Genomic DNA, 57,671 nt, shown 5'->3' with positions numbered 1-57,671 from the left:
ATGGCCGGTGTCGGCCACGAAGGTATAGGCCTCGACCACGCGACCATCGTCACAGAGAACCGGCAGATAGCGTGCCACATAGGCATATCCGACCAGTTCGCGCTCGTTGAGGTAGTCGATCACGTCCGCCGCCCGCGCCCGCCCCACCCGGAAGGCCAGCCCCCGGCACGAGCCGCCCTCGTCCAGGCCCAGCACCAGACCGGGCCGTTCGGGCGTGCCGCGCCAGTGGCGGGAATAGACGCAGAAATCCCGGTGCCAGCCGTCGAGGCGGGCCCGGCAGGTTTCATCGGCATCGAAGCCCGGCCGCCACATCAGCGAGCCGTAGCCGAATACCCAGAGATCGCAATTCTTGGTCATGGAAGAACAGTAACGCTACAGTGACCCCGACGGGGGCGAGAAAGGGAGCGAAGAATGACAGATCGGGCCGCCGCCATCCAGGGCGACGACACTTTGAGCGAGGCCGACCGGCAGGGACTCTACCGGGTCCTGCTGTCCCGGCGCGACGTGCGCGGCCAGTTCCTGCCCGATCCCATCCCCGACGAGGTGCTGGCCCGGGTGCTGACCGCCGCCCATTACGCCCCGTCCGTGGGCTTCATGCAGCCATGGAGCTTCATCCTGGTGCGCTCGCCCGAAATCCGGGGCCGCATCAGGCAAGCTTTCACCAAGGCCAACGACGAAGCGGCCGGCATGTTCGAAGGCGAGGCGCGGGCCACCTACCGCTCGCTCAAGCTGGAAGGCATCCTGGAATCGCCGGTCAACATCTGCGTCACCTGCGACCGCGACCGGGTGGGCCCCGTGGTACTGGGCCGCACCCACATTCCCACCATGGACCTCTATTCCACCGTCTGCGCCGTGGAGAATCTCTGGCTGGCAGCCCGCGCCGAGGGCCTGGGCCTGGGCTGGGTCTCCATCATCTCGGAACCGGCGCTGAAGGAGATTCTCGGCCTCCCCGAGCGCGTGGTGCCGGTGGCCTATCTCTGCCTGGGCAAAGTCAGCCATTTCTTCGCCCAGCCGGAACTGGCCACGGCCGGCTGGCGCAAGCGGCTTGCCCTGGCCGATCTGGTCACCCTGGACCGCTGGGAAGGGCCCAGGGACGAGACGCTGGCGGATGCGCTGGCCAAGGCGCAGGCCCGCGCCGAGAACGGCGAGCCGATGTAGTCACGCGCCCCGCAGGGTGAAATGGACGGTGGCGCCGCGTCCCGGCTCTGATTCCAGCCAGATCTTGCCGCCGGAACGCTCGACGATGCGCCGGCACAGCGTCAGCCCGATCCCGGTTCCCTCGGCCTGGGCCGTGGGGCTGAGCCGCTGGAACAGCTCGAACACCTTGTCGTGGTACTGGGGATCGATGCCGATGCCGTTGTCGGCGACGGCAAAGTGCCAGAAGCCGTCGGCCGCCGGTTCGGCCGTGACCGAAATCAGCGCGGGACGGTCGGCGGAACGGTATTTGATGCTGTTGCCCAACAGGTTCTGGAACAGGCTGACGAGGTGGGATTGCAGCGTGATCACCTCGGGCAGAGGGCCGACGCGAACCTCGACATCGGCCATGTCCATGTCCTGACGCAGGTTGTCCCGCGCCTGGACCATGGCCTCGCCCGCCGAACAGGCTTCCAGGACAACGGTCTGGCGCGACGCCCGCGAGTATTCCAGCAGATCGAGAATCAGCTGGTTCATCTGCTTGGTGTTGGCGACGATGAAGGCGATGAACTCGTCGGCATCGGCATCCAGCCGGCCCTTGTAGCGGCGCTCCATCAGCTGGGTATAGCTGACGATGTTGCGCAAAGGCGTCTGCAGGTCGTGGGACGCCACATAGGCGAACTGCTCCAGATCGGCGTTCGACCGCTCCAGCGCCTTGTTCTTGTCCTCCAGTTCCGCCGTGGTCCGGGCGCGCTCGGCCTCCATGGCGCCAAGCTTCTCGGCCATGCGGTCCAGCCCGGCCAGCACGCTGCCGCCGTCCCTGGGCCTGCGGTTCTCGGGCATCGTGAAGTCGCCCTGGCCGATGCGGGTGATCCGCTCGTGGACCTCGGGCACCGAACCGCCCAGGATGGCGCGGGCCTCGGCGTAGGTGAGCCAAAGCAGGGTGCCCACCGCGATGGCGAAGGCCATGAACACCAGACGCAGGGCGAAGGCGACGGTCTCGGCGCGGCGGACGGCGGCCAGAGTCCGCTGTTCGACCAGATCATTGAATTCCCGGATGGGAGTCATGATCGCCGCCTTACCCCGGTGGTATTCCTCGTCGTGGACCATGCGGACCGCCCGCAGCCGGGCGTCCGGATCGGCCGGGCCGGCGACTTCGGCCAGCCGCATGGCCTCCAATTCCCGGAGGGTCAGTTCGTCGGAGCGGGCCTTGGCCTCGGACAGCCGCTGGAACTCCTCGTTGGAGAATCCGGCCTGGCGCATCATTTCCATCAGGGAAAGGCCGGGCCCCGCCTCGGGGCGGGCAAAGCCGGGCGAGGCCGGCGTCAGGTACCAGTAGAAATTGTCGAAATTGTCCGGCCGCGGCTTCGCTCCTTCGCGGATGTCCAGGATATCGTGGTAGGAGCGTTTGAATTCGGCGTCGCCGGTGGCGACGTAGGACCGCACCATGCGGGTGAGATCGTCCGAGGACTGACGCAACTGGTCGGCAAGATGGAACGACAGTTGCCGCCGCTCGTTGGCGCGGTCGATCTGCTTTTCACCGTAGACGTAAAGGGCGAAGGACAGCACGAAGGCGACGAACAGCAGACCGGTCTGCCAGACCCGCCGGGAAAGCCCCTGCCCGCCATCCATCCCTCGCATCGCCCTGCCCCCGAAACACCCGCCACCATGGATACCATAGGGGATATCACTCAGGACGAGAAGGCTGACGACCTTACGAAACCCTGACGAACCGGCACCACTGGAACTTCTGCGACGCGCCGCCCGGCGTCACGTGCTCGGCCCGCGCCTCCTCCACCAGCCGGAAGTCCGCCCCCAGCAAGGCGGACAGGCTGGCGGAATCGTGGCGGCGCACGGGCAGGCCCGAGCATTTCTCCGGCCCGTCGGGGGCGAAAGCGGCGATGATCACCGTGGCCTCGGGACCCAGCGCCCTCTTCATCACCTCCACATAGCGGGCCTGGTCCGCCGGATCGGTCAGGAAGTGCAGCACGGCGCGGTCATGCCACAGGTCGAACAGGCCGGGCACCGGCCGCCAGTCCAGCACGCTGGTTTCGATCCAGGTGACGTCGTCGCCCAGGGGCCCGAGGCGCTCGGCGGCGGTCTGCAAGGCCGCCCCGGCGATGTCGAGCACCGCCACATGGACGAATCCCTGCTCCAGCAGGCGGTCGACCAGAACCGAGGCGCCGCCTCCCACGTCGACGATGGCGGCGTCCCGGCGCAGGGATGCGGCCCGGATCATGGCCAGGGACAAAGCGGGATCGTCCTGATGCCAGGAGACCTCTTCCGGCTGCTTGGTCGTCCAGACATTCTGCCAGTGGGTGGCGGCGTCGCTCATTTCGATCCTCGGAATTTTCATGGCCGTATCCCGTCGTCCGGGCTGGAAATATAGCCTGGGCCGTCGTATAGAGAACGGCTTTCCGTTTCGCCATGGCGAAACGTCAGGTAGAGAACGACTTTTTCCGTTTCGCAAGGCGCGGAACGCCAGGAGATTGAAGTCCCATGTCCGAGAATTGGTCGCCGGAAAGCTGGCGCGCGAAGCCGATCCATCAGGTCCCCACCTATCCCGACGCCGACAAGCTGGCCGAGGTCGAGGAGAGCTTGCGCAACTTTCCGCCGCTGGTCTTCGCGGGCGAGGCCCGTCGCCTGAAGGCGTCGCTGGCCGACGTGGCCGACGGCAAGGCCTTCCTGCTCCAGGGCGGCGATTGCGCCGAAAGCTTCGCCGAGTTCCACGCCAACAACATCCGCGACACCTTCCGGGTGCTGCTGCAGATGGCGGTGGTGCTGACCTACGGCGCCGCCATGCCGGTGGTCAAGGTGGGCCGCATGGCCGGGCAGTTCGCCAAGCCGCGCTCGGCCGACACCGAGACCATCGACGGCGTGACCCTGCCCAGCTACCGCGGCGACAACGTCAACGGCAGCGAGTTCACCGCCGAAGCCCGCATCCCCGACCCCGAGCGCATGATCCGCGCCTACAACCAGTCGGCCGCCACGCTGAACCTGCTGCGCGCCTTCGCCCAGGGCGGCTACGCCGACCTGCACAAGGTGCACCAGTGGACGCTGGGCTGCGTCGCCGGCACGCTCCAGGCCGCCCGCTATCAGGACCTGTGCGACCGCCTGGACGAGACCCTGGCCTTCATGGAGGCCTGCGGCATGACCAGCGACACCACGCCCCAGCTGCGCGAGACCGATTTCTTCACCTCGCACGAAGCGCTGCTGATGCCCTACGAGCAGGCGCTGACCCGCATCGATTCCACCACCGGCGACTGGTACGACTGTTCGGCCCACATGCTGTGGATCGGCGAGCGCACCCGCCAGCTGGACGCCGGCCACGTGGAGTTCCTGCGCGGCGTCGGCAACCCGCTGGGCTTCAAGGCCGGCCCCGGCATGAGCGCCGACGACCTGCTGCGCCTGATCGACCGCCTCAACCCCGAGAACGAGGCGGGCCGCATCACCGTCATCACCCGCATGGGCGCCGAGAAGGTCGAGCAGGTGCTGCCCGGCCTGATCCGCGCCGTGGCGCGCGAGGGCCGCAAGGTGGTGTGGTCGTGCGATCCCATGCACGCCAACACCATCAAGGCGGCGGGCGGCTACAAGACCCGTCCGTTCGACGCCATCCTGGCCGAGGTGCGCGCCTTCTTCGCCGTCCACAAGGCCGAGGGCAGCCATGCCGGCGGCGTGCATTTCGAGATGACCGGCCAGGACGTCACCGAGTGCCTGGGCGGCATGACCGGCGTCGCCGAGGAGGATCTGGGCGACCGCTACCAGACCGCCTGCGACCCGCGCCTCAACGCCACCCAGTCGCTGGAGCTGGCCTTCCTGATCGCCGAGCAGCTGAAGGACGAGCGCGCCCTGCTGCGCGCCAAGGCCCAGGGCAAGCACAAGAGCTGAGACCGTCCTCCTTCTCTTTCGTCATGGCCGGGCTTGTCCCGGCCATCCACGCGGCCCCGCCGGAACGGCGCATGAAACAGCGCAACCGGCGGACAGGCGTGGATACCCGGCACAAGGCCGGGTATGACGGAGAAGGGTAATCGCTGCGCACCTTTTGGCCAACTCAGCGTACAAGGGAGATCCCATGACCTTCGCCTCCCCCATCACCGACCGCTGGTTCGAGGATTATCTGCCCGGCGCCGTGCATGAATTCGGCTCCATCACGGTGGAGGAGGACGAGGTCATCGCGTTCGCCAGGCGCTACGACCCCCAGGACTTCCACACCGACCCGGCGGCGGCCAAAGACACCGTCTTCGGCGGGCTGATCGCCAGCGGCTGGCAGACCTGCGGCCTGATGATGCGGCTGTACGCCGAGCATTACCTGACCAAATGCGCCAGCCTGGCCTCGCCCGGCGTGGACGAGCTGCGCTGGGTGCGCCCGGTGCGGCCCGGCGACATCCTCTCGGTGCGGGTCACCATCCAGGACGCCGTCGCCTCGCGGTCCAAACCCGACCGGGGCGTGGTGACCTCGTTCATCGAGGTCCTGAACCAGAGGAACGAAATCGTGCTCAGCATGCGGGCGGTCAACATGATCGCCCGGCGCAATCCCGGCTAAACGACGTAACGGTTCATTACTGGAAGTAACGCCCCGAGAGGAATACTCTCTCCTAAACGGCAGACATAAGCCGATTGGGGAGAGGAGATGGCCATGTCCAAGGGCTCGGGGATTCTACTAAAACTGATGTCCACCGCCGTCCTGGCGCTGGTGGGATTCGTGATCTTGTCGGCGGTGGCGCTCAGCCAGTTGCGGCAATCCATGCTCGACGACCGCATCGGCAAGGTGACGGCCCTGGCCGAAGTGGCGCGGGGCACCCTCAAATCCTTCCACGACCGCGCCAAGGCGGGCGAATTCGACGAGGCGACGGCCAAGGCCCAGGCGCTCGAGACACTCCGCCCGCTCCGCTATCAGGGCGACGAATACTTCTTCATCTACGATTACGACGGCATCAACGTGCTGCACCCCACCCGCCCGGAGCGGGAAGGCAAGAACTTCATCGACAGCAAGGATTCCGACGGCAAAAACTACATCCGCGGCCTGATCTCCGGGGCCAAGTCGGGCAAGGGAGTGGAATTCTACAAGTTCCCCCGCCCCGGATCGGACACTCCGGTTCCCAAGGTGTCGGTGACCATGGCCCACGCCCCCTGGAACTGGGTGGTGGGCACCGGCGTCTATATCGACGACATCGACGCCGAGTTCCGCACCGCCGCCATCGAGTTCTCGGCCATCGCATTGAGCGTGGTGGTGGTCGCCCTCGGACTGGTCGGGCTGCTGGCCCGCAACATCGCCACCCCGATCCGGCATCTGGCCGACGTGGCCCAGCGCCTGGCCCGCCAGGACTATTCCGCCCAGGTGGAAAAGACCAGCCGCACCGACGAGATCGGCACCCTGCTGGCCGCCGTGGCCGTGCTCAGGGACGAGGCGGCCAGCGCGGCCGAGGCCCGCGCCGCCCAGCAGGAGAGCTACAAGGCCGCCAGCGCCCAGCGCAGGCAGGCCCGGCTGCAACTGGCCGACGACATCGAAACCTCCATCAAGCGGGTCACCGACGTGGTGGTCCAGGCGGTGGGCGAGATGGAAAGCGCCGCCAACATCGTCTCGGGTGCGGTGAACGAGGCCGGCGACAGGGCCAACACGGCGGCCGCCACCGCCGAGCAGGCCTCGGGCAACGTCGCCACCGTGGCGGCGGCGGCCGAGCAATTGTCCGCCTCCATCCACGAGATCTCGCGCCAGGTCCACGAATCCTCGGACACCTCGGGCAAGGCGGTGGCCGAGGCCGAGCGCACCAACGCCCTGGTCATGGGCCTGGCCGAGGCCGCCGGCCATATCGGCGAGGTGGTGACCCTGATCAACGACATCGCCGCCCAGACTAACCTGCTGGCCTTGAACGCCACCATCGAGGCGGCCAGGGCGGGCGAGGCGGGCAAGGGCTTCGCCGTGGTCGCCAACGAGGTCAAGCATCTGGCCACCCAGACCGCCAGGGCCACCGAGGAAATCTCCAATCAGGTGGGGACGGTCCAGACCCGCACGAGGGAAGCGGTCGACGCCATCGCCTCCATCGCCGCCACCATCGGCCGCATCAACGAGATCGCCGGCGCCATCGCGGCGGCCGTCGAGGAACAGGGCGCCGCCACCGCCGAGATCGCCCGCAACGTGCAGGAAGCCTCGGCCGGCACCCAGGAGGTCTCCTCCGTGCTGGGACAACTGGCCTCGGCCACCGCCTCGGCGGGCACCAGCGCCGATTCCGTCCAGGGCATCGCCCGGCGCCTGACCACCGAGGCGCAATCCCTGGACCGCGAGGTGCACCAGTTCATGGCCTCCATGCGCAAGGACAACGGGGCCGAAGGGTAAGCGATGATCAGAAGCATCCTCGTCGGCGCCCTTCTCGCCATGGGCGGCGGCGCCTGGGCGGCGGAAATCCCAGCGCCGGGCGAGTTGCGGGGGGCCGCCGCCCAGGCCCCCGACCTGACCTTTCCCGCCGAGGCCTCGGCGCTCGAGGCCAACGCGACGCCGCGCATGGCGGTGTTCAAGCCCGAAGGCCCCGGCCCCTTCCCCGCTTTGGTGCTGTTCCACCAGTGCGGCGGCCTGGGCCAGCAGAGCAAGCGCCCCAACGCCTCCATGCAGGACTGGGCGCGGCGCGGGGTCGAGAAGGGCTACGTGGTGCTGCTGATCGACGCCCTGGGGCCGCGCAACGTCGACACGGTCTGCATGGGCCCCAAGAACGGCGTGGTCTTCGCCCGCGGCGTGCGCGACGCCTTCCAGGCCGCCCACCACCTGCGGAGCTTGCCCTATGTGGATTCCAAGCGGGTCGGCCTGGCCGGCTGGTCGTGGGGGGCCATGGTCGGGCTGATGGCGTCCAGGACCTCGTGGGCCGGGGTGCTGGGCGACGGCGAGAGCTTCCGGGCGGTGGTCTCCATGTATCCCGGCTGCTTCACCATCCGGCCGCGCAACGGTTCGGCCTTCGACATCGCCGGACCGGACGTGGCCACGCCCCTTCTGGTGCTGATGGGCGGCGACGACACCGAGACCCCGGCCAAGGACTGCCAGCCGCCGCTCGACGCCGCCAGGGCCGCCGGCGCGCCGGTGGAATGGCACCTCTACCCCGACGCCACCCATTGCTGGGACTGCCGCCAGTTGAACGGGTTTTCAAAAACGGATGTCCGGGGCAATCAGGTCATGTACCGCTACGACCACGGCACCACCGAGGATTCGGCGGCCCGCATGTTCGGCTTTCTCGACGCGGCGATGCGCTAGGCGGGCTTAACCCGCGTCCCGGTGCAGGGCCAGCCACACGGTGGGCTGGTCCGGGTCGGTCCAGTCCACCCGGTGGCGGCAATGGGCGGGAAGCAGCAGCCAGTCGCCGGGAACCATGCCCCGCCCCGTCTCCTCGCCTTCGATGAGGAGCATGGCGGCGCCGGCCACCAGCAGAACCCATTCGTCGTCGTCCTGGTCCAGCCACTGGCCCTCGGGCGTAGCCTGACCATTTGAAACGATGCGCAGCAGACGGAATTTGCCGCCGTCCAGCAGGGCGTCGAACACCTCGGCGTCGAAAGCATCCGGCAAAGGCTGGATCAGGCTTCCGGCGGCGGGCGGCGGGCTCATCCTTCGCCCGCGTCCTTCTTCTTGCCCCCGATTCGGGGCTCCTCGCCCCGGATCAGGCGGATGATGTTGGCCTTGTGGCGGTAAAAGCCCATCACCGCCAGACCGGCGGCCATCAGGGCATATTCGGGACCGGCCAGATAGAGGGCGAAGCCGGGCGAGGCCGCCAGGGCGATCAGCGCCGACAGGGACGAGATGCGAAACAGCGCCGCGCTCACCAGCCAGGTGGCGATGCAGGCCAGCCCCACCGGCCAGGCGGCGGCCAGCATGGTGCCGATGGTGGTGGCGACGCCCTTGCCGCCCTTGAAGCCCAGCCAGACGGGAAAATTGTGGCCCAGCACGGCGGCGAAGCCCGCCACCGGCACCAGATCCCGGCCCAGCAGGACCCAGACCAGCCCGACGGCGATGGCCCCCTTGCCGCCGTCCAGCAGAAGAGTGGCGAGCGCCAGGCCCTTGCGGCCGGTGCGCAGCACGTTGGTGGCGCCGATATTGCCCGAGCCGATCTGTCGGATGTCGCCCAAGCCCGCCAGACGGGTCAGGACTAGACCGAAGGGAACGGAGCCCAGCAGATAGCCGCCCAGGGCGGCGAGGATGAGGGGGATCATGTGCGGGGCCCCTCGGCTCGGAAATGCGGGCGGGACGCCCGCGCTCCCATGGAACGGTACCCCACCGTAGGAGCGCGGGCGTCCCGCCCGCCTGTCCCGAGATCAAGCATCGTGCTTGAACACCGTGCGGCCGTCGACGATGGTGCGCATCACCATGCCCTGTACCGGGCGGTCGTCGAAGGGGGAGTTCTTGGATTTGGAGTGGAAGGTCTTGGCGTTGACCTTCCAGCCGCGGTCGGGATCGAACAGCACCAGATCGGCCGCCGCCCCCACCTTGAGGCGGCCGGCGGCCAGCCCCAGGATGGCGGACGGCGCGCAGGTCACCAGCTTCAGGGCCTGGATCAGGCTCATATGGCCGTTATGGACGAGGTCCAGCGTCACCGGCAGCAGGGTTTCCAGGCCCACGCCGCCGAATTCGGCCACGGCGAAGGGCACCCGCTTGGAATCCTGGTCCTGGGGCGAATGGTCGGACGCCACCGCGTCGATGGTGCCGTCCTGCAGCCCGGCGACGATGGCCAGACGGTCGGCCTCCGAACGCAGCGGCGGCGACAGCTTGGCGAAGGTGCGGTAATCCTTCACCGCCAGTTCGTTCAGGGCGAAATAGGGCGGCGCGGTGTCGCAGGTGACGGCCAATCCCTTGGCCTTGGCCTTGCGGATGATCTCGACGCCCTCGCCGGTGCTGACATGGGCGGCGTGGTAGCGGCCGCCGGTGATTTCCACCAGACGCATGTCGCGTTCCAGCATGATGATCTCGGCCGCCGGCGAGATGCCGGCCAGGCCCATGCGGGTGGCCAGTTCGCCGTCGTTCATCATGCCGCCCTTGGCCAGGGACGGCTCCTCGGGGTGCTGGACGATCATCAGGCCGAAGGTGGCGGCATAGGACAGCGCCCGGCGCATCACCTGGGCGTCGCGCACGGCCAGGACGCCATCGGTGAAGGCCAGGGCGCCGGCCTCGGCCAGCATGCCCATCTCGGCCAGTTCCTTGCCTTCCAGGTTCTTGGTGGCGGCGGCATAGGGATAGACCTTGGCCAGCCCGATCTTGCGGGCGCGGCGCGCCACGAACTCCACCGAGGCCACGTCGTCGATCACCGGATCGGTGTTGGGCAGGCAGACCATGGAGGTGACGCCGCCGGCCACCGCCGCCTCGCCCGCCGATTTGAGGCTCTCCTTGTGCTCCTCGCCCGGCTCGCGCAGCTGGACGCGCATGTCCACCAGGCCGGGGGCCAGACACTGGCCCCGGCAATCCACCACTTCCATTCCCGACGGCACGCCGCCCTGGAACAGGCCGGGCCCCACGTCGGCGATGGTCTCGCCGTTGGTCAGCAGGGCGCCCCTGGTGTCCAGGCCGGAGGCGGGATCGAGCAGGCGGGCGTTGACATAGGCCACCAGGCCCGAGGAATTGCGGGCGGCCATCAGACGGCTCCTCCAGAGCGGGGCAGGTCGCGGGTCAGCATGTCGAGGCAGGCCATGCGCACCGCCACGCCCATCTCCACCTGGGCACGGATCAGCGAACGCTCCACGTCGTCGGCCACGTCGGAATCGATCTCGACGCCGCGGTTCATGGGGCCGGGATGCATGATCACCGCGTCGGGCTTGGCCAGGCCCAGCTTTTCGCGGTCCAGGCCGAAGAAGTGGAAGTACTCGCGGATGGAGGGGATGAAATTGCCGCTCATGCGCTCGTTCTGGATGCGCAGCATCATGATGACGTCCACGTCGGCCAGGCCCTTGCGCATGTCGTGGAACACCTCCACCCCCATGCGGTCGGCCGCCGTCGGCATCAGGGTGCGCGGGCCGATCAGCCGCACATTGGCGCCCATGGCGTTGAGCAGGTAGATGTTGGAGCGCGCCACGCGCGAATGGCGCACGTCGCCGCAGATGGCGACGGTCAGCCCCGACAGCTTGCCCTTCCTGCGCCGGATGGCCAGGGCGTCGAGCAGGGCCTGGGTGGGGTGCTCGTGGCTGCCGTCGCCGCCGTTGATCACCGCGCAGTTGACCTTCTCCGACAACAGCTTGACCGCGCCCGAATCCGGATGGCGCACCACCAACACGTCCAGGTGCATGGCGTTGAGCGTCATGGCGGTGTCGATCAGGGTCTCGCCCTTCTGCACCGAGGAGCCCGCCGACTGCATGTTGATGACGTCGGCGCCCAGGCGCTTGCCGGCCAGCTCGAAGCTGGTGCGCGTGCGGGTCGAGTTCTCGTAGAACAGGTTGATGACGGTGCGGCCGCGCAGCAGGTTCTTGCGCTTGTCGGCCGAGCGGTTCTGTTCGACATAGCCCTCGGCCAGGTCGAGCAGGCTGGTGATCTCGCTCGGGGCCAGGCCCTGGATGCCGAGGAGATGGCGGTGCGGAAAGGCGGCATTTGTCATGGTCCGCGAACTATAGAACCGCCCGCGATGGCGGGCAAGTCGCCACGCCCCCGGCAGGGCGCGGAGCGGGCAATATTCTTCGCGCCGCTTGGCGACGCCTCTTCCAATTCCCATAATGATCAGAACATGGCTGAAGGATATGGACGGGTGAGTTTGGATATCGGCACGCTGTTCCTCGTCCTCGTCCTGATCTCGGCCATGGCGGGCGCCTTCGCCTGGTTCCTGTGCTGCGGCCACCGCCCGGTGGCCGGCCTCAAATCCATCGCCTGGGCCAATTCCCTGCTGGGTCTGGGCTATCTGGGCATCTGGGCCCGCCCCCTCCTGCCGCCGCTCATTTCGCTCCCGCTGGCCAACGCCCTGATCTGCGCCGGCTATCTGCTGACCCTGCACGGCATCATGCAGTTTTTCGGCAAGCGCCTGCACCCCTGGCTGCTGGCCGCTCTGGGCGCGGCCTATTGCGCCGAGTTCGCCTATTTCTTCTACGTCGCCCCCTCCTATCAGATCCGGCTGTTCTGCTATCTGGTGTTCTACGCCCTGGTGACCATGGTCATCGTGTTCATGGTTTTCGGCGAATTCCGCCGCACCGGGTTCCGTTCCCATCTGGTGGCCGCTTTCGTGGCCGGCATGCTGTCCGTCTCGTTCCTGATCTGCGCGCTGCTGTCCCTGTCCCAGGGCCCCACCCGCGACATCCTGTCGCCCACCGCCATCAACGCCCTGGTGGTGATGGAGCAGATCTTCTTCGTGGTGGGCTGGACCATGGCCTTCACCCTGATGATCAGCGAACGCCTCGGCCACGAGAAAGCCGAGGCGGAAAGCCGGAACCAGATGAAGTCGGAAACCCTGGCCAACATGAGCCACGAGCTCAGGACGCCGCTCAACGCCATCATCGGCTTCGCCGACGCCATCGACAGCCGGGCCATGGGCGACGCGCCGGACAAGTACGCCTCCTACGTCAAGGACATCCTGTCCTCGGGCCGGCATCTGCTGGCCCTGATCAACGACATCTTGGACATTTCCAAGATCGAGGCCGGCAAGATGGAGCTTCGCGACGAGCATGTGGCCATCCGGCCGCTGGTGAGCGCGGTCCTACGCATGGCGCAGGCACGGGCCGACGCCACCGGGGTGACCGTGACGGTATCCCTGGACCCGGCCTTTGCCGTGGTCGTCGGCGACGAATTGCGGCTGCACCAGATTCTGGCCAACCTGCTGGTCAACGCCATCAAGTTCACCCCACGGGGCGGACAGGTGGAGCTGAGAACCCGCCGGGATTCGGCCGGCGGGCACTTCATCGTCGCCGACAGCGGCGTCGGCATGGACGCCCAGGGAATCGAGAGGGCCCTGACCAAGTATTGCCGGGTGGAAACCGCCTTCACCCGGGGAACCGAGGGCATCGGCCTGGGCCTGCCCCTGGCCGTCGCCCTGGCCGAGGCCCATGGCGGCGCGTTGACCATCGCCAGCACCCCGGGCAAGGGAACCACCGTGACGGTGACCCTGCCGCCCGACCGCTGTCCCGAAGCCTGGACCGACCGACCCGCGTTACGTGTCTTGCACCAGACCTGAAAGTGCATCCACAATACATCAACAAAATCGGATGAAACCGGGGCGATGAGCGCAGGAGAGGGACGTCTGGGACTGCGGGTCCGTATCGCGGTGGCGATCGCGGCGACCTGTCTCGTCTCGATCATCGTGGTGGTGGGCTACCTCCGCCATGCCCTGGAGCGCCAGGCGGTGGCCCAGTGGGGCCGCGAGCGGGGTCAGGTGGCGGCGGCCCTGGCCGCCGGCTTCGACCGCTCCATCGAGGAGATGACCGGCGACCTGCGCTTCGTCGCCAGCATGCCCGCCATGGCGGAACTGCCCGACCTGGGACGGGTGGAGCGCGGCCTCAACGGCATTCCCGCCGACGCGGACGCCGCCAAGCGCCGCATTCTGGACGGCCTGCTGGAGGACCAGCGCTTTTCCGTGCTGTTCGTGCTGCAACCCAGCGGCGACCATTACCTCAGCCACCCCTTCGCCGTGCAGCGGCTGCTCAAGCGCTTCAACCTCGCCGACCGCAGCTACTTCCAGGACGCGGCCCGCACGGGCCAGCCGGCGATTTCAGACGCCTTCATCGGAGCCGACGGCGTTCCGGCGGTGGCCATCGACGTGCCCCGCCTGGACGAGCAGGGCAACCTGATCCTGCACCTGGGGGGCGTCATCCACCTGCCCAAGCTGACCGAGATCTTCGCGTCCACCATCCTGCCGCCCTTCGACATGGGCATTCTGGTGGACCGCCAGGGCGCGGTGATCGCGGCGGCCGGGCACGGCCAGACGGCTGACGCCCCCGACACCGCCCTGGCCGCCGCCGCCAAGGCCTTCCAGGACAGCGCCGCCGCTCCGGGCCGGGCGGTGGTGCGCAACTATTTCGCCCAGGCCGGCAACGAGGAAGTGGTCGCCTCCTTCGTCCGGCTGCACGCCGGCTGGACGGTGGCGCTGGCGCGGCCCCGCTCCAGCTTCGTCGACGAGATCACGCCCGAGGTGACGCGCATCTCGACCATGGTCGGCGCCCTGCTGCTTGTCGTGTCGTCCATCGGCTTCGCCATCGCCCACCACATCGCCGGGCGCTGGGAGGGGGCGCGGCGCGCCCTGGCCGCCGCCCACGGCGAGTTGGAAGCCCGGGTCAAGGAACGCACCGCCGACCTGAATGCCAGCCGCCGCGAGCTTTCCGCCAAGTCGCGCACCCTGGAAACCATCCTGGACAACATCAGCCAGGGCGTCAGCGTCTATGACGACGACCTGCGCCTGGTGGCCAGCAACCGACGTTTCGCCGAACTGCTGCGCCTGCCGCCCGAGATGACCCGTCCCGGCACCACCTTGGAGGACTACCTCCGCTTCAACGCCAGGCGGGGCGAATACGGCCCCGGCGATCCCGAGGTCCAGGTGGCCGAGCGCGTGGCCCTGGCCCGCAGCTTCCAGCCGCACCGGTTCCAGCGCCAGCGGAGCGACGGCACGGCGCTGGAGGTCATCGGCAACCCCCTGCCCAGCGGAGGCTTTGTCACCACCCACACCGACGTCACCGAGGCCCGGCGGGCCGAGGAGGCGCTGCGCACCCTGTCGCGCGCCGTGGAGCAGAGCCCGGTCTCGGTGGTGATCACCGATCCGCGCGGCAACATCGATTACGTGAACCCGAAATTCGTCCAGGTCTGCGGCTACACCCTGGACGAGGTGCGCGGCCTCAACCCCCGCATCCTCAAATCGGGCCTCACTCCCGATTCCGTCTATGCCGAGCTGTGGCAGACCATCGCCGCCGGCGGGACCTGGGAAGGCGAGATGCAGAACCGCAAGAAAAGCGGCGAGCTGTTCTGGGAGCGGGCCTCGATCTCGCCCATCCGCTCGCCCGATGGCGCCATATTGCACTTCCTGGCGATCAAGGAGGACATCACGGCGCGCAAATCCGCCGAGGACGCCCTGGTCGCCGCCTTGCAGGCCGCCGAGGACGCCAACCGCGCCAAGACCGTCTTCCTGTCGCATATGAGCCACGAATTGCGCACGCCGCTCACCGCCGTGCTGGGCTACACCGAGATCATGACCAGCGAGATGGCCGGTCCCTTGCCGCCCTACCACGCCGACTTCGTGGCCGCCATCGGCGACAGCGGCCGCCATCTGCTGTCCATCATCGACGAAGTGCTCGACATCAGCCGCATCGAGCTGGGCAGCTACCGCATCTCGGTCGCGTCCTGCGACCTGGCCGCCATCGCGCGGGAATGCGTCGGCATGCTGCGCCCGCAATGCATCGCCAAGGATATCGGCCTCGATATGGAGATGGGGGAATCGGTACCGCTGGTCACCGATTCCCGCGCCGTCCGCCAGATCGTCATCAACCTGCTGGGCAACGCCATCAAATACACCGAGGCCGGAGGCCACATCCGCCTGCGCGTCGAGGCCGACGCCCAGGGCGTGCGGCTCACCGTCGCCGACACCGGCTGCGGCATTCCCGCCGACAAGCTGTCGCAGATCTTCGAACCCTTCCAGCGGGTCGACCCGCTGCGCGCCGATCCCGCCCGCGGCGTCGGGCTCGGCCTGGCCATCTGCCGGCGCATCGCCGAATTGCTCGGCGGCACCGTCGCCATCCAGTCGGAACCCGGCAAGGGCACCACGGTCACCGTGACGTTGCCGAAGACATCCTGACCAGCCGTTCGGCGTTGCCGTGGGCGATGGCCTCGGCCAGATCGGGCGCCAAGGTCCTCAGCCAGGACCGCGCCCAGGCGGCGTGGCTTTCCACGTCCTTCCAGCGCTCGGGTGTGTAGGTGTCGGTGCCGACCATGAAGCGGTCCGGGAATTCGCCGAACACCGCCAGCCAGCCGGGCGCCACCTTGCCGTCCCGGGCCACCTCGTAGCGGAACGACAGGTCGGCCCACAGGGCCTTGTGGCGGCGCATCATGTCGGCCACCGTCTCGGGCCGCTCGAAGCCGGCATGGGCCCACAGCACCCGGGCCCGGGGATCGTGGCGGAACAGCCGCTCGACCGCGTTGGCGTCGGAATGGGCGATCAGGAACAGATCGTGGCTCCGCGCCAGGTCCACCAGGCGGCGCACGTTGGGCAGGTCGGCATCGGCCCCGTCCACATGGAACTCGCCGATGGCCACATAGCGGTTGCGGGCCAGCAGGCCCTCCACATAGGCGATGTTGCCGGGATCGCGCAGCCACGAGGTCAGCTCGCCCCGCTTGCGGTAGGGCCTGAGCGCCGGCACCACCAGATCGGGCGCCGCCGTTGCCAAGGCCTGGGTGCCGGCATCGTCGGAACTGGAGACCAGCGCCCGGGTCACTCCGGCGCGGCGCAGCCGGGCCGCCGCCTCCTCGGCGGAAAGGGTGGCGCGGGCGTCGTGGCTGAAATGGATGTGGGCGTCGAACAGCGGCAAATCCGCCGCCCGCCCAGGACCATCCGCCAGCAAGACCACGATCAGGGCCAGGATGATCCGCCGCATGCCCGCCTCCCTTGCGCGAACGCCAAAACCTGAAGGTGGCGGACACGGCGGAGGGATTCAAGCCATGTGGGGCGAACACCCGATCCCCGTCGTGACACTTCGTCATTTTGCGGTTAGATTTGACTCAACCGCCCCTTCCCTGAGACCTCGCCTCCCATGTCCCTTCCGACCGAAATCACTGATTTCCTGGGCATTCTCGACGAGAGCCCGGTTGGTGTTTCCGTGTCCCGGCGCAGGGACGGCAAGGTGGTGTTCGCCAACCGTCGCTTTTGCGAGATCACCGGAATGGCACGCGAACAGTGCATCGGCCATCCGGCGCGGCGCCTGTTCGCCGACGACGCCCAGCGCCACGAGGTGGTGCGCCAGCTGAAGGAAGCGGGCGAAATCGTCGACGCCGACGTGAAGTTCTTCCGCGTCGATGGCTCGTCCTTCTGGTCGGTGCTGACCATCCGCCCCGCCACCTTGAACGGCGAGGCGGTGAACCTGGCCTGGATCTACGACGTCAGCAAGCGCAAGCTGGCGGAACAGGCCATCCTGGACGGAAGGGCGCTGATCCGCGCCATGCTGGATTCGTCCACCGACGGCATCGTGCTGCTGAACGCCCAGGGCACCATCCTGGCGCTCAACGCCGCCGCCGCCGCCATCTTCGAGAAAAGCGGCGAGGACCTGCCGGGCCAGCCGGCGTGGGACCACCTGCCGGATTCCGTCGCCACCCCCATCCGCCGCGGCATCGAAGGCGTCCTGGCCCGGGGCGACAGCGTCGAGAGCCACCACGCCATCGGCGCCCGGCTGTTCGACATCCACATGCATCCGGTCGCCAACGCCGCCGGCCACCACGACCGGGTGGCGATGTTCTCGCGCGACGTGACGCAGATCCACCAGCGCCGGCTTCAGCTGCGCAAGCTGGAAACCGCCCTGGAACAGGCGCCGGTCTCGGTGATGATCACCGATTCCCATGGCGCCATCGAATACGTCAACCGCGCCTTCGTGCTGGTGTCCGGCTATTCCGAGGACGAGGTGCTGGGCCGCAATCCCCGCCTGCTGAAATCGGGCGAGACGGTGGCCTCGCTCTACCGCGACATGTGGTACTGCCTGTCCAACGGCACCACCTGGCAGGGCGAGCTGTGCAACCGCGCCAAGGACGGCAGCCTGTTCTGGGAATACGCCACCATCTCGCCCATCCGCGACGATAACGGCGCCGTGACCCATTTCATGGCGGTCAAGGAGAACATCACCCAGCGCAAGCAGGCCGAACAGCTGCTGGTCCACCAGGCCACCCACGACACCCTGACCGGCCTGCCCAACCGCCTGCTGCTGGAGGACCGCGTCCACCACGCCATCGAGGTGGCCAAGCGCGAGGGCCGCCGCATCGGGCTGATGTTCCTCGACCTCGACCGCTTCAAGATCGTCAACGACTCGCTCGGCCACGTGGCCGGCGACCAGTTGCTGAAGGTGGTGGCCGACCGTCTGCGCCATACGCTGAGGCGTTCGGACACGGTGGCGCGCCTGGGCGGCGACGAATTCGTGGTGGTGCTGACCCACTTCCAGAGCAGCAGCGAACTGGCCGAGGTGGCGGAAAAGATCTCCGCCGCCCTGGACGAGCCGGTGGAACTGGCCGGACACAAGGTTCACGTGGGCGCCAGCATCGGCATCGCGCTCTACCCCGAGGACGGCGACAACTTCAACGCCCTGATGAAGGACGCCGACACCGCCATGTACCGGGCCAAGCAGAAGGGCCGCAACACCTTCTGCTTCTACGATTCCAACATGAACGACGAGGCGCTGGACCGCCTGAAGCTGGAGGAGGCGCTGCGCCGCGCCCTGGTCCGGGGCGAGTTCCAGCTGTTCTACCAGCCGCAGGTGGACTTGCAGACCGGCCAGACCAGCGGCGTGGAAGCGCTGATCCGCTGGAACAGCCCCGATCGCGGCCAGGTCTCGCCGGCCCTGTTCATTCCGGTGGCCGAGGAAAGCAACCTGATCTCCATGATCGGCTGGTGGGTGCTGGAGGAATCGTGCCGCCAGATCGCCGCCTGGCGCGAGGAGGGGTTGAGCGGCATCAAGGTGGCGGTCAACGTCTCGGGGCGGCAATTCCTCAACCACGCCCTGGTGGAATGCATCTCCGACCTGATGGCCCAGTACGGCGTCCAGCCCGCCCAGCTTGAGATCGAGCTGACCGAGAGCACGGTGATGGCCGAGCCCGAACGCGCCATCGAGCAGTTGAACCGCCTGCGCGAGATCGGCATCCAGGTCTCGGTGGACGATTTCGGCACCGGCTATTCCAGCCTGTCCTACCTGAAGCGGCTGCCGCTTTCGACCATCAAGGTCGACCGCTCCTTCGTGCGCGACGTCAATAACCAGAGCGAAAACGCCGCGATCGTCTCGGCAATCCTGGGTTTGGCCGACGCGCTGGACATGTCCATCGTCGCCGAGGGCGTCGAAACCGAGGGCGAGGAACGGCACCTCAGGGACGCCGGCTGCATCAAGGTCCAGGGATTCCGCTACGCCAAGCCCATGCCCGCCAACCAGTTGGCCGGCTGGCTCCAGCAATTCCAGGGCTGATTCTGATCTCCTGCTATGGTCTAACCGGATGACGCGCCCCACCTAGTGAGGTAGCATTGTCACAACTTGTTTAAGTTTGCCGGTGATCCAGCACAGATGAACACCATGCCCCCCGTGCCTGACGCTCCATCCGGCGCGCCCTCCGGCGCCGCCGAGAACGGTGCCGCGGCCGCTGCGGCTGCCGCTGCGGAACGGCGCCGCAAGAAGCGGGGCAAGGGACTGACGCTCAGGGTCAACATCCTGACGGCGTTCGCCACGCTGTTGAGCATCACGGTGGTCACCCTGGTGACCTTCGCCTACCACAAGAACTCCACATCCGTGCTGGAGCTGATGGGACGCTTCGTGGAACGGGTGTCGGCTTCGGGCATCTCCAGTTCCATGGCCCTGCTCGATCCTGTCGAGACCAGCGTCCAGGCCACGGCACGGCTGGCCGCCATCGACGAGGCCAAGGCCCGCGACGGCAGCCTGTTCCCCTATATGACCAGCATCCTGGCCACCCAGCCGCAATTGCAGAGCATCTACCTCGCCTTCGACGCGGACGGGCGGTTCCTCCAGGCCTTTCCCATTCCGCCGGGCTCGGCCAAGTTCGGCGCCCACGACGCCAAGCCGCCGGAAAAGGCCCGTTTCGCGCTGCGCGTCGTCGACCGCAAGGGGGGCACGTATTCCGACGTCTGGACCTATGTGACGCCGACGGGAGAGGTCGTGGGGACGGAGACCTCCAACGAGCTGAACTACGACCCCCGCCCGCGTCCCTGGTACAAGGACGCCATCGCCACCAAGGGCCTGATCTGGAGCGACCTGCTGGTCTATACCAGCAACCGCCAGCCCGGCATCACCGCCGCCTATCCCATCTTCGCCGCCGACGGCAGGGTGATCGGCGCGGCGGCCGCCAACGTCTCCACCAACCAGATGTCCGATTTCCTGGCCAGCCTGGACCTGGGGCGGTCCGGCATAGCCTTCATCGTCGACGAGAAGGAACAGCTGATCGCCCATCCCGACGCCACCCGCACGGTGAGCCAGGACGGGCTGAAATACTCGCTGGTCAAGGCCGACCAGCTGGGCGAGAAGGTCATCACCGACGCCTTCGCCGCCTACCGCAAGCACAAGTCCCACAACGTCAGCTTCGATTCCGGCGGCCAGCGCCACCTGGGTTCGTTCAACCCGTTCCCCGCCGACCTGGGCAAGAACTGGCTGATGGTGATCATCGTGCTGGAGGACGATTTCGTCGGCACGCTGAAGGAGAACAGCCGCGATCTGGTGGTCGCCGGCTTTGCCGCCATGGTCATCGGATTGCTGCTGGTCGCCCTGCTGGCCAGCTGGATCACCCGGCCGCTCACCTTGCTGACCCACGAGATCCAGAAGATCCAGAAATTCGACCTGGTCGGCCCCATCGCGCTGCACGCCATCGTCGCCGAGGTCAACGAGCTCATCCACTCGATGAACATGATGAAGCGCGCGCTTCGGACCTTCGGCATGTTCGTGCCCCGCGATCTGGTGCGCGAACTGGTGGCCAGCGGACGCCCCATCGAGCTGGGCGGCCAGAACCGCACGCTGACCGTGATGTTCACCGACGTGGCCGACTTCACCGGCCTTTCGGAGCGCATGGCGGCCGGCGACCTGCTGGTCCACGTCTCGCGCCATCTGGCGGCCATTTCCGAATGCGTGGCCGAGGAGGACGGAACCGTCGACAAATACGTGGGCGACGCGGTGATGGCCTTCTGGGGGGCGCCCACCTGGCGCGACGACCACGCGCTGCGCGGCTGCGTCGCGGCACTGAAGTCGCGCCGGGTCCAGGCCCTGATGAACGCCGAATGGGCCGCCCAGGGCCTGCCCACCATGTTCGTGCGCATCGGCCTGCATACCGCCCCGGTGATCGTCGGCAATATCGGCTCGCCGTGGCGCATGAGCTACACGGCCATGGGCGACGGCGTCAACGTCGCGTCGCGCCTGGAAGGGGTCAACAAGGTCTACGGCACCCAGATCTGCGTCAGCCAGGCGGTGATCGCCGACGCGGGAGAAACGGTCCTGGCCCGCCCGCTCGACCTGGTGGCGGTCAAGGGGCGCAAGGCCGGCGCCATGGTCTATGAACTGATGGCCATGCGCGAAGGATATCCCGAACTGGCCCCCACGCCGCAGGACCTGGAGATCTGCCGCCTGACGGAGGAAGCCTTCGCCGCCTATCAGGAACGCCGCTGGTCAGATGCCATCGCCGCCTACGAGAAATTGGCCGAAGCCGCCCCCGCCGACAAAGTGCCCGCCATCTTCATCGAGCGCTGCCGCCACTATCTCGCCGACCCGCCGCCGGCCGACTGGACCGGGGTCTACGAGATGAAGACGAAATAGCCGCCAAACCCGGCGCGGCGACCCCGGCACAGCCACATCTATTCGCTGCTTGTCGATAAAATACAATTACGATTCCGCGAGATTTAGAACTAAGGGCAGGCCTGCCCGGGGCCAAAAAATGAAAGCCTGAAAATCCCCCGACGCCCGGACTCAACCGGCATAGCAATGCTGAGTGATTACTTACGATAACCTTGACGTTCGTCATATGCTGGAATGTGGCCATACAAAAAACGTCCCATCATCCTCCCGGTTTAGCCCTAGTTGAATTGCTAGGTCTTGATATCTGGCTTGATCGCCCCATTAAGGCACAAGTATTCTGCACCCTTGGAAGTTTTGACACTATATGGTGCGGAAGTGGACGGTTCCAGCGTTGAAAGTAATCTGACAGAGCGGGAACGTGACGTCTTACAGCTCATTGCGTCTGGAAAGAGCAGTAAGGAGATTGCGCGCCATCTTGGAATATCCATAGGTGGTGTTAACTTCCATATATTGAACGCCATGAAGAAGCTTGGTGCCGCGACGCGGGCGCATGCCGTCGCACGCGCTATTTTCCTCGGCCTTCTTCTACCGGAAATCGGGCGGAACTAGCCCAGTATAAACAGGCGCAGGTTGTGCGAGATTGGGGATCGGAACGGTGCCGGACTTTTTGGGGGCTGAACACGACGGCATGGCCGAGGGAGCCGACCGGCAGATTCTGTTCGAAGGCGCCGTCCTTGCCCTTATGGACCAAATCCTCGAAACCGGCCGCAGGATCGATCTGGCGGTCGCCGAGTACCTGAAGATTTTCCCCATCGCCCCCGCCGAATTCCATATCCGGCCCGACCTGATCATCTGCGTTTCCGACTGCCAAAGCCTGCTGCGCCATGCGGCAGGCGTCGATAACGACATCCGTCAGATCCTTGCCGACACCACCCGGGCATGGCGGGGCATGAAGACCGCCGACCGCCTGTCCACCTCGGGCGGGGTCACCCGGATTCAGGCCTGCATCGGCAACATCCGCCGGGCCATCGCCTCTATCACCTGATCCCCGCCATCACCGCGAAGCTGACGTTCTTGTAGCGGCACTCCACCTCGGCCAGACCGGCCTGGCGCAGCCATCCCAGCTGCGGCGCCAACGGCGCGCGGCGATCCAGGGTCTGGCGCTCGATGGCGGCCGCGACATCGTCGTCCGACACGCCGGCGCGGCGGATGGACTCGTGCCAGTGGGTCCAATAGCGCGCCTCCATCTCCGGAGTGTCGCCCGCCACCTGATCGGCGTTGAGCACCAGCCCGCCGGGACGCACGGCGCGGGCCATGGCGGCGTAGACCGCCCGCTTGCCCTCATCCTCCAGATGGTGGATGGACAGCGCCGACATCACCACGTCGTAGGCGCCCTCTTCCGCCAGATCGAGGTGGTTCATCACCCGAAGCTCCACCGGAACCGAGCGCCCGGCGAAGCGCTCACGGGCCTGGGCCAGCATGCCCTCGGCCAGATCGGTCAGCACCAGTCGGGCGTCGGGCAGGCGTTCGGCCACCAGGGCGGAGAGCAATCCGGTCCCCGCCCCCAGGTCGAGAATGTGCGCAGCCGGCGGCGCGTATTCCGCCACCAGATCCAGGGCGGCACCGTAGAAATCGTCGAAGCACGGAATCAACTGGCGGCGCAGGCCGTCATAGGAGCGGGCGGCACGGTTGAAGGCGGCCTCGACTGTTAAAGGCATATTACACTTCCCTCAAATAAGGAGCTTTCCAACACCCGGGGATATTGGACTATCATTGCCCCTCGATGTCAGCCGAGAAAGGATCACCGGTGAGCCAGGAACATCCCTTTGCCCAATATGTCCGCATTCTCGGCAAGGGGCCGCGCCTGTCGCGCCCGCTGACCTTCGAGGAGGCCCGCGACGCCTTCGCCATGGTGCTGAAGGGCGGCGTGGAGCCGGTGCAATTGGGGGCCTTCCTCTGCCTGCTTCGGGTCAAGACCGAGACGCCGGAAGAGGCCGCCGGGCTGGCCGCCGCCATCCGCACCAGCATCACCCCACCCCGGGGCGCGCCCAAGGTGGACCTGGACTGGTCCAGCTATGCCGGCAAGACCCGCCAGTTGCCCTATTACCTGCTGGCCGCACTGGCCCTGGCCGGTCACGGCATCCGGGTGTTCATGCACGGCTCGGAAGGCCACACCGCCGGGCGGGTCTGGACGTCCGAGGCCCTTTCCGCCCTGGGGCTGACGCAAAGCACCTCCATGGCCGACGCGGTGGCGCGGCTGGAGCGCGGCAACTTCGCCTATATGACGCTGGAACACCTGTCGCCGCCGCTGCACGCCATCATGGAGCTCCGCCACAAGCTGGGCCTGCGCTCGCCGGTCCACACCGTGGCGCGCCTCGCCAATCCCTTTGGCGCGTCCTGCGCGCTGTCTTCCGTCTCGCACCCCGCCTACGCCCCGGTGCATCAGGAGGCCTCGCGCCTGTTGGGCGAGGCCCGCATGGCGGTGTTCAAGGGCGAAGGCGGCGAGGTGGAGCGCCGCCCGGAAAAGGCCTGCGAGGTGCTCTCCCTGGTGGACGGCCAGCCGCTGACCGAGGACTGGCCCGCTTTGGTCGACGGCGCGCGGCCCCACGAGGAGCATCTGGACCTCGACCGCCTCAAGGCGCTGTGGAGCGGCGCCGAATCCAACGAGACGGCCAGCGCCGCCATCGCCGGCACCATGGCCATCGCGTTGCGCGCCATGGGCCGCGCGTCTTCCGTGGACGAGGCCGAGGGCATGGCCCAGGTGATGTGGCGCGAACGGACCAGGGCCAAGGTGCCGGGGGCGGCTTGAACACGCGTCCCGCCCCCCGGCTGCTGATTTCGGCGGCCCACAAATCCTCGGGCAAGACCACGGTGACGGTGGGCCTCGCCGCCGCTCTGCGGGCGCGCGGACTGGCCGTCCAGCCGTTCAAGAAGGGCCCCGACTACATCGATCCCCTGTGGCTGGGCGCCGCCACCGGGCGGGCCTGCCGCAACCTGGACTTCCACACCCAGCCGCCGGCGCTCATCCGCCAGACCTTCGAGCGGGATTCCGCCGGCGCCGACATCAGCCTGATCGAAGGCAACAAGGGCCTTTACGACGGCGTCGACCTGGAAGGGTCCAATTCCTCGGCCATGCTGGCCCAGTGGCTGGACGCGCCCGTGGTGCTGGTGGTGGATTGCCAGGGCATGACGCGGGGCGTGGCGCCGCTCCTGATCGGCTACCAGGCCTTCGACCCCACGCTGAAGATCGCCGGCGTCATCCTCAACAAGGTCAGCGGCCCCCGCCACGAGAAAAAGCTGCGCGAGGTGGTGGCCCACTACACCCGCATTCCCGTCCTGGGCGCCGTCCATCGCGGTCCCGACATGGAGATCATGGAGCGGCATCTGGGCCTGGTCCCCGCCAACGAGGCGCAAGCGGCCACCGCTGCCATCGACCGCCTCGCCCATGCGGTGTCGTCCCAGGTGGATCTGGACGCCCTGATCGCCCTGGCCCGGGCCGCCCCGCCGGTGGAGGTGGCCGGGCACGCCGTTCCCGCCCGGCCCGCGCCCTCGTTGCGCATCGGCGTCGCCAGGGATGCCGCCTTCGGCTTCTATTACCGCGACGACATGGAGGCGCTGGAGGCCGCCGGCGCCGAGTTGGTGCCCTTCGACGCCACGCGCGACCCGCACCTGCCCCCCGGCCTGGACGGGCTGTTCATCGGCGGCGGCTTTCCCGAGACGCAAGGCGCGGCGCTGGAGGCCAACGCCTCGCTCCGGGCCGAGATCAGGGAGAAGGGTCTGGCCGGGCTGCCCATCTACGCCGAATGCGGCGGGCTGATGTATCTGTCGCGCGCCATCGTCTGGAAGGGTGAAAAGCGCGAGATGGTCGGGCTGATCCCCGCCGACGCGGTGATGCACAAGGCCCCCCAGGGAAGGGGATACGTCCGCCTGCGCGAGACGGAAGCCTTCCCCTGGCCCCGGCTGGAGGACGGTCCCGGCGTGCTGCCCGCCCATGAATTCCACCATTCCCGCCTGGAGAACATGGACGGCAATCCCCGCTTCGCCTATCAGGTCATCCGCGGCACCGGCATCGCCGAAAAGCAGGACGGCTTGATAATCGCCAACACGCTCGCCACCTATGCCCACATGCGATCCGTCGGCGCCAATCCCTGGGCTCCGCGGTTCGTGGCGTTCGTGCGTGCGGTGAAGGCGGGGCAGCATTGATGTTTTTTAATAAGGCGGGCCTTTACCCACCCGCCGGGCTATGGAACAGTGCCCGGCCATGATTACCATCGACAATCTCAGCCACACCTATCCGGGCACGCGCAAGATGCCGCCCCGGAAGGCCATCGCGGACCTGACCCTGGATGTTCGGGACGGCGAGTTCGCCATCCTGTCCGGCCCCAACGGCAGCGGCAAGTCCACCCTGTTCCGCATCCTGTGCGGCATGACCCTGCCCGGCCAGGGCAAGGTCACGGTGGGCGGCTTCGACCTGTTCGCCCAGCCCGCCCGGGTGCGCGAGATCATGGGCGTGGTGTTTCAAAGCCCGGCGGTGGACAAGCACCTGTCGGTGGGCGAGAACCTGAAGATCCATGCCGACCTCTATGGCCTGACCGGCGCGAACTTCGCCCGCCGCCGCGACGAGGCGCTGTCCTGGACCGATCTCGACGGCCGCCTGGACCAGAAGGTGGACACCCTGTCGGGCGGACTGGCGCGGCAGGTGGAGCTGGCCAAGGTGCTGATGACCGACCCCAAGGTGCTGCTGCTCGACGAGCCCACCACCGGTCTGGACCCCATGAGCCGGCGCAACTTCCTAGGCGCGCTGCACCGCCTGCAAAAGGAGCGCGGCATGACCGTGCTGATGACCAGCCACGTGTTCTCCGAGGCCGACGACGTGGACCGCGTCGCCATCATGCGCGAGGGCAAGCTGCTGGCCCACGACACGCCTGCCGCCCTGAAGGCCATGATCGGCACCGAGATGGTGGTGGTCCAGGCGCGTGACGCCGAGGCCCTGGCCGCCCGCCTGCGTGCCGAGATGGGCCTCGCCGTGCGCTGCATCGGCGACGAGGTCCGCCTGGAGGAGACCGAGAACGGCGAAAGCCTGCCGCTGCTCGAACGCATCCTGGACAAGTACCGCGCCGACATCGCCTCCATCGCCATCAAGCAGCCGGGCCTGGACGACGTCTTCGTCCACGTCACCAGCAAGGCGGTTCCCGACCACGCCTTGGCGCTCGAACTCAGGAAGGCGGCATCATGACCGGCATGGCCCCCGTCGCCTTCTCGCTGGCCAAGCGCGAGTTCACCCGCTTCATCCGCCAGCCCCAGCGCGTGGTCGGCACCGTGGCGCAGCCGCTGCTGTTCTGGCTGTTCCTGGGCGCCGGCTTCGGCGGCTCGTTCCGCCCGGCGGGCATGGAGAACGTCACCTATCTCGAATACTTCTATCCCGGCGTGATGCTGATGATGATGCTGTTCGCATCCATCTTCTCGTCCATCACCATCATCGAGGACCGCGACGCCGGCTTCCTGCAGGGCGTGCTGGTGGCGCCCGTGTCTCGCCTGGCCATCGTCCTGGGCAAGGTGCTGGGCGCCACCTCCATCGCCATGATCCAGACCCTGATCTTCACCATTGCCGCACCCTTCCTGGGCCTGCATCTGGGAGCGGGCGCGCTGGTCCTGCTGCTGATGGGCTTCCTGCTCACCGGCATCGGCTTTTCCGCGCTGGGCTTCCTGCTGGCCTGGGGGATGAAGTCCACCTCGGCCTTCCACGCGGTGATGATGGTGTTCCTGATGCCCCTGTGGATGCTGTCGGGCGCGCTGTTTCCCATCGGCAACGTGCCGGGCTGGATGAAGGCGGTGATGCTGGCCAATCCGGTCAGCCACGCCTTGGTGATCATCCGCGCCCCCTTCTACGGCGGGCCGGAACGGTTGTTCACCGACACCTCCTACCTGGCGTCCCTGGCGGTGACCCTGGCCTGGGCCGGGCTGTGCCTGGGCCTGTCCATGGCCCGCGTCAACAAGCGCGAGCGCGGAGTGTCGTAGCCCCTTTTCTTACGCCTCCCCCACCCGATATATCTTGTCGTTCCTGCGTCGCGGAAAGCGCAAGGTGATAGGGTGATTACCCTCTTTTCTTATTTCGGATTCAGTGCAGACTGCGCCACGACGAGGGGGCTCGGTCGATAAGGGGGAGCGTCATGGCTGGCCGGGTGCGCCTGGGGCTGCAATTCAGCATCGTGTTGATCATCGCCTTCGTCGTGGTCTGCCTGACGGTGACCACGGCGGGCAGCATCTATTTTTCCAGCACCAACGCCGCCCGCGAGGGCGCCCGGCGCCTGTTCGGCGAGATCACCGCCAAGGTCGCCGACCGGGTGGAGGGCCAGATCGGCGACCTGCTGGACCTGGCGGGCCTGGGCGCCGCGCTGCCGGCCTTTGGCCAGCCCATCGGCAACGACCACCCGTCGATCCCCTTCATGCTGCGCCTGTTGGAGCAGAACGCCAGCCTCTATGCCGCCTATGTGGCGCAGATCGACGGCGCCTTCCTGCAGGTGATCGCGGCGCGCGACGACGCGCGCATCCGCGCCGCCGCGGGCCAAGCGCCGGCCGGCACCCATTTCGTCATCCGCACCATCGCCGCCGGCCCCGACGGCAAGCGCCGCGAAACGTGGACATTCCTCGACGCCGCCTCCCGGCCGCTGGGCTCGGCGTCCAAGGACGACCCCACCTATGACCCCCGCCTGCGCCCCTGGTACAAGGCGGCGCTGACCGGTAATGGCAGCGTGCTGTCCGAGCCCTACATCTTCAATTCGCTGCAGGCGCCGGGACTGACCGCGTCGCGCATGGCCGCCACCGAGGGAACGGTGTTCGGCGTCGACATCGCGCTGAAGGGCCTGTCGGATTTCGCCGCCCAGCAGAACGTCTCGCCCCATGGCGGCGTGGTGCTGCTCGACCTGAACCGCCGCATCCTGGCCGCCGCGCCGCAATTGCTGGCCGGAGCCGACAAGGAGCCCGCCGCCCTGGCCGACCTCGCCTCGGTGCCGGCCCCCCTGCTCCGCGTCCTGGGCGAGGTCCCGCCGGGCGAGGCCCAACTGCGCCCCGCCATCCGGGGCGAGGTTCTGGCCCAGATGACCGAATGGCGCCATGCCAGCGGCCAGGCCATCGGCATCGGCGTCGCCGCGCCCTTCGACGACTTCACCGGCCCCATCCGCGACATGCAGGTGCGCATCCTCAACGCCGCCGGGCTGGTGCTGCTGGTGGTGGTGCCGCTGGCCATGCTGTTCGCCCGGCGCATCGCCCGCTCGGTCCGCCATCTGGTGGCCGAGGCGTCCCGGGTGCGCGAGTTCGACTTCTCGGGCGCCGCCCCCCACGCCTCGCTGATCACCGAGTTCCACGACCTGTCCGAGGCGTTCGGACTGATGAAGGAGACCATCCAGGGCCGCACCACCGACCTGGCCGCCGCCCAGAAGCGGCTGGAGCGGGTGGTGGACCTAGGCATCGCCATGTCGGCGGAGCGCGACCACGGCGTCTTGATGGAAATGATCCTGATGGGCGCCAAGGAGCTGACCAACGCCGACGGCGGCACGCTCTACATCCGCGACACCGACAACAACCTGCGTTTCCAGATCATCCGCAACGACACCTTGAACATCCGCATGGGCGGCGCCCACGAGGAGCCGCCCTCGCTGCCCCCCGTCCCCATGTTCAAGGACGGCAAGGAGAACCACAACAACGTGGTCAGCCATGCGGTGCATGCCCAGACCACGGTCAACATCCCCGACGCCTACGACGACACCGAGTTCGATTTCTCCGGCACCAAGGCCTTCGACGCGCGCACCAATTACAAGTCGGTCTCGTTCATGACCGTGCCGTTGAAGCCTAGGGGCGGCGACATCATCGGCGCGGTGCAGCTGATCAACTCGCGCCCCCACGGCCAAGACGAGATCGTGCCGTTCTCGCCCGAGATCCAGCGCTTCGTCGAGGCCCTGGCTGCCCAGGCCGCCACCGCGCTCTATAACCGCGACCTGCTGGACCAGCAGGAACGGCTGATGGACGCCATGATCCAGATCATCGCCGGCGCCATCGACGCCAAGAGCCCCTATACCGGCGGCCATTGCGAGCGCGTGCCCGAACTGTCGCTGATGCTGGCGGAGGAAGCCTGCCAGGTGACCGAAGGCTCGCTGGCCGACTTCGCCTTCACCACGCCCGACGAGTGGCGCGAGTTCAAGATCGGCGCCTGGCTGCATGATTGCGGCAAGGTCACCACCCCGGAATACGTGGTGGACAAGGCCACCAAGCTGGAGACCATCCACAACCGCATCCACGAGGTGCGCACCCGCTTCGAGGTGCTGCTGAGGGACGAGCGCATCCGCATGCTGGAGGCCATCGTCGCCGGTACCCCGGCGGACGAGGCGGAGGCCGCCTTCAGGACAGCCGAGGCGGCGCTGATCGACGATTTCGCCTTCATCGCCGAGTGCAATCTGGGCGGCGAATTCATGGCGCCGGAAAAGGTCGACCGGCTGAAATCCATCGCCACCAAGACCTGGCTGCGCCATTTCGACGACCGCCTGGGCCTGGCGCACGAGGAACTGCGTCGCTACGAGGGCGAGCCCGAGCCGCTGCCCGCCACCGAACGATTGCTGGCCGACAAGCCGCAGCACGTCATCCCGCGGCCGACCAATACGGAACTGTTCGACCCCGCCTACGGCTTCAAGACCAAGATCCCCGAGAACCTCTACAATTTCGGCGAGGTCTACAATCTGTCGGTGGGACGCGGAACGCTGTCCGAGGAAGAGCGCTTCAAGATCAACGAGCACATCATCCAGACCATCATCATGTTGAAGCGCCTGCCCTTCCCCAAGCACCTGTCGCGGGTGGTGGAATATGCCGGCGCCCATCACGAGACGCTGATCGGCACCGGATACCCGAAGAAGCTGGCGGCCGAGGACCTGTCCGTTCCCGCCCGCATCACCGCCATCGCCGACATCTTCGAGGCGCTGACCGCCTCGGACCGCCCCTACAAGAAGGCCAAGACCCTGTCGGAATGCGTGAAGATCCTGAGCTTCTTCAAAAAGGACAAGCACATCGATCCCGACCTGTTCGACCTGTTCCTGACCTCGGGCGTCTATCGGCGCTATGCCGAACGCTACCTGAAGCCGGAACAGATCGACGAGGTGGACATCTCCCTCTATCTGGGGTGAGGGCGCATCCTCCCCCTCTCCCGCTTGCGGGAGAGGGGATAGGTGCATGTCCTGGGGTGAGGCCTCAGCCCGCCGCCGGCAGGGTGAAGCGGAAGGAGGTTCCCTCGCCCGGAACCGAATCCACCCAAATGCGCCCCCCATGGCGCTCGACGATCTTCTTGCAGATGGCCAGGCCGATGCCGGTGCCTTCGTAGCGCTCGGCGGTGTGCAGCCGCTGGAAGATGCGGAAGATGCGCTCGAAGTACTGGGATTCGATGCCGATGCCGTTGTCGGCCACGGTGAATTCCCACTCGGCCCCCTCGCGCCGCCACGTCACTGAAATGCGCGGCGCCCGGTCGAGGGCGCGGTACTTGACGGCGTTGCCGACCAGATTCTGGAACAGGCGGATGATCTGGTCGGGGTCGCCCATCACCCAGGGGGCGTCGCCATCGTGGGGGATCGTCACCTCGGTTCCGCTTTCGGCGATGGTAAGCTCCAGATGGCGGAGCGCCTGCCGAAGGGCCGGGTCGATCTCCATGGCGACGATGGGCGCGCCCTTGCGCTCGATGCGCGAGAACTCCAGCAGGTCGAGCACCAGCTTGTCCATGCGCTTGGCGCCGTCGCGGGCGAAGGCCAGGAATTCCAGCCCGTCGCCCTCCAGCCGCGAGCCGAACCGGCGCTCCAGCAAGGAGAGATAGCTTGAGATCATCCGCAACGGTTCGCGCAGGTCATGGCTGGCCACATAGGCGAACTGCTCCAGCTCGGCGTTGGAGCGCTCCAGTTCCGCCAGATAGGTCTTCACCTTGGCCTCGGCCAGGGTCTGGGCGGTGATGTCGCGGGAATAGACGGCCACCTTGTCGGGGACGCCGTCGGGGCCGGGCACCGGGTAGATGGAATTGTCCAGGTAGAGCTCGCCGCGCCGGTCCAGGTAATGGATGGCCTCGCCGGTTTCCACCACCCGGCCGACGGTGATCTCGCGGGCCTTGGCCACCTCGGGCGGGAACATGTCCCACAGGCACGAACCGGTCAGCTCGGCCGCGGACCGGTGGCCAAATCTCTCGGCCATCACCTCGTTGACCGCCAGCAGGGTGCCGTCGGGCCGAAACAGCATGATGGCGTCGGACGAGGCGTCCAGCATGGCCTGGATCAGCGCCTGGTTCTCGCGGATATAGATCTCGATCCGCTTGCGTTCCTCGATCAGGCGGACGACGCCTTCGGTTCCCGCCCGGCGGCCGTCGGCATCATAGTAGAAGCGCGACGAGGTCGAGGCCCAGACCACCCTTCCGTCCTTGTGACGCATGCGCAGTTCGTAATCGAGGACCGAGCCGCCGCCGGCTTCCAGCGCCGCGATCAGATTGGTCCGGCTGTCGGGAGCGCCGTGGTAGAAGGCGGCGTCGTGGCCCAGCACCTCGTCCACCGGGTAGCCCAGCAGGGTTTCCACCGAGCGCGAGATCATCAGCAGCCGCCCCTCGTTGTCGGTGCGGTAGAAGATGTCGGGCATGTTGTCGAGGATGGCCCGCAGATCGGCCTCGGAGCGGCGCAGCTCGGCCTGGGCCTCCAGCTGGCGGGCGATCTGGGTTTCCAGCGCCTCGGCCTGCCGCGAAACCTCCTGGCCCAGCAGGCCGGTCAGCCGCTCGCTGTCGACCAGCATCAGCGCGATCAGGATCACCACATAGGCCAGCCCCGCCAGGATGTAGTAGAAGGCGAGGAATCCCTTGATCGCGACGAATTCATGGATCGGGTCGCCACCCGCCACGGCCAGGCCGCGCACCAGCAGAATGACGGCCCAGCCGCCCAGCACCGCCTGAAGCAGGGTGAGGCCCAGCCGACCCGGCTCCGCCCAGCGGCGGCGATGAACCGTCAAGGCAGCGTGCAGGAACAACGGCACCCGCATCAGCGACGCCAGGACGATGCGCCCGCCGATGCTGTCCTCGCCGAACAGGAAGTAGGTCTCTCCCGCCATGTAGAGCAGAACGAAGGCCAGATAGGCCACGGGGCGGACCGGCCGCTCCGCCAGTTGGAGGCAGCAGGCATGGAGCGCCACCGCAGCCACGGACAGCAGCAGGTTGCCGCCCAGGACCGAAACGGCGGGGGACAGGGCTCCCATATGAATGAGCAGCAGCAGGCCGATCCCATAGCAGAACGCCGATGCGCTGAACGCACCCCAGCGGCGGTCACGGTAGCGGGCCAGTCCGTAGCCGGCGAACACAAGGCCTGCCGCCATGGATGTCATGGCAGCCGTGAACCCTAATGTGCCGACATCCAGTCGAAGCATCGAGCTGAACTCCCCCCCTATGCCTTTCGGCTGGGTTATCTCAAGATTACGTGGTCCGACCAGTTCCGTCCATAGTGGCAATTCCCATGGGGTCCTTGACCCATGGCGCGTCCTCCCCACCTTCATGGAAGGACACGGAGACCAGTATGCATCGCTTCATTCCCGCCAACCCGCTCGGTTCCGTCATGGCTTCCATGATCGCGGCCCTCGGCCTGGCCGGTGCCGCCATGGCCGGGGCGGCGCAAGACCGTCTCGACTGGACGTCCCTTTCCCTGCCGGCCATCTCCGGCGGGCAGGTGGAGGCCAATTCCCTGAAGGGCAAGGTGGTGCTGGTGGTCAACACCGCGTCCCGATGCGGCTTCACGCCCCAATACCAGGGGCTGGAGGCGCTGTGGCGGGACTATCGCGGCCGGGGCCTGGTGGTCCTGGGGGTGCCGTCCAACGATTTCGGCGCGCAGGAACCCGGCTCCAACGCCGAGGTGGCCAGCTTCTGCGAGATCAATTTCGGCGTCGACTTTCCCCTGCTGGAAAAGCAGGTGGTGACCGGCCCAGCCGCGCATCCGTTCTACCGCTGGGCGGCGGAGCGCACGGGACCGCTGGGCGTGCCGCGCTGGAACTTCCACAAGATCCTGGTGGGCCGCGACGGACGGCTGGTAGACTGGTTCGCCAGCACCACCGCGCCCGACGCCGCCCGGCTGCGCGCCGCCATCGACAAAGCGCTGGCCGAGCCTAGCTCATGAAGCCCGGCCGCTCCCGGTTGGTCCAGGTGGCCGGCCCCTTGCCGGGAAACACCGACTTCTCGCCCCGGTAATAAGCCCGATAGGCCGCCACCGGGTCGGGACCGCGATAGGGTTCGGGCATGGCCTGGGGCGGGTCGACCCAGCCGTGGTCGGGGATCGGCGGCACGGGCGGCAAGGCGGCGATGATTTCGGCGGACGCGTGGACCCGGCCACGGCGATGGGTGTATTCCGCGCCCAGCGCCAGCCCCAGTTCCCGCACCCAGGCCCAATGGCTGAGGCTGTCGCCGGTCCACAGCACCGAAGGATGGCGGGCATGGGTGGGACGGTAGGGGGCCTCGACGCCGTGGCGGTGCAGCACGGCGCAAAGGATCTGGGCCGTCTCCAGGACCATCTTGACCACATGCTGGTCGGAATGCAGACGGGCCGCCGCCACGGGGTCACGGTCGAGGAAAAAGATGTTCACGGCCGGGTGAACGCAAACGCCCTACGCCGCCTGGGCGCAGATGTCGGGGAAGCGGGCGGCTTCGATCCATTCGCGGCTGACGGTGCCGCCGTTGCGGCCCAGCACCGCGTACCAGACGATATCGTCGGCCACGCGAATGATCTCGCACAGAGCCTGCTTCTTTTCGCCCACCGCGAGTGCATCCTCGCAGATCAGGCTGGAATGAACGAAGCGCAGGCCGAATGACGGTTTCATAATATGCTCCATGCACTGGTCATCGGGGATCGCGACACTGGGTCATTCCTTGATGACGCAGTGCAGCATAGCCCGATTTTCCTTACGGAGTCATTTACGCCACCGTGACATCGCCGACATGGCGACCCGCTCCCAGCGCATGGCTGGGAGGCTCAGTCCCGGAAGTTGATGTACTGGAGGGGCTGGTCCACCTCCAGCTTGCGCAGCAGGGCGATGGCCTCCTGCAGGTCGTCACGCTTCTTGCCGCTGACGCGCAATTCGTCGCCCTGGATGGCGACCTGCACCTTCAGCTTGGCGTCCTTGATCTCCTTGACCAGGCGCTTGGCCAGCACCGCCTCGATGCCGTCCTTGATGCGGACCTCCTGGCGGACGGTATTGCCCGAGGCCTTTTCCACGTTCTTGTAGTCCAGCGCCTTGGGATCGACCTTGCGCCGGGTGAAGTGGACGCTGAGCAGCTCGTGCATGGTCTTGAGCTTGGAATCGTCATCGGCCAGGACGGTAATCATCTGGTCCTTGCGCTCCACCGAGCATTTGGAACCCTTGAAATCGAAGCGCTGGGCCACTTCGCGGGTGATGCCCGCCAGGGCGTTATCGACCTCGGCAAGGTCGGTCTTGGAAACGACGTCGAAGGAGGGCATGGCGAAACCTCGGCTTTTCTGGGTTGGCGCGAGGATACGGAACAGGGGGCGGGGTTTCAACCCCGACACCACCCCATCATCTTGCGGTGCGGTACAAACCCCTATACTCTTGGCCAGAATTTCCAAGGGGGTGCAACGTGGCGGATTCGCAGGATATTTCCCCGGCCGATTTCGAGGCCATGGTCGATCGCCTGATCGAGGGCGGCTACCGCTCGCTGCCGGACGTCAGCGGCCCGCTGGCCGACAAGCTCCGGACCCTGGCGGGCAAGCTGGAGGACCGCTCGCGGTCGCTGCTGGTCCAGTCGGTGGGCATGTCCATCCACCTCAACGGCACCGTGACCCAGGCGGTGCACACGCTGCGCTCCATCCGCGAGATGAGCCGGCGCATGGCCACCATCTCCGCCTCGACCGAGGAACTGGTGTCCACCGTGCAGGCCATCGCCCGCACCTCGGAACTGGCGGCCGCCAACGCCCGTTCGGTCCAGGACGTCTCGGACGAGGGTGCGCGCAGCACCGAGGCGGTGGTCAGCACCATGCAGAGCATCGTCACCACGGTGAACGACGCCGCGTCGCGCGTGTCGCGCCTGACCGAGGCGTCGTCCTCCATCGGCGCCAGCGTCAAGCAGATCGAGCAGATCGCGCGCCAGACCAACATCCTGGCGCTGAACGCCACCATCGAGGCGGCGCGTGCCGGCGAGTTCGGCAAGGGCTTCGCCGTGGTGGCCACCGAAGTGAAGAACCTGGCCAATCAGGTGGGACAGGCCACCCAGGAGATCCGCGCCCGCATCAACATGCTGACCGAGGAAACCGCCGCCATCCTGACCGGCATGGGCAAGGGCGCCGAGACGGTGCGCGAAGGCGAGCAGGTGGTGCTGGGCTCGGTGGACAAGATGCGCACCGTCAGCCACGAAATCCGCGACGTCACCACCTTGATGCAGGAAATCTCCCAGCATCTGGCGCAGCAGCGCGAGGCCGCCCAGGAAATCGCCGACAACCTGGAGGCCGCCGCCGCCCGCTCGGTGGACGACACCAAGGCCATCAACACGGTGATCGACATCTCGTCCAAGGCCAGCGGCAACCTGGCCGAGATGCTGAACGAGATGAACCTGGTGGAAATGCGCAACGCGGTGATCCACCTGGCCAAGTCGGACCACATGATCTGGCGCCGCCGCCTGGCCGAGATGCTGGCCGAAAAGACCACCATCAACCCCGACGAGCTGGCCAGCCACAAGAGCTGCCGCCTGGGCAAGTGGTACTACTCGGTCACCGACGAGAAGATCAGGAACCATCCCGCCTTCCGCGCCCTGGAAGCCCCGCACGAGCGGGTCCACCAGTTGGGCATCGAGGCGGCGCGCCGGTTCCGCGACAACGATTTCGACGGCGCCGTCGATTCCGTGTCGGCCATCGAAGGGCCGTCGCAGGAAGTCCAGAACCTGCTGGACGAACTGGCCACCGCCTTCAGCTGAGGATGCGGGCGGGACGCCCGCGCTCCGACAGAAGGGCGACATTCCCTTGGAGCGCGGGCGTCCCGCCCGCTCCCGTCACGGCCGCCGGATGCTGACCAGGGTCAGGTCGTCCGGCGGTTCGCCCGGCACCTTGTCCCGGAAACGGGTCAGCACCTCGTCGGCCAGGGAATGGCCGGCCTGGGCGCCGAGAACCCAGGCACGCAAGGCATCCTGGTCGCAGGCCAGCGCGCCGTCGCTTCCCAGACTTTCCACCAGCGCGTCGGAATAGGCCAGCAGCGCCGCGCCATGCGGCAGGTCGACGTGGCTTTCCTCGTATTCGGCGTCGGCGAAGGCACCGAGCGGCGGTCCGTCGGAATCGAGGAAGCGGACCTCGCCATCCACCACCAGGACCGGCGGCGGCGAAGCCGCGCCGGCATAGGTCATGGACCCCGTCTCCGTGTCGATCAGGGCGGCGAAGGCGGCGGCGAACTGGCCCGAGCGCAGCACCGCCTTCAGTTCCAGGTTGAGGTATTCCAGCAGGGCCGAAGGCGACGGCATGCGGCGCGGCAGACGCGACAGCAGGAGATGCAGGCGAAAGACGTTGAAGGCCGCCACCGGACCATGGCCGGTGAAATCCGCCACCAGCAGGAACAGCTGGTTGGGGCCGGCGGGCAGCACCGTCCAGAAATCGCCCCCCAGTTCGGACGAGCTTTCGATGCGCCCGTCCACCACCAGGCCGTGGCGGATGCGGATGGCGGACAATTCCGCCGAGGTCGGCATCAGGGCGGCCTGGGCGCCGCGCGCGGCGCGCAATTCCTCGTGGACCCGTTCCTGATACGCGGTCAGGCGATCCATGGCCTGGCCGAGGCGCAGATGCACGCCCACCCGGGCGGCGACCTCGTTGGCGTCGATGGGCTTGGCCACCATGTCGCTGCCGCCCACCGCGAAACAGGTGTTGCGGTCGGCGGGGCCGTCGAGCGCGGTGACGAAGATCACCGGCAGCTCGGTCAGGGGATACAGGCGGCGCAGGCGGCGGCACATCTCGAAGCCGTCCATGCCCGGCATCATGACGTCGAGCAGGACGAGGTCGGGCTTCTCGCGCTCGATGGCGGCCAGCCCCTTTTCCCCGGATTCCGCGGATTCCACCCGCCCGACGCCCATGCGCAGCAGCAGGGTTTCCATCAGCACCCGGTTCATCTGGTTGTCGTCCACCACCAGAACACGCACGCTTTCCAGCCCCAGCGGCCCGGGCCGCAGCTGGCGGGTGGGAATGATCAGGGTGGCGATGGTCCGCCGCCCGCCCTCCTCGGTGCGCAGGTCCGAGACCATGCTTTCCAGCAGGAGCAGCCCGTGGGGCCGCCGGGGATTGGCGTGATGGTCCGGATGGTCGAAGCCCGGTCCGTCATCCTCCACCGCCAGCTCCAGGCGGTCGCCGACCAGGGAGGCGGAAATCTGCACGCGGCGCCCCGCCCGCTGAGGGTCGGCCAGGGCGGCCTCGATGCGCTCGCCGAAACCGTCCAGCCCCCCGCCCCCCTCGGAATCGATGCCGCCCACCATCAGGTTGCCGTGCAAAAGCGCGTTGGACACCATCTCCTGGACGATGAAGCCCAGGTCGAAGCTGTCGGTTCCCTGGGCCAGCAGCCGTTCCGCCAGGGCGTCGGCGAACGGAATGGCGACGTCGGCGCCATAGGCGGTGTCGCTGCGCAGCGACAGGCCCAGCCCGCCCTCGGCCAGATGGCGGCGAAAACACGGCCCCGCCGGATGCTCGCCGTTGGCCGAGGCCTCGATTCCCCCGATCCACGGCGCGGCAAGGCACTCGACCAGCGCTTCGGGGGTGAAGGTCTCGCGCACCATCACCGCCCGGTGGCCGCCCCGCCCCCCCTCGCCCGGAGCCCCACCTTCGCCCGGCGCATCGACCAGCGGCCAGCCCAGCAGCCGGATCTGCTTCTCGATTCGCGAGGAGATGCCCTCCATGACAGCAACGATGGTCATTGTTCCTTGCTCCGGCGCCAATTTAAGGCAAATCTTAGGTATGGGAACGCCCGTATGGGCTTTGACGTGACGGGGGCATTATGGAGCATGATTTCGATTCCCGCGATGGTGGTCTGACCATCAAGGTCAGCGGCCGGATGACCCACAAGGATCACAAGGCGTTTCGCGACATCCTGGGCCATATCAACAGCGCGGGATCGTCCAAGGTGCGGTTCGACCTGTCGCGGGTGGAGTTCATGGATTCATCGGCGCTGGGCATGCTGCTGATCGTGCGCGACGCCGCCGCCCAGCAACACCGCGACGTGGTGCTGAAAGGCGCCACCGGACAGGTGGAGACCCTGATGAAGGTGGCCAAGCTGCACAAGTACTTCACGGTCGAATAGGCGCATGGGCCGCATCATCTATCTGTGCCCGTTTCCGGGAAGCGTCATCACCGGAGGAGTGAAGACCGCCTACCGGCATGTGGAATTGCTGAGCGAGATGGGCTTTGACGCCTGGGTCTGGCAGCCCGACGGCAAGCCGTTCTGGTTCGCCTCGACCGCGCGGCGGCTGGAGGGCTTTTCCCCCGAGACGGTGCGGCCCGACGACGTGCTGGTCTTTCCCGAGGTCATCCAGTTTCCCGAATTCGCGCCCCTGCTTCATACCAGCCGCCCCTGCACCAAGCTTCTGTTCTGCCAAAATCAGTACTATGTGTTCAACGACCTGATTCCCAAGAACACCTACGCCCAATTGGGCTTTAAGGACGTGTTCTGCTCGTGCGAGCCCATCAGGCGGATGCTGGAAAGCGTGCTGGGGCTACGGGATGTGGCGCTGATCCCTTACGACATCGACCGCAACAAGTTCCGCCCCCGCGCCAAGACGCTGCAGATTGCCGCCATTCCACGCAAGATGCCGCGTCACGCCTCGATGATCGGCTTCATGTTCAAGGCCAAGTACCCCGACACCCGCCATGTGCCGTTCGTGGTGATCGAGAATTTCACCGAGGACCAGCTGGCCGAGACCCTGGGCGCCTCCGACATCCTGCTGGCGCTGAGCCACTTCGAGGGTTTGGGCCTGATCCCCATCGAGGCCATGGCGTCGGGATGCCTGGTTGCCGGCTATCACGGCTATGGCGGGCTGGAATACGCCCGGCCCGAAAACGGCTTCTGGTTCGGTTCGGACGAGCACGAAGCCGTAGCCGACGCGCTGCACAAGCTGGTCACCGGCATCCAGAACGGCGACGCCTGGATCGATTCCATGCGGGCCGAGGGACAGAAGGTGGCCGACCGCTACAATCTGCCCGCGACCCGCAAGGCCCTGGCGGATTACTACGGCGGCCTGGGGCTTCACCCCGGAACCTGAGTCTCCCGCGCCAGCATGGCCTCGGCCGCGTTTCGCCCGGCCGCGCGCATCTGTTCGATCATGGCGGCCCCGCCCTTGCCCCCCTCCTGGCCGAGCAGGTCGGCCGGCATGGCGATGCTGCGGATGTCCAGCGCCTGCAGCCGCACCAGATCCCTCGGCAGCCGCATGTTGGTGCGGCGCAGACGGGTCTGGATGAGCTCCAGGGATTCCAGGTCGCGCTTCAACGGCGCGTCGAACATCAGGCGCCGCATGCGGGCGAAGATGGGCTGGGCCTGGGTCGGCACCGCCTCCTCGGCCGCCGGCATCAGCTTGACCAGCAGCAGTGTGCTGCACCGGCCGTCGAGAACCATGGGCAGAACCGGCGGATTGGCGGAAAAGCCGCCATCCCAATAGCTCTCGCCGTCGATCTCCACCGCATGATGAAGATAAGGCAGGCAGGACGAGGCCATCAGCACGTCCACCGACAATTCGGTCTCGCGGAAGATGCGCGGCGCTCCCGTCCGCACGTTGGTGGCCGAGAAGAACAGGGCGACGCGCCGCCCCTTGCAGGCCAGGGCGTCGAAGTCGATCAGGCGGCCGAGCAGCTCCCTGAGCGGATTGATGTTGAGCGGATTGAACTGGTAGGGCGACAGCAGGCGGGTCATCAGGTCCAACTGCAGGCTCACCCCCGGCGTGCCCAGCATGCGGAACAGCGCCATGCCGCCCACGCCGCGCCACAGCGCCTCCAGCCCCGCCTTGGCCTTGGCGCGGCCACCGGTGATCAGGCCGGAAACCATCACCGCGGCGTTGATGGCGCCGGCGCTGGCCCCGCTGATGGCCGCCGGCCGGAAGGCCCTTTCCTCCAGCAGGCGGTCAAGCACCCCCCAGGTGAAGGCGCCATAGGCCCCGCCGCCCTGCAAGGCCAATCCCAGCTCGGGCCGCAGCGGCGGCGGCAGATCTGACCGGGAATCGGACGAGCGCACATGCATGTGCGACACCCCCCACACTTTGGCCCACCCGGAAAAGCGGGCGGAATTGCGCCTTGTTTCGTCAGATCATCTTATACGACGCAGATGAAAGTTGCATACATGCAATATGCTGCTCACGAATGCGGTAGCAACACTTTATAGATGTATTTTTATGCAGAGAAAAAGCCCGGCCTGCCGACCGGGCTTTTTCTCAGTAGGACTTGGCGAAGATCACGTCCTGCGTCGCCGGACGGCCGCTCAGCACGCAGGTGCCGGGGGCGCCGTCCTGGTCGAACGGCACGTTGCGCACGGTGACGCTGTACTCGTCCAGCTTGGGCAGGGTGTCGGCGTCGCCGCACCACTTGGCGCGCACGAACTTGCGGCCGAAGGTGGTGTCGTCGGCGAACACCGAGAGGAACTCGTCCAGGGTCTTCACCGTCACCGTGCGGTCTTTGAGCGCATTGGCCGCCTGGGTGAACAGGGTGTTCTGAATGTCCTCCAGGATGGAGACGGCACGACCCACCAGTTCGTCCTTGGGCGTGATCTGGCCCTTCAGCTCGCCGTCACGGCGGATCATGGCGATGGTGCCGCCGGCCACGTCGCGCGGCCCCACCTCGCAGATGATGGGGGCGCCCTTCTTCACCCATTCCCAGCGCTTTTCCGGCGGAGCCAGGGGGCGGCGGTCCACATGCACCTTGAGGCGCTCGCCGGCATAGGTCTGGGCCGACAGTTCCTTGACGATGGGGGCCAGGAACTCCTCTATCAGCGCCTCGTCGCCGTCGGCCCGGGTGATGGGGACGAAGACGATCTGCTTGGGCGCGATGCGCGGCGGAATGCGCAGGCCGTTGTCGTCGGCGTGGCTCATGATCACGCCGCCGATCAGGCGGGTGGAGACGCCCCACGAGGTGGTGTAGCAGAACTCCTCGCCGCCCTGGGCGGTCTGGTAGCGGATGTTCTGGGCCTTGGCGAAATGCTGGCCGAGGAAATGCGAGGTGCCGGCCTGCAGCGCCTTGCCGTCCTGCATCATGGCCTCGATGGAATAGGTGCGGTCGGCGCCGGGGAAGCGCTCGTGCGCCGGCTTCTCGCCGACGATCACCGGCATGGCCAGCACGTCTTCCGACATGGCGCGGTAGACTTCCAGCATCTTCAAGGTTTCGTCCATGGCCTCTTGGGCCGTGGCGTGGGCAGTGTGGCCCTCCTGCCAGAGGAATTCGGCGGTGCGCAGGAAGATGCGCGGCCGCATCTCCCAGCGGACCACGTTGGCCCACTGGTTCACCAGCACGGGAAGGTCGCGGTAGGACTGGATCCAGCGGGAAAAGGCGTCGCCGATGATGGTCTCGGAGGTGGGGCGTACCACCAGCGGCTCTTCCAGCTTGCCCGACGGCACCAGCTTGCCGTCCTCGGCCACCAGGCGGTGGTGGGTGACCACCGCCATCTCCTTGGCGAAGCCCTCCACGTGGGCGGCTTCCTTTTCCAGGAACGACAGCGGGATGAACAGCGGGAAATAGCAGTTCTCGTGCCCGGTTTCCTTGATGCGGCGATCAAGGTCGCGCTGGATGGATTCCCACAAGCCATAGCCCCAGGGCTTGATCACCATGCAGCCGCGCACGGGCGAATTCTCCGCCATGTCGGAGGCCTTGATCACCTGCTGGTACCATTCGGGGAAGTTCTCCTCGCGGGTCGGAGTGACAGCGGTCTTCTTGGCCTTGGACATGGGTTCAATCCACCGGAACTGTGAGCACGCTTCCCGATAGCCCATCCGGACGGCTTTTTCCAGCCGGAACCGGCCTCCCGGCCCTACGTTTCATCATGCGAAACAGTTCTGTGACAAATGCGGCAATTGTTGATTTAGCACCCTCGGGACTAGAGTCGCCTCCAGCAAAGCCCATCACCCACGAGGTCTCCGATGTCCACCTTCTCCCACGCTTCCACCCAGCCCGTGATCCCCGCCATCGCCCCCCTCACCCAGGCGCTGTCGCCCCTGGCCGAGCCCATGGTGCGCGTCGCCGCCGGCCTGCTGCTGGTTCCCCATGGCGCCCAGAAGCTGTTCGGCTGGTTCGGCGGCTATGGCCTGGAAGCCACCGGCCAGTTCTTCGCCACCAAGCTGGGCCTGCCGGCCGGCATGGCGCTGGTGGCCGGGCTGATCGAATTCGCGGGCGGCCTGATGCTGGCGGCCGGCCTGGCCACCCGCGCCGTCGCCGCCCTGGCCACCGGCCTGTTGCTGGTGGCGGCGTTCGGCGTCCACCTGGGCAATGGCTTCTTCTGGACCGCCGGCGGCTTCGAATACCCCCTGCTGTGGGGCGTGGTCACGCTGGCCTTCGCCATCCGGGGCGGCGGCCGCTTCTCCGTCGACTCCCTGATCGGCCGCGAAATCTGATCGTTTTCCGGCTCTTCGCGGCGGCGCAAAATCCCTTTGCGCCGCCGCAATCTTGGCGCTATAAGAAGCGCCTCGCAGGCGACCGGAGTGTAGCTCAGCCTGGTAGAGCACTGTCTTCGGGAGGCAGGGGCCGGAGGTTCGAATCCTCTCACTCCGACCAATAAAGGCCAGTCAGTCCAATGGACCGACTGGCCTTTTCCTTTTCGTCAGGGCTCGGCGAGCAGGCGGATGTTGTCCAGCGCGGCCAGGAAGGGATCAGGCCTGACCCCGAGAGAGCCGCTAAAGGGAAGATCCAGCGACACGACGAGCAACAGGGTCAGGCCGATGACGACGGCATGGCTCACGATCACCGCCTCGCTGCCCGGCCCCGTGGACAGCAGCGCCGAGAAACACAGAATCACAGTGGTCCCGGAGATGACGACCAGATAGAAGATCCAAGGCATGCTGGCTTGCGCGCTGGAAATGCGCGCCCGGCGCAGGTCCGCCGACAGGTTCACCTGCGTCATCATGTCATTCAGCCACATCTGCTCCCGTTGGGTGGAGGCTGACATCTGGTGGGACAGGGTGAGCATGCGGCCGAAGATCTGCTTGGTGGCGGGGTCTTCCTCCATCCGCCGCATGGCGTACCATTCCTTGTCGACCACGGATTCGACATAGGCGACGAGGGTTTCACGGAACTCGGCCGTCTGGACGTCGCCATAGGCTTGCGCATCCCGGTAGAGACGTTCGAGAACGCTGGCCTCCCTGGCGGTGTCGGCCTCGGTGCGGTGAAACTCTCCGATGACCTGAATGCCGCTCAAGGCCAGGGTCATGGCGACCAGGGTCGTCGTCGGCTGGCGCAGGATGTTCGCCGCCTCGCGGGCGCGTCCGAACGTCTGGCCGCCGTGAGCCGCGTTGACGACCCAGCGCGCCAGCATCGCCACAGTCACGGCGCCGCCGACAAAGATCAGAGCCTGAGCCCAAAGGGGCAACATCAGAACCGACAACATGACGAAATCTTCCCGCGAATATCCAGCGGCGTTCCTTATATCACCGGGAAATTGACGGGCAATTTCTCATTGCGATGCCAGGGACGGCCTCAATGCCGCAGGATGCGCGCCAGGAACTGGGTGGCGCGCTCGCTGGAGGGCGCGGCGAAGAATGCCTCCTTGGGGGCGTCCTCGACGATGCGGCCGTGATCCATGAACACCACCCGGTCGGCGACGGTGCGGGCGAAGCCCATTTCGTGGGTGACCACCATCATGGTCATGCCGTCACGCGCCAGTTCCACCATGACGTCCAGCACCTCGCCGATCATCTCGGGGTCGAGCGCCGAGGTGGGCTCGTCGAACAGCATGCAATCGGGGTCCATGGCCAGGGCGCGGGCGATGGCGACGCGCTGCTGCTGGCCGCCGGACAGCTGGGCCGGGTGCTTGGCGGCGTGGGCGGCCAGCCCGACCCGTTCGAGCAAGCCTTGCGCCTTGGCGCGGGCCTCGTCGGCCGGGCGCCCCAACACCTTGACCGGCGCCAGGCACAGATTTTCCATCACACTCATGTGGGGAAACAGCTCGAAATGCTGGAACACCATGCCGACGCGGGCGCGCAGGCGGGTGAGGTCGGTGTCCGGCGCCTCGACCGCCACGCCGCTGACGGTGATCGAGCCACCGTCGAAGGGCTCCAGGCCGTTGACGCATTTGATCAGCGTCGACTTGCCCGACCCCGACGGGCCGCACACCACCACCACCTCGCCCTTGGCGACCCTGGTCGTGCAATCGTCCAGCACCTGGACGCTGCCGTACCATTTGGAAACGCCCTTGATCTCGATCATCTCCGCGCTCCGGCAAGACGCTTCACCACCTGGGACAGGCAGAAGCAGAGGACGAAATAGAGGCCGGCGGCGAAGAGGTACATCTCCACCGGCCGGTTGTAGTTCTTGCCCGCCACCTCGGCGGCCTTCAGCAGGTCCTTGGCGCCGATGGCGTAGACCAGGGACGAATCCTGGAACAAGACGATGGTCTGGGTCAGCAGCAGCGGGATCATGGCCCGGAAAGCCTGGGGCAGCACCACGAAGGCCATGATCTGCACCCGGCTCAGGCCCAGCGCCTGGGCCGCCCAGGTCTGGCCCTTGGGCACGCTGTTGATGCCGGCCCGCATGATCTCGGCATAGAAGGCCGCCTCGAACACCGTGAAGGTGATCAGCGCCGAGGTCTCGGCCCCCATGGGCGCGCCGGTCAGCAGCGGAATGGCCAGGAAGAACCACAGAATCACCAGGACCAGCGGAATGGAGCGCATGACGTTGACATAGGCCGCCGCCGCCCCGGCCAGCCACGCCGGCCCGGACAGGCGGGCCAGGGCCAGCAGGGTGCCCAGCACGATGCCGCCGCTCATGGCCACAAAAGTGAGCTTGAGCGAGAACAGCAGCCCCGACCAGATGAAGGGCAGGCTGGCGGCGATGACGGAAAAGTCGAGCTCGGCGAACATCAGCGCCCCACTCCCAACAGACCCGGCACGCGGGTGCGCCGCTCCACCAGGGCCATGGCCCGGTTGGCCAGGAAGGCGCAGAGGAAATACAGCAGCGTCACCGCCGCCAGGGTCTCGATGCCCTGCTCGGATTCCTCCTGCATCTGGCGCGCCACGAAGGTCAGCTCCGCCATGCCGATGGCGAAGGCCACCGAGGAGTTCTTGAACACGTTCATGAATTCCGAGGTCAGCGGCGGAATGACCACCCGCAGCGCCACCGGCAACGTCACGTGCCGGAACACCTGGGCCTCGGTCATGCCCAAGGCCAGGGCGGCCTGCCGCTGGCCCTTGGGGCGGCTTTCGATGCCGGCGCGCACCTGCTCGGCCACCCGGGACGAGGTGAAGAGGCCCAGGCAAATGACGGCGATGAAGAATTCCTTGGCGGGCATCTCCTGCTTGACCCACAGCGCCCAGGAGGCGGGCAGCAATTCCGGGATGACGAAGAACCACAGGAACATCTGCACCAGCAGGGGGATGTTGCGGAACAGCTCCACATAGGCGGTGGCGGCGCCTGCGACGCGGCGGTCGGGCAATGTGCGCGCCGCCCCCGCCACCACCCCCAGCACCAGGGCCAAAGCCCAGGAGGCCAGCGAGATGGCCAGCGTCCAGACCAAAGCGACGGCCAGCCAGGAGAGGTACGTCTCGTCCCCCGACGGCACCGGCTCGAAATAGATGCCCCAGTTCCAGCGATAGCCGCCCTGGGCGGCGGTCTTGCGGGCGAAGGCCTCGGCGGGCGCGTCGGCGGGCGCCTTGATCAGGGATTTCAGCTGCCCGCTCATGGGGAAGTGCATGTTGATGCCGCGCGGCGGAATGGGCGACATGAACCACTTGGCGTAAAGCCGGTCCACCTCGCCCGAGGCCATCATGGCCTTGACCGTGTCGTCCACCAGCGCCTTGAACTGGGGGTCGTCGCGCCGCAGCATGATGGCGATGGGCTCGACGTTCAGCACCTCGCCGACGATGGCGTAGCTGTCGGGAGATTTCGAGGTGGCGATCAGCCCGGCCAGCAGGTTGTCGTCCATGATGAAGGCCACGGCGCGATCGCTTTCCAGCAGCAGGAAGGAATCGGCGTGGTCCTTGCCGTAGACCTCCTTGAACACCACGCCCTGGCCCTTCTTGTGGGCGCGGACCAGCTGAACGCTGGTGGTGCCGGTGGTGATGGCCACCGGCTTGCCGGCCAGCTGCGCGATACTGGTGATGCCCGAGGACTTCTTCACCGCCATGCGCACCTTGGTGACGAAGGTGGTCGGCGCGAAGGCCACCTGACGCGAGCGCGCCTCGTTGTTGGTGGTCGAGCCGCATTCCAGGTCCACCGTGCCGTTCTGCACCAGGGGGATGCGATTCTGCGAGGTCACCGGCAGGGTTTCGACCTTGAGGGCAGGCAGGGCCAGCCTAGCCTTCACCGCCTCGGCCAGCCGGAGGCAGATGTCGATGTGATAGCCGACCGGCTTCTGGGCGTCGTCCAGATAGGACAGCGGATAGGAGGATTCGCGGATGCCCAGCGTCAGGGTTCCGGTCTCCCCGACCTTCTTCAGGGTCCCGGCCAGATCCTCGGCCCGCGCCGGAAGGGTGGCGAGCAGCAGCAAAGCGGCCATGAGAACCCTGGCGATCATGGAAACTCCCCTGTCCGCGGGACGATCAGAACTCCAGCACATCCACGGCCACCAGCACCTGATGCTCGCCGCCGCCCAGCACCACGCCGCGCACCGGGGTGACGTCGTCGTAATCGCGCCCCCAGGCTACCACGATATGGTCCTGTCCGGCCGCCATGTCGTTGGTAGGATCGAGGTCCAGCCAGCCCCAGCCGGGCTGGTAGACCGACAGCCAGGCGTGCGAGGCGTCGGCGCCCACCAGCTTTTCCTTGCCCGGCGGCGGCTTGGTGCGGATGTAGCCGCTGACGTAGCGCGCCGCCAACCCCATGGCGCGAAGGCAGGCGATGCCCACATGGGCGAAGTCCTGGCAGACGCCGCGCCGCTGCTGGAAGACCTGGGCCAGCGGCGTGCCCACGCTGGTGGCCTCGGGGTCGAAGGTGAAATCCGCGTGGATGCGCCGGTTCAAATCCATCACCGCCTCGGTCAGCGGCCGGCCGGGGGCGAAGCTGGGCTGGGCATAACGCTCGGCCTCGGCCAGGGGCGGCACCTGGGGCGAGGCGAAGACGAAATCCATCACCCCCTCGTCGATGCCGCGCGCCCCCGACCAGGTGTTGAGCCGCACCGAATCCCAGGCGGGAACGGCGATCTGGGGCAGAAGCGGCTGGCCGGCGGTCTCCACCACGAACGAGGCGTCGATCACCAGGGTGGAATGGGGGCTCTGGATGGTGAAGAAGGTGATGGGATTGCCGAAATAGTCCCGGCCGCCTTCGTGCAGCACTTCCGGCGTCGGGCGGATGGCGATCTTGACCTGATCGACGCTCTGGCCGTCCACGGCGCGCGGCCGCAGATGGGCGGCGTGGTGGGACAGCTGCACCGGCTCGGTGTACTTGTAGGTAGTGGTGTGGCGGACCCTGAACTTCACGCCAGTTCCTCCATGGGCGCGGTGGGCAGCCGCCACTGGGCATGGATGAAATAGGTGCGCGACACCTGCTCGGACAGCTCCCACAGCCGCGAGCGCAGCATGTCCAAAAGCCGCAGCGCGTCGTGATAGCCGCCGTCGCGGTCGAAGCGCGACACCACCATGACGTCGGTGGTGCGGATGGTGCCGCACAGCACGGTCATCAGCTTCTGCTCGGGCTTGTAGAAGCCGGAATGCTCGCCCATGGCGGCCAGCCGGTTCATGTGGCCTTCCAGGGTGGCGAGCTGGAAGCCCAGCGAGCGCGGATTGGCCTCGTCGCACAGCAGCAGGTCGAGAACCCCGGCCAGACGGGGCGTGGACAGATAGCGCGAGCGATAGGTCATCACGCTGTCCCAGGTCTCGAGCAGCAGGTCCAGCGGCACCATTGCCTCGCCCTCCACGTCGGCCAGCGCACCGCTGACCATCTCGACCATGGCGATGGCGCGCTCGACGCGGCGGCCCGAATCCAGGAACAGCCATTGCGGCCCGCGGGTCATGCTCTCCATGGCCAGGCCGCTCACCGCCTGCATGGTCAGCACCATGGCGTTGAGCCGGCCCAGCACGTCGCCGCCGCCGGCCTCGGCGGCCAAGAGGCCGATCTCGTCCTTGAGCAGGTGCAGCGCCCGCCAAGTGTCGTTGGACAGGCGGTCGCGCAGATGGACGACGATGCGCAGCAGGCGCTCGACGCAGCCGGCCAGCCCCAATCCATCGCTGGCCAGATGGTGGGCGACCAGCCGGTCGGCCAGCGCCTCCACCGGCTCGGTCCCGTCCTCTTCCGGCACCGACAGCCCCAGGGCGGCCATGGTGCGGATCATGGCCAGCGCCTGGGCGGAATCGCCCTCGGCCAGGCTGTCCTCGATGCGCACAAGGGCGGCGCGCAGCAGCCGGGTGGTGGCCTCGCAGCGCTCGAGATAGCGGCCCAGCCAGAACATGTTGTCGGCGACGCGCGACGGCAGGTCGCGGTTCTCGCGGGTCAGGCGCACCGCCGGGGCCTGCGGGCGGACGGCGGACACCGTAAGGCGCTGGGGCGGTGCGGCGATCCACACGTCCTTGCTGCCGCCGCCGCCGGTCTGCAAACGCGACGCCAGCAGGTCGCGTTCCGACGACAGCCGGGCCAGCCCGCCCGGCATGGCCTGCCAGCCCTTCTCGGTGCGCACGGCGAAGACGCGCAGCACGCAATGGCGGGGCTCGATCCCTTCGGCGGACCATACCGGCAGGGTCGAGGTGGTCCGCACCTCCTGGCCCACCCAATCCCAGGGCCGGGCGGCGATGGCGGCGCGCATCTGGGCGGCCTGGGCGCCCGACAGGGCGGCGCCGATCACCGGCTGGTCGCGCCGTCCGAAGGCCGGGCGGATCACCAGACGCTCCAGGTTCTTCAAGACGTAATCCAGGGCGGCGGGCTCGCCGCACCACCAGCTGGGCACCGAGGGCAGGATCAGATGCTCGTCCCGCAAGGAGCGGGCCAGGGCCGGCATGAAGCCCAGCAGCGAGGCCCCGTCCAGCAGGCCGGTGCCGATGGCGTTCAACAGCGCCACGTTGCCGCGCCGGGCCGATTGCAGCAGCCCGGCGACGCCCAGCTGGGAATCGCCCCTGAGCTCCAGGGGATCGCACCACGTGCCGCCGGTGCGGCGGAAGATGACGTCCACCTGCTGCAACCCGGTCAGCGCCTTCAGGTAGACGGTGTTGTCGCGCACCGTCAGATCCTCGCCCTGGACCAGGGTGACGCCCAGCTGGCGGGCCAGGAAGGCGTGCTCGAAATAGGTGGCGTTGTAGGGGCCCGGCGTCAGCAGCACCATGCGCGGATCGTCGCGGTGGCGCACCGACAGGTTCTGCAGCGAGCGGCGCAGGCCTTCGAAGAACGGCCACAGCCTTTCCACCTGCAGCGAGCGGTGGAATTCCGACAGGACGCGGCTGACGATGGTGCGGTTCTCCAGGGCGTAGCCGGCGCCCGACGGGCTTTCGGTGCGGTCGGACAGCACCCGCCACTCGCCGTCGGGGCCGCGCACCAGATCGGCGGCGTAATGGTGCAGCCAGTGGCCGCCGGCCGGAAGCCAGCCGTGGCAGGGCCGCAGGAAGGCGGGATTGGCGTGCAGTGCCGAGGGCGGGATGACGCCGCGCCCCACCAGCGACCGCTCGCCGTAAAGATCGGCCAGCACAGAATCCAGCAGATCGGCCCGCTGCTCGATGCCCTTGGCCAGACCCGCCCATTCCTCGGCCGACAGGATCAGCGGCAGGGGGTCGAGACGCCAGGGCCTATCCAGCCCCGCCGGGTCGCCATAGACGTTGTAGGTGACGCCGTTGTCGCGGATCAGGCGCTGCCCCATGTCCCAGCGCCGCGCCAGTTCTTCCGGCCCCAGGCGGTCGATGCCGTCGATGAAGCCCTTCCAATGGGGACGGACCGCGCCGCCCGGCGCCATCACCTCGTCGAAGGCACCCGGCAGCGGATGGTAGGCGGTGTTGAAGGCCCAGGCCGGACCCTCGACGCGGGAACGCAGACGACGCGGAATTTTCCCCTCCCCCAAAATCCCGACGTTGGTAACGTCTATTGTAGCCTAAGGTCCAGTGTATTTGGGTAGTCGGGATGCACCGCGCCAGCTTCCACCCGCAACGGCCCGTGGGAATGGCCGAAGGCGAGAAAGCGGGCGCGGCGCCGCGCCTCGGCCTCGTAGGAATTGACCGGGAAGCTGTCGTAATTGCGCCCGCCCGGATGGGCGACGTGGTAGGTGCAGCCCGCCACCGCCTCGCCCGTCCAGCTGTCCACCAGATCGAAGATCAGCGGCGAATGCACCCCGATGGTGGGATGCAGACAGGAGGTGGGCCACCATGCGCGATAGCGCACGCCCGCCACCCATTCCCCCGAGGCGCCGACGGGGTTGAGCGGCACGCGGCGGCCCTGGCAGGCCACCACGTAGCGATCGCCCACCAGTCCGCTGACCTTGACCTGCAGGCGCTCCACCGACGAATCCACGTAGCGCACGGTGCCGCCCGCGCCGGGCTCCTCGCCCATGACGTGCCAGGGCTCCAGCGCGGTGCGCAACTCGATGCGGATGCCGCGATGGGCGACGGCCCCCACCATGGGGAAGCGGAATTCCAGATGGGGGGCGAACCACGCCTTGTCGAAGGCGATGCCGCCCGCCGCCAGCCATTCCAGCACCTCGTCCAGGTCCTGCTCGATCCAGTGAGGCAGCATGTAGCGGTCGCGAAGCGCCGAACCGAAGCGCACCAGCTTCTCGGTGTAGGGCTCCTCCCAGAAGCGGGCGACCAGGGCGCGCAGCAGCAATTGGCTCACCAGGCTCATGCGGGCATGGGGCGGCATCTCGAAGGCGCGGAATTCGACGAGCCCCAGCCGCCCGGTGGGACCGTCTGGGGAATAAAGCTTGTCGATGCAGATCTCGGTGCGATGGGTGTTGCCGCTGGCATCGATCAGCACGTTTCTCAGCACCCGGTCCACCACCCAGGGCGCCACGCTGGTGCCCCGGTGCGGCAATTGCCCCAGCGCGATCTCCAGCTCGTAAAGCGTGTCGTCACGGGCCTCGTCGACGCGGGGATGCTGGCTGGTGGGGCCGATGAACAGGCCGGAGAACAGGTACGACAGGCTGGGATGGTTCTGCCAGAAGCGGATCAGGCTGCCCAGCAAATCGGGGCGGCGCAGGAACGGGCTGTCGGCGGGGGTCCAGCCGCCCAGCACCATGTGGTTGCCGCCCCCCGTCCCCACGTGGCGGCCGTCGATCATGAACTTCTCGGTGCCCAGGCGGGCCTGATGGGCTTCCTCGTAGAGGATCTCGGTGCCGGCCACCAGATCGCGCCAGTGCTCCACCGGCTGGACGTTGACCTCGATGACGCCGGGATCGGGGGTGACCTTGATAACTTTAAGGCGCGGATCGTTGGGCGGCGGATAGCCTTCCACATGCACCGGCGTGCCGAACTCGGCGGCGGCCAGTTCCACCGCCTCGATCAGGTCCAGATACTGCTCGGCGGTTTCCACCGGCGGCAGGAAGACGTTGAGACGGCCGTCGCGGGGCTGGACGCACAAAGCGGTGCGCACGTTCTCGGACACCAGCCCCTTGGCGGTCTCCACGGGCCGCAAATCCACCGGCACCTGTTGCAGCACCGTGGCCTTGGCCGCCCCCGAACCGGGGACCCGCTCGGTCCGGGCGGGCTGGCGCCGGGCGGGGGGCAAGGGGCCGCGCGGCTCGAAGGGGTCGCGCTCGTGGTGATAGGGATAGGAATCGGCGGCGATCCACGGCAGGGATTCCAGCGGCAGGCGCAGGCCCAGGGGCGAATCGCCGGGAATGGTCAAGAGCTTGCCGTCGCGCGTCGGCCACGGGCCGGTGATCCAGCGGAAGGCGTCCCTGGCCTGCCAGGGCTGCAGCGGCAGGACGTAGCCGGTGGGGGTGCCCAGCCCCCGCTTGAACACCCCGGCCAGCCGGGCGCGCTCCTCGGGGTTTTCCAGCTTGGAATCGATAGGATCGACGTTGATGGGCAGGGCGTTTTCCCGCAGCAGGTAATAGGCCGGGTCCTCCCAGGCGGGCTGGGCGTAATCGGAATCGACGTTCAGGTGGCGGCACAGCGCCTGGGCGAAGTCGCGGGCCTGATCGACGGTGGGGGCGTTGTCCTCGGTCTCCAGGGCGATCAGCTTAGGATTCCGCCACACCGCCTCGCCGTCGTCGCGCCAGATCAGCGAGAAGGCCCAGCGCGGCAGGCTTTCGCCCGGATACCACTTGCCCTGGCCATAGGCGATCAGCGCGCCGGGCGCGAAGCGGTCGCGCAGCCGGCGGATCAGGGTGTCGGCGAAGGCCCGCTTGGTGGGGCCGACGGCGCCGGTGTTCCACTCCTCGCCGTCCGGGTCGGTGGTGGCGACGAAGGTGGGCTCGCCGCCCTGGGTCAGGCGCACGTCGCCCTGCCTCAGCCTCTCGTCCACCGCGTCGCCCAGCGCCAGCACCGCCTGCCACTGCTCCTCGGTATAGGGCTTGGTGACGCGCGGAGTCTCGAGGACACGGGTGACGCCCATGTGGTGCTCGAACTCCACCTTGCACATTTCCACCGCGCCGGTGATGGGCGCCGCGCTGGTGGGATCGGGCGAGGCGGCCAGCGGAATGTGCCCCTCGCCCGCCAGCAGGCCCGAGGTGGGGTCCAGACCGATCCAGCCGGCGCCGGGCAGGTAGACCTCGGTCCAGGCGTGCAGGTCGGTGAAGTCTGCGGCCGCGCCCACCGGGCCGTCCAGCGGCTTGACGTCGGGAACCAGCTGGATCAGGTAGCCCGAGACGAAACGGGCCGCCAGCCCTAAGCGCCGCAGGATCTGCACCAGCAGCCAGGCGGAATCGCGGCACGATCCCGTCTTCAGCGCCAGGGTCTGCTCCGGGGTCTGCACCCCCGGCTCCATGCGGATGGTGTAGCTGATGTCGGCTTGCAGCCGCTGGTTCAGGGCCACCAGGAAATTGGTGGTCTGCACCGGCCGCGACGTGTCGATGGCCGCCACGTAGGCGTCGAGCAGCGGCCCCGCCTCCTCGCACAGAAGGAAGGGCTTCAGTTCGTGATCCAGCACGTGGTCGTAAGTGAAGGGGAAGTGCTCCGCCTCGGGCTCCAGGAAGAAGTCGAAGGGGTTCACCACCGACAGGTCGGCCACCAGGTCCACGTCGACGGTGAAGGACTCCACCGTGTCGGGAAACACCAGCCGGGCCAGCCAGTTGCCCTGGGGGTCCTGCTGCCAGTTGATGAAATGGGTCTTGGGCTCGATGTCCAGGGAATAGGACAGAACCGGGGTCCGGCTGTGGGGCGCGGGGCGCAACCGCACCACCTGCGGCGACAGAACGACCGGTCGGTCATACGTGTAGCGGGTGGTATGGCGAAGCTTGACGTGAATGCCCATGATCATCCGAAGAGGGTGGCGGAAAGCGATGGTCAGCCTAGCACAGCAAGCGGCATCGGGCTGCAGCAAAAGCTTCATTTTTCAGCATGCTGCCATGCATGCCTTAAATTTGATCAATTCGAATTGCCGCGATAGACTGCACTTCGCGCCGCATTTTCGAAGGGGGGAGCTGAAGCAATGACCCGATCAAGACTCGCCCTGCCCGGCCCCGGCCTGCTTTCGGGCTACGACCCCGCCGAATTCTTCTGCGAGGCGCTGTCGGCCCGCGATGACGGCGCGGCCGAGCTGGCGGCCATCGCCCAGCGCCTCAACGCGCTGGACCCCGACGACCTGCGCCGCCGCGCCGCCCGGGCGGAGAAGGAGCTGTTCGATCTGGGCATCACCTTCACCGTCTATTCCGACAAGGACGCCATCGACCGCATCCTGCCCTTCGACGTCCTGCCCCGCGTCATCACGGCCGCCGAGTGGTCGCGGCTCGAGGCCGGGATCATCCAGCGGGTCGCCGCCATCAACCTGTTCCTGGCCGACCTTTACGGCGGCCAGAAGATCCTGGCCGACAAGGTGGTGCCCGCCGATCTGGTACTGGGCAACGCCAATTTCCACGACTTCATGCGCGGCATGAAAGTGCCCTGCGGCACCTATTCCCATGTGTGCGGCATCGATTTGATCCGCGACCAGGAAGGCCTGTTCCGGGTGCTCGAAGACAATGCCCGCACGCCGTCCGGCGTCTCCTACGTGGTCGAGAACCGCAACCTGATGCTGCAATGCTTTCCCGATCTGATGGAAGGCACCCGGGTGCGGGCCGTGGACGATTACGGCCTGATGCTGCGCCGGGCCCTGGAAGAGATCGCGCCTGCGGGGGTCGAGGACCCTTGCGTGGTGCTGCTGTCGCCCGGCATCTACAACTCGGCCTTCTTCGAGCACGTCTTCCTGGCCCGCGAGATGGGCGTGCCCCTGGTGGAGGGCCGCGATCTGGTGGTGGAGAAGGACCGGGTCTACATGCGGACCACCGCCGGACGGGCCCCGGTCCACAGCATCTATCGCCGCATCGACGATGCCTTCCTCGACCCCAAGGTGTTCCGCCCCGATTCCATGCTGGGCGTGCCGGGGCTGATGGAGGCCTACCGCAAGGGCAACGTGTCGCTGGCCAACGCGCCGGGCACCGGGGTGGCCGACGACAAGGCGGTCTACGCCTACATGCCGCGCATCATCAAGTACTACCTGGGCGAGGACGCCATCCTTCCCAACGTCGAGACCTTCATCTGCCGCGAGGCAGAGGGATTGCAGTACACGCTGGACAACCTGGAGCATCTGGTGGTCAAGCCGGTGGGCGAATCGGGCGGCTACGGCATGATCCTGGGCCCCAAGGCCAGCAAATCCGAGATCGACGAGTTCCGCGCCAAACTCAAGGCCGACCCGGCCAATTACATCAGCCAGCCCATGATCGGCCTGTCGGTCAGCCCGACACTGACGGACAAGGGCACCCAGCCCCGCCACGTGGATTTCCGCCCCTTCGCGGTGACCGGCGCATCGACGAAGGTGCTGGCCGGCGGCCTGACAAGGGTGGCCATGAAGGAGGGATCGCTGGTGGTCAACTCGTCCCAGGGGGGCGGGTCGAAGGATACCTGGGTTCTGGCGGGAGAAGGCCAATGACCGAGTTACTCGCCCGCAACGCCGACTGCATCTTCTGGCTGGCCCGCTACATGGAGCGGGCCGAGAACCTGGCCCGCATCCTGGGCGTGGCCGAGACCTTCGCCCGTGACCGGGCGGGGCGCAACTGGCTGGCGGTGGTGCAGATCAACGCCGACGAGGAGCGCTTCTTCGCCCGCCACCGGGTGGCCGACGCCAAGACGGTGCCGCACTTCTACATCCTGGACCCCGACAACCCCAATTCCATCCTGTCCTCGGTCAAGGCGGCGAGGGAAAACGCCCGGACGCTGCGCCCGCTGATCTCCATCGAGATGTGGCGCCAGATCAACCGCATGAACAGCTGGATGACGGGATTGTCGGCCAACGCCGTGGCGCCCGCCAACCTGGCCGCCCTGTGCGAGGAGATCAAGGAGGCCTGCCAGCTGCACATGGGCATCACCGAGGGCACCTTCTATCGCGACCAGGCCCACTACTTCTATCACCTGGGCAAGTCCATCGAGCGCGCCGACCAGACCACCCGCCTGCTGGACATCAAGTACCACACCCTGCTGCCCCGGCCCGAGGACGTAGGCTCGGCGCTCGACACCAGCCACTGGAACGCCCTGTTGAAGGCGGTGGCCGGCTATCAGGCGTCGCGCCGGGTGATGGCGGGCAAGATCACGCCCGAATCGGTGGCGGCCTTCCTGCTGTTCTCGGATTCCTTCCCGCGCTCGGTGATCTTGTGCGTGCGCCAGATGGAATGGCTGCTGAGCCAGCTGCGCACCCGCTATAGCCTACGCGGCGGGGTCAAGGCGCTGGAGCTGATGGACGAACTGCGCGCCGTGCTGACAGAAAAGACCATCGACGACGTGATCGCCCACGGCCTGCACGAATTCCTCGACTGGGTGCAGCGCCAGCTGATCATGATCTTCGCCGAGATCCAGCAAAGCTTCGGAATGGCGCGCCCGGCCGATTGAGCCGGCGTCCTCAGATGGAAATGGAGCGGTAGTCCACGTAGCCGCCCATGGCGTCGGAATAGGACGGGCGCTGCTCGCCCACCGCCGGCACGAAGACGAACCAGTTGTCGGCCCGCTGCAGCCGCTGCCACAACACGTCGCTGGCAAAGCGCGACGTGATCAGGTCGCGCGGCTCGAACCGGCGGAACTTTTCCAGGTTGGCCAGGGACTCGACGAAAATCTCGATCAGCTTGGGCACATAGGTCCGCCGGGTGATGTAGCCGGCGGTGGTCAGCGATTCGAACACGCGGCCCAGGCCGGGATGCTCGGTGGCGAAGCCGTTGATCTGCGACGCGGTCAGCAGCACCGCGTCCCAGTCCTTGCCGGTGGATTCGAGGAACGCCATGCGCTGGGCCAGCTCGTCGCGGCTGATGCGGAAGTCGAAATCGTCCTCCAGCACCATGACGTAGTCCCGCGAATCCTCGGTGAGGAAGCGGGTATAGGCCTTCAGGTGCGACTTGGTGCAGCCCAGATGGGCGTAACCCTGCTCGTAGGCGGCGGAAACACGCTGGATGCCCATGGACTCGAAGCCCATGGCCGCGTGGTTCTCCTGGCATTGCTGCCAGCGGTCGGTCCGGTGGTCGAGATTGACCTGGTACACGGCCGTGTTGTCGAGCATGCGCCTTCCCCCGTTCTGATGGCACGAGAGGGTAGCAGGCGGCCATTGGCGGGGCCACATCTAAACTCCGGACCGGCGTCAAACCGCCGCTTCATCCGTTGTTAACGCATTTGCCGCCATCCTCGGCGGTTAGTAAGGAGAGCCTTCCGTGACCCAGGCCGCGCCACAACTCGAGCGAGAAACAGACCGCTATCGGCTGGTCTACGACGCCAATGCCAAGACCGGCCGCATGGAGCTCACCCTGTTCGCCAAGGCCGAAGGCAAGCACAAGGCGGTGCATACCAGCTTCAACCTGCTGGACGACGACGGCAAGCTGATCGAGAAGCGCCCCATCACCGCCGAAGTGGCCGCCTTCATCAT

Annotated in this window: 48 protein-coding genes and 1 tRNA gene (2 of these 49 cut by a window edge); 25 read left to right on the top strand and 24 right to left on the bottom strand. The window is 67.2% G+C overall.

Annotation, left to right across the window (positions count from 1 at the left end; translation table 11 throughout):
- A protein-coding gene (locus XM1_RS08685) for a gamma-glutamylcyclotransferase (protein ID WP_068432689.1) crosses the window boundary here: on the bottom strand, positions 1-357 show its 5' portion. 204 nt of this gene lie to the left of the window's left edge; only the first 357 of its 561 coding nucleotides appear in the window; its start codon is at positions 355-357; the stop codon falls past the left edge of the window.
- Positions 358-411: 54 nt separating this feature from the next.
- On the opposite strand from XM1_RS08685, the gene bluB reads away from it, so the two are divergent.
- Positions 412-1,158: a 5,6-dimethylbenzimidazole synthase gene (gene bluB, locus XM1_RS08680; RefSeq protein WP_068432688.1), complete on the top strand. Its 747-nt coding sequence runs from the start codon at positions 412-414 to the stop codon at positions 1,156-1,158.
- Here bluB and XM1_RS08675 read toward each other — a convergent pair whose 3' ends face one another.
- Both XM1_RS08675 and XM1_RS08670 read right to left on the bottom strand, forming a co-directional pair.
- Positions 1,159-2,775 carry an ATP-binding protein gene (locus XM1_RS08675; protein ID WP_231920742.1) on the bottom strand — a complete coding sequence of 539 codons (1,617 nt, stop codon included), beginning with the start codon at positions 2,773-2,775 and terminating at the stop codon, positions 1,159-1,161.
- Between the two features lie 73 nt (positions 2,776-2,848).
- Complete coding sequence (locus XM1_RS08670; protein WP_231920741.1) at positions 2,849-3,490, bottom strand: class I SAM-dependent methyltransferase; 642 nt, start codon at positions 3,488-3,490, stop codon at positions 2,849-2,851.
- A gap of 143 nt (positions 3,491-3,633) precedes the next feature.
- On the opposite strand from XM1_RS08670, the gene XM1_RS08665 reads away from it, so the two are divergent.
- From XM1_RS08665 to XM1_RS08650, 4 genes are all read left to right on the top strand, one after another.
- On the top strand, positions 3,634-5,022 hold the full coding sequence (locus XM1_RS08665; RefSeq protein ID WP_068432684.1) for a class II 3-deoxy-7-phosphoheptulonate synthase: 1,389 nt from the start codon (positions 3,634-3,636) through the stop codon (positions 5,020-5,022).
- A 184-nt stretch (positions 5,023-5,206) separates the two neighbouring features.
- The gene (locus tag XM1_RS08660; RefSeq protein ID WP_068432683.1) at positions 5,207-5,677 is read left to right on the top strand and encodes a MaoC family dehydratase; all 471 of its coding nucleotides are present in this window, start codon (positions 5,207-5,209) and stop codon (positions 5,675-5,677) included.
- 87 nt (positions 5,678-5,764) lie between these two features.
- On the top strand, positions 5,765-7,468 hold the full coding sequence (locus XM1_RS08655) for a methyl-accepting chemotaxis protein (protein WP_231920740.1): 1,704 nt from the start codon (positions 5,765-5,767) through the stop codon (positions 7,466-7,468).
- 3 nt (positions 7,469-7,471) lie between these two features.
- Entirely contained in the window at positions 7,472-8,371 is a 900-nt protein-coding gene (locus tag XM1_RS08650; protein ID WP_068432682.1) for a dienelactone hydrolase family protein, read from the top strand.
- 6 nt (positions 8,372-8,377) lie between these two features.
- Here XM1_RS08650 and XM1_RS08645 read toward each other — a convergent pair whose 3' ends face one another.
- From XM1_RS08645 to XM1_RS08630, 4 genes are all read right to left on the bottom strand, one after another.
- Positions 8,378-8,719 carry a cupin gene (locus XM1_RS08645; RefSeq protein ID WP_068432681.1) on the bottom strand — a complete coding sequence of 114 codons (342 nt, stop codon included), beginning with the start codon at positions 8,717-8,719 and terminating at the stop codon, positions 8,378-8,380.
- The gene (gene plsY, locus XM1_RS08640; RefSeq protein WP_068432680.1) at positions 8,716-9,321 is read right to left on the bottom strand and encodes a glycerol-3-phosphate 1-O-acyltransferase PlsY; all 606 of its coding nucleotides are present in this window, start codon (positions 9,319-9,321) and stop codon (positions 8,716-8,718) included. The genes XM1_RS08645 and plsY overlap by 4 nt, the downstream gene beginning before the upstream one ends.
- A gap of 102 nt (positions 9,322-9,423) precedes the next feature.
- Positions 9,424-10,734: a dihydroorotase family protein gene (locus XM1_RS08635; RefSeq protein WP_068432679.1), complete on the bottom strand. Its 1,311-nt coding sequence runs from the start codon at positions 10,732-10,734 to the stop codon at positions 9,424-9,426.
- A complete protein-coding gene (locus XM1_RS08630; protein WP_068432678.1) occupies positions 10,734-11,687 on the bottom strand; it encodes an aspartate carbamoyltransferase catalytic subunit in 954 nt (317 codons plus the stop codon). The genes XM1_RS08635 and XM1_RS08630 overlap by 1 nt, the downstream gene beginning before the upstream one ends.
- A 147-nt stretch (positions 11,688-11,834) precedes the next feature.
- On the opposite strand from XM1_RS08630, the gene XM1_RS08625 reads away from it, so the two are divergent.
- On the top strand, positions 11,835-13,247 hold the full coding sequence (locus XM1_RS08625; RefSeq protein ID WP_172821900.1) for a sensor histidine kinase KdpD: 1,413 nt from the start codon (positions 11,835-11,837) through the stop codon (positions 13,245-13,247).
- A gap of 45 nt (positions 13,248-13,292) precedes the next feature.
- Positions 13,293-15,851 carry a PAS-domain containing protein gene (locus tag XM1_RS08620; RefSeq protein ID WP_068432674.1) on the top strand — a complete coding sequence of 853 codons (2,559 nt, stop codon included), beginning with the start codon at positions 13,293-13,295 and terminating at the stop codon, positions 15,849-15,851.
- Here XM1_RS08620 and XM1_RS08615 read toward each other — a convergent pair.
- Positions 15,823-16,647: an amidohydrolase family protein gene (locus tag XM1_RS08615; RefSeq protein WP_068432672.1), complete on the bottom strand. Its 825-nt coding sequence runs from the start codon at positions 16,645-16,647 to the stop codon at positions 15,823-15,825. The two genes, XM1_RS08620 and XM1_RS08615, sit on opposite strands and share 29 nt — an antisense overlap.
- Positions 16,648-16,803: 156 nt before the next feature.
- Between XM1_RS08615 and XM1_RS08610 the strand changes: the two genes are divergently transcribed.
- The 4 genes from XM1_RS08610 to XM1_RS08600 all read left to right on the top strand — a co-directional run bounded on the left by XM1_RS08610 (position 16,804) and on the right by XM1_RS08600 (position 22,573).
- Positions 16,804-19,206, top strand: a complete 2,403-nt coding sequence (locus tag XM1_RS08610) for an EAL domain-containing protein (RefSeq protein WP_068432670.1) — start codon at positions 16,804-16,806, stop codon at positions 19,204-19,206.
- Between the two features lie 105 nt (positions 19,207-19,311).
- Positions 19,312-21,549, top strand: a complete 2,238-nt coding sequence (locus XM1_RS08605) for a cache domain-containing protein (protein WP_231920739.1) — start codon at positions 19,312-19,314, stop codon at positions 21,547-21,549.
- A gap of 354 nt (positions 21,550-21,903) precedes the next feature.
- Entirely contained in the window at positions 21,904-22,137 is a 234-nt protein-coding gene (locus XM1_RS25255) for a helix-turn-helix transcriptional regulator (RefSeq protein ID WP_156428680.1), read from the top strand.
- 46 nt (positions 22,138-22,183) lie between these two features.
- Complete coding sequence (locus XM1_RS08600) at positions 22,184-22,573, top strand: hypothetical protein (protein WP_231920738.1); 390 nt, start codon at positions 22,184-22,186, stop codon at positions 22,571-22,573.
- Here the strand turns inward: XM1_RS08600 and XM1_RS08595 are convergent.
- The gene (locus XM1_RS08595; RefSeq protein ID WP_068432664.1) at positions 22,566-23,246 is read right to left on the bottom strand and encodes a class I SAM-dependent methyltransferase; all 681 of its coding nucleotides are present in this window, start codon (positions 23,244-23,246) and stop codon (positions 22,566-22,568) included. The genes XM1_RS08600 and XM1_RS08595 overlap by 8 nt on opposite strands.
- Positions 23,247-23,335: 89 nt before the next feature.
- On the opposite strand from XM1_RS08595, the gene XM1_RS08590 reads away from it, so the two are divergent.
- The 5 genes from XM1_RS08590 (at position 23,336) to XM1_RS08570 (ending at position 30,698) form a co-directional block, all read left to right on the top strand.
- Positions 23,336-24,337 carry a glycosyl transferase family protein gene (locus XM1_RS08590; RefSeq protein ID WP_172821899.1) on the top strand — a complete coding sequence of 334 codons (1,002 nt, stop codon included), beginning with the start codon at positions 23,336-23,338 and terminating at the stop codon, positions 24,335-24,337.
- On the top strand, positions 24,334-25,731 hold the full coding sequence (locus XM1_RS08585; RefSeq protein WP_068432660.1) for a cobyrinate a,c-diamide synthase: 1,398 nt from the start codon (positions 24,334-24,336) through the stop codon (positions 25,729-25,731). Before XM1_RS08590 ends, XM1_RS08585 begins: the two co-directional genes overlap by 4 nt.
- Positions 25,732-25,789: 58 nt before the next feature.
- The gene (locus XM1_RS08580; RefSeq protein WP_068432658.1) at positions 25,790-26,764 is read left to right on the top strand and encodes an ABC transporter ATP-binding protein; all 975 of its coding nucleotides are present in this window, start codon (positions 25,790-25,792) and stop codon (positions 26,762-26,764) included.
- On the top strand, positions 26,761-27,546 hold the full coding sequence (locus tag XM1_RS08575) for an ABC transporter permease (RefSeq protein WP_068432656.1): 786 nt from the start codon (positions 26,761-26,763) through the stop codon (positions 27,544-27,546). The genes XM1_RS08580 and XM1_RS08575 overlap by 4 nt, the downstream gene beginning before the upstream one ends.
- Positions 27,547-27,698: 152 nt before the next feature.
- Entirely contained in the window at positions 27,699-30,698 is a 3,000-nt protein-coding gene (locus XM1_RS08570; protein WP_068432654.1) for an HD domain-containing phosphohydrolase, read from the top strand.
- A gap of 64 nt (positions 30,699-30,762) precedes the next feature.
- On the opposite strand, the gene XM1_RS08565 is transcribed toward XM1_RS08570, so the two are convergent.
- Positions 30,763-32,901, bottom strand: coding sequence for an ATP-binding protein (locus XM1_RS08565; protein ID WP_231920737.1), 2,139 nt, complete (start codon positions 32,899-32,901; stop codon positions 30,763-30,765).
- Between the two features lie 197 nt (positions 32,902-33,098).
- Here XM1_RS08565 and XM1_RS08560 point away from each other — a divergent pair, with 197 nt between their 5' ends.
- Entirely contained in the window at positions 33,099-33,692 is a 594-nt protein-coding gene (locus tag XM1_RS08560) for a glutathione peroxidase (RefSeq protein ID WP_068432652.1), read from the top strand.
- Here XM1_RS08560 and XM1_RS08555 read toward each other — a convergent pair.
- From XM1_RS08555 to XM1_RS08545, 3 genes are all read right to left on the bottom strand, one after another.
- Positions 33,682-34,155: a pyrimidine dimer DNA glycosylase/endonuclease V gene (locus XM1_RS08555; protein WP_068432650.1), complete on the bottom strand. Its 474-nt coding sequence runs from the start codon at positions 34,153-34,155 to the stop codon at positions 33,682-33,684. The genes XM1_RS08560 and XM1_RS08555 overlap by 11 nt on opposite strands.
- A gap of 21 nt (positions 34,156-34,176) precedes the next feature.
- On the bottom strand, positions 34,177-34,389 hold the full coding sequence (locus XM1_RS08550) for a hypothetical protein (protein WP_231920736.1): 213 nt from the start codon (positions 34,387-34,389) through the stop codon (positions 34,177-34,179).
- 152 nt (positions 34,390-34,541) lie between these two features.
- A complete protein-coding gene (locus tag XM1_RS08545) occupies positions 34,542-35,027 on the bottom strand; it encodes a YajQ family cyclic di-GMP-binding protein (RefSeq protein WP_068432647.1) in 486 nt (161 codons plus the stop codon).
- Positions 35,028-35,164: 137 nt separating this feature from the next.
- Here XM1_RS08545 and XM1_RS08540 point away from each other — a divergent pair, with 137 nt between their 5' ends.
- On the top strand, positions 35,165-36,493 hold the full coding sequence (locus XM1_RS08540) for a methyl-accepting chemotaxis protein (RefSeq protein WP_068432646.1): 1,329 nt from the start codon (positions 35,165-35,167) through the stop codon (positions 36,491-36,493).
- Between the two features lie 75 nt (positions 36,494-36,568).
- Here XM1_RS08540 and XM1_RS08535 read toward each other — a convergent pair whose 3' ends face one another.
- The gene (locus XM1_RS08535; protein ID WP_068432644.1) at positions 36,569-38,464 is read right to left on the bottom strand and encodes a SpoIIE family protein phosphatase; all 1,896 of its coding nucleotides are present in this window, start codon (positions 38,462-38,464) and stop codon (positions 36,569-36,571) included.
- Positions 38,465-38,544: 80 nt separating this feature from the next.
- Between XM1_RS08535 and XM1_RS08530 the strand changes: the two genes are divergently transcribed.
- Positions 38,545-38,847, top strand: coding sequence for an STAS domain-containing protein (locus XM1_RS08530; protein ID WP_068432642.1), 303 nt, complete (start codon positions 38,545-38,547; stop codon positions 38,845-38,847).
- A gap of 4 nt (positions 38,848-38,851) precedes the next feature.
- Entirely contained in the window at positions 38,852-39,805 is a 954-nt protein-coding gene (locus tag XM1_RS08525; RefSeq protein WP_068432640.1) for a glycosyltransferase, read from the top strand.
- Here XM1_RS08525 and XM1_RS08520 read toward each other — a convergent pair.
- A complete protein-coding gene (locus XM1_RS08520) occupies positions 39,790-40,773 on the bottom strand; it encodes a patatin-like phospholipase family protein (RefSeq protein ID WP_068432638.1) in 984 nt (327 codons plus the stop codon). The genes XM1_RS08525 and XM1_RS08520 overlap by 16 nt on opposite strands.
- Before the next feature lie 190 nt (positions 40,774-40,963).
- Positions 40,964-42,466: a proline--tRNA ligase gene (gene proS / locus XM1_RS08515; protein ID WP_068432636.1), complete on the bottom strand. Its 1,503-nt coding sequence runs from the start codon at positions 42,464-42,466 to the stop codon at positions 40,964-40,966.
- 192 nt (positions 42,467-42,658) lie between these two features.
- Between proS and XM1_RS08510 the strand changes: the two genes are divergently transcribed.
- Positions 42,659-43,129 carry a DoxX family protein gene (locus XM1_RS08510; protein ID WP_068432634.1) on the top strand — a complete coding sequence of 157 codons (471 nt, stop codon included), beginning with the start codon at positions 42,659-42,661 and terminating at the stop codon, positions 43,127-43,129.
- An 83-nt stretch (positions 43,130-43,212) separates the two neighbouring features.
- Positions 43,213-43,289: transfer RNA gene (locus XM1_RS08505), tRNA-Pro, on the top strand.
- Between the two features lie 46 nt (positions 43,290-43,335).
- Here XM1_RS08505 and XM1_RS08500 read toward each other — a convergent pair.
- The 7 genes from XM1_RS08500 to XM1_RS08470 all read right to left on the bottom strand — a co-directional run bounded on the left by XM1_RS08500 (position 43,336) and on the right by XM1_RS08470 (position 54,047).
- Positions 43,336-44,118 carry a DUF4239 domain-containing protein gene (locus XM1_RS08500; RefSeq protein WP_068432631.1) on the bottom strand — a complete coding sequence of 261 codons (783 nt, stop codon included), beginning with the start codon at positions 44,116-44,118 and terminating at the stop codon, positions 43,336-43,338.
- Between the two features lie 89 nt (positions 44,119-44,207).
- Positions 44,208-44,936, bottom strand: a complete 729-nt coding sequence (locus tag XM1_RS08495; protein WP_068432630.1) for an amino acid ABC transporter ATP-binding protein — start codon at positions 44,934-44,936, stop codon at positions 44,208-44,210.
- Positions 44,933-45,589, bottom strand: a complete 657-nt coding sequence (locus XM1_RS08490) for an amino acid ABC transporter permease (RefSeq protein WP_068432628.1) — start codon at positions 45,587-45,589, stop codon at positions 44,933-44,935. The genes XM1_RS08495 and XM1_RS08490 overlap by 4 nt, the downstream gene beginning before the upstream one ends.
- Positions 45,589-47,241: an ABC transporter permease subunit gene (locus XM1_RS24885; RefSeq protein ID WP_231920735.1), complete on the bottom strand. Its 1,653-nt coding sequence runs from the start codon at positions 47,239-47,241 to the stop codon at positions 45,589-45,591. Before XM1_RS24885 ends, XM1_RS08490 begins: the two co-directional genes overlap by 1 nt.
- A gap of 25 nt (positions 47,242-47,266) precedes the next feature.
- Positions 47,267-48,142 (bottom strand): transglutaminase family protein, encoded by an 876-nt coding sequence (locus XM1_RS08480; protein ID WP_068432625.1) that lies wholly within the window; start codon positions 48,140-48,142, stop codon positions 47,267-47,269.
- Positions 48,139-50,700, bottom strand: coding sequence for a circularly permuted type 2 ATP-grasp protein (locus tag XM1_RS08475; RefSeq protein WP_231920734.1), 2,562 nt, complete (start codon positions 50,698-50,700; stop codon positions 48,139-48,141). The genes XM1_RS08480 and XM1_RS08475 overlap by 4 nt, the downstream gene beginning before the upstream one ends.
- Positions 50,701-50,720: 20 nt before the next feature.
- Entirely contained in the window at positions 50,721-54,047 is a 3,327-nt protein-coding gene (locus XM1_RS08470) for a DUF2126 domain-containing protein (RefSeq protein ID WP_068437649.1), read from the bottom strand.
- 177 nt (positions 54,048-54,224) lie between these two features.
- On the opposite strand from XM1_RS08470, the gene XM1_RS08465 reads away from it, so the two are divergent.
- Together XM1_RS08465 and XM1_RS08460 are read left to right on the top strand one after the other, a co-directional pair.
- Positions 54,225-55,700: a circularly permuted type 2 ATP-grasp protein gene (locus tag XM1_RS08465; protein WP_068432623.1), complete on the top strand. Its 1,476-nt coding sequence runs from the start codon at positions 54,225-54,227 to the stop codon at positions 55,698-55,700.
- A complete protein-coding gene (locus XM1_RS08460) occupies positions 55,697-56,653 on the top strand; it encodes an alpha-E domain-containing protein (RefSeq protein WP_068432621.1) in 957 nt (318 codons plus the stop codon). The genes XM1_RS08465 and XM1_RS08460 overlap by 4 nt, the downstream gene beginning before the upstream one ends.
- Positions 56,654-56,663: 10 nt before the next feature.
- Here XM1_RS08460 and XM1_RS08455 read toward each other — a convergent pair whose 3' ends face one another.
- Complete coding sequence (locus XM1_RS08455; protein ID WP_068432619.1) at positions 56,664-57,311, bottom strand: hypothetical protein; 648 nt, start codon at positions 57,309-57,311, stop codon at positions 56,664-56,666.
- Between the two features lie 148 nt (positions 57,312-57,459).
- On the opposite strand from XM1_RS08455, the gene XM1_RS08450 reads away from it, so the two are divergent.
- A protein-coding gene (locus tag XM1_RS08450; RefSeq protein WP_068432618.1) for a radical SAM protein crosses the window boundary here: on the top strand, positions 57,460-57,671 show its beginning. 1,315 nt of this gene lie beyond the right edge of the window; 212 of the gene's 1,527 nt are visible here — the first part of the coding sequence; it begins with the start codon at positions 57,460-57,462; its stop codon lies beyond the right edge, outside the window.

This window comes from Magnetospirillum sp. XM-1 (assembly GCF_001511835.1).
Taxonomy (GTDB): domain Bacteria; phylum Pseudomonadota; class Alphaproteobacteria; order Rhodospirillales; family Magnetospirillaceae; genus Phaeospirillum.
Note: the sequence above shows the minus strand (reverse complement) of the source record. Positions and strands in the feature narration are given on the sequence as shown.

Coding starts and splice junctions, on each gene's coding strand:
- XM1_RS08605 (WP_231920739.1), top strand. CDS start 19,312: ATGCCCCCCGTGCCTGACGCTCCATCCGGCGCGCCCTCCGGCGCCGCC.
- XM1_RS08570 (WP_068432654.1), top strand. CDS start 27,699: ATGGCTGGCCGGGTGCGCCTGGGGCTGCAATTCAGCATCGTGTTGATC.
- XM1_RS08675 (WP_231920742.1), bottom strand. CDS start 2,775: ATGCGAGGGATGGATGGCGGGCAGGGGCTTTCCCGGCGGGTCTGGCAG.
- XM1_RS08620 (WP_068432674.1), top strand. CDS start 13,293: ATGAGCGCAGGAGAGGGACGTCTGGGACTGCGGGTCCGTATCGCGGTG.
- XM1_RS08645 (WP_068432681.1), bottom strand. CDS start 8,719: ATGAGCCCGCCGCCCGCCGCCGGAAGCCTGATCCAGCCTTTGCCGGAT.
- XM1_RS08655 (WP_231920740.1), top strand. CDS start 5,765: ATGGCCATGTCCAAGGGCTCGGGGATTCTACTAAAACTGATGTCCACC.
- XM1_RS08565 (WP_231920737.1), bottom strand. CDS start 32,901: ATGGCGGCAGGCCTTGTGTTCGCCGGCTACGGACTGGCCCGCTACCGT.
- XM1_RS08500 (WP_068432631.1), bottom strand. CDS start 44,118: ATGTTGTCGGTTCTGATGTTGCCCCTTTGGGCTCAGGCTCTGATCTTT.
- XM1_RS08455 (WP_068432619.1), bottom strand. CDS start 57,311: ATGCTCGACAACACGGCCGTGTACCAGGTCAATCTCGACCACCGGACC.
- XM1_RS08525 (WP_068432640.1), top strand. CDS start 38,852: ATGGGCCGCATCATCTATCTGTGCCCGTTTCCGGGAAGCGTCATCACC.
- plsY (WP_068432680.1), bottom strand. CDS start 9,321: ATGATCCCCCTCATCCTCGCCGCCCTGGGCGGCTATCTGCTGGGCTCC.
- XM1_RS08490 (WP_068432628.1), bottom strand. CDS start 45,589: ATGTTCGCCGAGCTCGACTTTTCCGTCATCGCCGCCAGCCTGCCCTTC.
- XM1_RS08615 (WP_068432672.1), bottom strand. CDS start 16,647: ATGCGGCGGATCATCCTGGCCCTGATCGTGGTCTTGCTGGCGGATGGT.
- XM1_RS08660 (WP_068432683.1), top strand. CDS start 5,207: ATGACCTTCGCCTCCCCCATCACCGACCGCTGGTTCGAGGATTATCTG.
- XM1_RS08460 (WP_068432621.1), top strand. CDS start 55,697: ATGACCGAGTTACTCGCCCGCAACGCCGACTGCATCTTCTGGCTGGCC.
- XM1_RS08630 (WP_068432678.1), bottom strand. CDS start 11,687: ATGACAAATGCCGCCTTTCCGCACCGCCATCTCCTCGGCATCCAGGGC.
- XM1_RS08610 (WP_068432670.1), top strand. CDS start 16,804: ATGTCCCTTCCGACCGAAATCACTGATTTCCTGGGCATTCTCGACGAG.
- XM1_RS08560 (WP_068432652.1), top strand. CDS start 33,099: ATGCATCGCTTCATTCCCGCCAACCCGCTCGGTTCCGTCATGGCTTCC.
- XM1_RS08495 (WP_068432630.1), bottom strand. CDS start 44,936: ATGATCGAGATCAAGGGCGTTTCCAAATGGTACGGCAGCGTCCAGGTG.
- XM1_RS08635 (WP_068432679.1), bottom strand. CDS start 10,734: ATGGCCGCCCGCAATTCCTCGGGCCTGGTGGCCTATGTCAACGCCCGC.
- XM1_RS08670 (WP_231920741.1), bottom strand. CDS start 3,490: ATGAAAATTCCGAGGATCGAAATGAGCGACGCCGCCACCCACTGGCAG.
- XM1_RS08465 (WP_068432623.1), top strand. CDS start 54,225: ATGACCCGATCAAGACTCGCCCTGCCCGGCCCCGGCCTGCTTTCGGGC.
- XM1_RS08575 (WP_068432656.1), top strand. CDS start 26,761: ATGACCGGCATGGCCCCCGTCGCCTTCTCGCTGGCCAAGCGCGAGTTC.
- XM1_RS08580 (WP_068432658.1), top strand. CDS start 25,790: ATGATTACCATCGACAATCTCAGCCACACCTATCCGGGCACGCGCAAG.
- XM1_RS08595 (WP_068432664.1), bottom strand. CDS start 23,246: ATGCCTTTAACAGTCGAGGCCGCCTTCAACCGTGCCGCCCGCTCCTAT.
- proS (WP_068432636.1), bottom strand. CDS start 42,466: ATGTCCAAGGCCAAGAAGACCGCTGTCACTCCGACCCGCGAGGAGAAC.
- XM1_RS08650 (WP_068432682.1), top strand. CDS start 7,472: ATGATCAGAAGCATCCTCGTCGGCGCCCTTCTCGCCATGGGCGGCGGC.
- XM1_RS08530 (WP_068432642.1), top strand. CDS start 38,545: ATGGAGCATGATTTCGATTCCCGCGATGGTGGTCTGACCATCAAGGTC.
- XM1_RS24885 (WP_231920735.1), bottom strand. CDS start 47,241: ATGATCGCCAGGGTTCTCATGGCCGCTTTGCTGCTGCTCGCCACCCTT.
- XM1_RS08545 (WP_068432647.1), bottom strand. CDS start 35,027: ATGCCCTCCTTCGACGTCGTTTCCAAGACCGACCTTGCCGAGGTCGAT.
- XM1_RS08510 (WP_068432634.1), top strand. CDS start 42,659: ATGTCCACCTTCTCCCACGCTTCCACCCAGCCCGTGATCCCCGCCATC.
- XM1_RS08665 (WP_068432684.1), top strand. CDS start 3,634: ATGTCCGAGAATTGGTCGCCGGAAAGCTGGCGCGCGAAGCCGATCCAT.
- XM1_RS08550 (WP_231920736.1), bottom strand. CDS start 34,389: ATGAAACCGTCATTCGGCCTGCGCTTCGTTCATTCCAGCCTGATCTGC.
- bluB (WP_068432688.1), top strand. CDS start 412: ATGACAGATCGGGCCGCCGCCATCCAGGGCGACGACACTTTGAGCGAG.
- XM1_RS08535 (WP_068432644.1), bottom strand. CDS start 38,464: ATGACCATCGTTGCTGTCATGGAGGGCATCTCCTCGCGAATCGAGAAG.
- XM1_RS08470 (WP_068437649.1), bottom strand. CDS start 54,047: ATGGGCATTCACGTCAAGCTTCGCCATACCACCCGCTACACGTATGAC.
- XM1_RS08520 (WP_068432638.1), bottom strand. CDS start 40,773: ATGCATGTGCGCTCGTCCGATTCCCGGTCAGATCTGCCGCCGCCGCTG.